A 55,968-nucleotide genomic window follows, 5' to 3' on the forward strand; every position below is an offset into this window, starting at 1 on the left:
TGCGCCGGGTGGACGCAGTGGTTACGAAGAAAAAATCAACTGGTTGCGCAAGATACTGCAGTGGCAGGAAGAGATGGCCGAGTCCGGCGATCTGGTGGAAGAGCTGCGCAGCCAGGTATTTGACGACAGGGTCTATGTCTTCACTCCCAAGGGCGATGTGGTCGACCTGCCACTGGGTTCAACGCCACTGGATTTTGCTTACTATATTCACTCCAATGTCGGCCACCGCTGTATTGGTGCCAAAGTGTTTGGGCGCATTGTGCCCTTTACCTATCAGTTGCAAACCGGTGATCAGGTAGAAATTCTCACCGGTAAACAGTCCAATCCCAGCCGCGACTGGATGAATCCACATCTGGGCTATGTGCACTCGTCAAGGGCGCGGGCCAAAATCCATACCTGGTTCAAAAAACTAGACCGGGATAAAAACCTGCAAGCCGGTAAAGAAACGCTGGAGAAAGAACTGCAGCGCATCAATTTACCTGTCAAAGAAGCGGCTCTGGCATGCGAGAAGTTTAATTTTGCCCATCTGGACGACTTGTATGTGGCCATCGGCGGTGGTGATGTGCGGTTGTACCAGGTGGTTAATTTTCTGCAGCAACGTCATGCACCGCCCGCGCCGCTGGATCTGCGCCTGAAGAAAAAGCCACATCCGGCTCAGGGTAAAGATGCGGTGGTAGTGGAAGGGGTAGGCAATCTGATGACGCAACTGGCAGGATGCTGCCAGCCGTTACCGGGGGATCCGATTCAGGGCTTTATTACTCAGGGCCGCGGTGTCAGCGTGCATCGGGAGGATTGTGAACAACTCGCCCATTTGATGCAGGAACATCCCGAACGCAGTATTGAAGTGAACTGGGCTGGTGAGCGCAGCGGTGCGTTTGAATCCAATGTGGAAATCCTCTGTGCCGATCGCGACGGTATTTTGCGCGATATCACCACGATTCTGGCCAACGAGAAAATTGGTTTATTGGGGGTGAACAGCCTGAGTAACGCCAAAGAACACACCGCCAGAATCAATCTGAAGTTGGAAGTGAAAGACTTAAACAGCCTGGCTAAAATCATTGCCAAGCTTAAGTTGGTTAATGGTGTGGCTGAGGTGCGTCGCTCTGAACTTTGAGCTGTTGGTTAGCCGTCGTCAGAGCTTTTATGTCGGAATCAATTCCGACCTACTGTGGGGGCTGACGTTAGAATGATAAGGAACGGGTTTTGACAATCATACATGATCAGAATTATCCCAACCTCGATAAGCTCCTGTGGGTAATGGACAAACTGCGCGACCCGGATGATGGCTGCCCCTGGGATCTGAAGCAAAGTTTTGCCAGTATTGTGCCCTTTACTATCGAAGAAGCCTATGAAGTGGCCGATGCCATCGAACATGGTGAACCTGCAGACATTCGGGAGGAACTCGGCGATTTGCTGTTCCAGGTGGTGTTTTATGCCCGTCTGGGTAAAGAGCAGGCGCTGTTTGATTTCGAAGATATTGCCGGGCAAATGGCAGAGAAGTTGATTCGTCGCCACCCTCATGTGTTTGCCCAAGCAGAGTTTGATGAGACAGAGGTAAAAGCCAACTGGGAAGCCGAAAAGGCCAAGGAGCGCGCCGATAAGGCTGGTGGTAAGGCGATGCTGCTGGACAATATTCCGCAGGCATTACCGGCCTTAACCCGCGCGGCAAAAATACAGAAGCGTTGTGCCAATGTGGGTTTTGACTGGCCGGACACCGATGGCGTGTTTGCCAAAATTCAGGAAGAAATCCTTGAAGTGCAGGAAGAATTAAACCGCCCGCACGTCAATCAGCAAGCGCTGGAAGAGGAGTTAGGCGACCTGTTGTTCGCCACTGTGAATTTAGTCCGTAAGCTGAACAAAGACCCGGAAACCCTGTTAAGAAAAGCCAATCACAAGTTTGAGCAACGTTTTCGCCAAGTGGAACAGCGTTTGGCTGAGCAACATATCCCTCTTGAACAAGCCAGCCTGGAGCAGATGGAAGAACAGTGGCTTAAAGTCAAGAATCTGAAGAGAAATTGAGAAATATCAATGTCATTATTGTGCTCTGGCGCTAAGCTGGTTAGACAAACAGCTGCTTAGTCTGCTGGATTGCCAGAAGTGATAAGAGACAGTAAGCATGGCCAAACTGAAAATTCACCCGGACAGCCTGCGATTGGGCATGTATGTGAAGTTGCCCTCCGGATGGATGAAGCATCCCTTTCTTTTCAATAGCTTTAAATTGAGCAGCCATGAGCAGATTAGGGTCATTCGTGCCTTAAAGTTACCTTATATCCTGATTGATGCAGACAAAAGTGACGTACAACCACAGGAAGAGGTGCAGTTAGCCCCTGAGCCAGTATTGGATGAGGATACACAGCAGTTGCGCGAACAAATGGAGCAGGATAAGCACCAACGCATAGAACAGTTGAAACAGTTTCGTCGCAGTTTGCAGAAAACAGAGAAGAACTTTCAGCGCAGTTTAGTGCAGGTACGTAATCTGATGACTAAGGTGGGTAGCAGGCCCTTGCAGGCAGTAGAAGAAGCACAGCAACTCATCAGCGACATGGCCGATATCATTCTGGGTGAAGAAAATGTTGCCCTGCATCTGATGAACCCGGATAAACAAGGGGATAATCTGTATTATCACTCCCTCAATGTGGCAGTGCTGGCTATGATGCTGGCCAGACAGGGGCAACTTAGCCGGGAGCAAGGTCAAAAGCTTGGACTGGCGGCTTTGTTCCATGATGTAGGCAAGCTCAAGATCCCCAGTCAGGTGTTAAGAAAAACCGATGCGCTGAGCAAGCCGGAAGAGAATCTGCTGAAAATGCACTGTCAGTACGGGGTGGATTTATTGAACCATTCTGACGCCTTTCCTGGTGATATATTGCCGGTAATATTGCAACACCATGAACATATCGATGGCAGTGGTTATCCTCGCGGGCTGTCAGGAAAAGCCATTGATCCACTTGCTCAGATACTGATGCTGGTAAATGAATACGACAACCTTTGTCATCCCAGAGATCCGTCCAAGGCTAAGATTCCCTATCAGGCGCTGTCGTTTCTGTTCAAAAATATGAAAGCCAAGTTGCCGGATAAAGAAACCAAAATGTTGGTTAAATTACTTGGTGTTTATCCGCCCGGCACTGTGGTGATGCTGTCTGACAATAGGGTTGGCATGGTCATTTCAGTGAATACCAGTGATCTGCTTAATCCTTCCTTGCTGATGTATGACGCCTCAGTACCCAGCACTGAAGCGCCGATGATCAGTTTAAAAGAGCATGACCTGAGTATTCTTAAAGTCATTAAACCCTCGCAACTGCCACCACCTATTTTCGAGTATCTTAATCCCCGGGCACGCATCAGCTACTTTGTCGATAAAGCCGGCTAGGGGCTGTTTATCTTTCAGGTCTGGATTGAAAAGATCAACAGCCCCTTATTCGCTCTTTAGCGGAGCGTTATTAATGGTCGGTTATCGATGTTTTCTAACCGCGCCCAACGCCAGCAAACCTAAGCCCATCAGCGTTAAAGGGGCTGGTACAGGCACTGGCGTGCCGATAACGCTGCCACCCACTGTCGCACCGTCAAAGGCCATGCCGCTTTGGAAATCATTATCATTCCAGTTAACCACGCCCATCTGCAAATAATAGTTGCCGGTATTAGCAATGGCATAGCTTGCTTTTATCCAGCCGGTATAACCGCAACCATCGTCATAACAAGTGCCTGAGTCGCTTCCTAGCTGACTCCAGTCCGGCGCCCCTGCAATAATTGGCGTGCTGGCAGGGGTTAAAGTGGCTTCTGGGGTCGGCATATTAAAACCTGGTACGGTATCGCCTCCAGGTGTTGTCCGGGCGGTGAACAATAGAGCCACCTGGTTCATTGCGCTATCGAGCAATCGTGCCCATGCATAGTCGGCAAAGCCAGCTCCATCAGAGGTGACATAATTGAAGAAAAACTCCAGGGAATCGCCTGACTCTGCGCTAAACAGAGGGGACAAGGCCACCGAACCATTTTCGGCACTACCGCTTCCACCGACACCGTCCAATCCAAGACCAATGGTGCCATTCTGAGTACTGACATAACCAAACTCGGTGCTGCCAAAAGGGGAAGTGGTAACATCGCCGTCTGCGGCAGAGCTGCCGAAATTACCCTGACCAGTCCAGCCTGTCATTAAAGAGGCAGAAACCTGCCCTGACAGCCCGATTAGGCTTAAAAAAAGATAAGTTGCGGTTAACTTACTCCTAAACTTCATTTACTACTCCTTGGTAATGTTAAAACAACCTGACGTTGACCTTTGTCAGGCGCGCCGTTTTAAGCATAAATTATTCCTGATGGCTTAAAATTAATAAAAAACAATTGGTTATGATTTTTATTGATGATAAAAGATAAGCAAAGACACAATCTGTGTAAAAAAATGTGACAGTTGGAAGCTGACAGTCATTCAGTCAAACCTGCATGGCATAGTTGTTGTTACCCACTTTGACAGCTATGTTTTTGTATAAAGTATGTTTTCTTCACGTGTAAGCTCTGGTACACATGTCATTATTACCCAGCTGTACGTTTGGAAATGCCATACAACGGATGGGCATGTCAGGAAGTCAGGATGAGGAAGCGGAGTCAGCAGTGTTAGCCCATAAACAATTTTTCACATTACGTCTGGCTGATTATTTGGCGCCGGAAACGGTGGAGGAGTTTGACAGCTGGCGCTTTATGGGCCGCGAATGGACCGGAGAGGCCTTTGGCGCAACAGAGTTTTTGCGTCCACGGGGTAATCCCCATGACACTGTATTGGTAAATCTGGATCTGCAGGAGTTACCGGCACTGAAAATCAAAGAAATTTTGTCCCGCCTGGAATTAGCTCTGACACCTGGCATGGAGGAAACTGAGCTGGCTGCTTTATTGGGTAGCCCTGTCAAACAACATGACTTTTTACCAGATCGCAAAACCCTTGATTACCAGATGTTTCAGCCTGACCCTTATTATCTGTCGCTGACATTGCGCAAAGATAAAGGCCTGACCAATATCTTGTTGATAGCGGAGGAATTATCAAAACCATAGGCTTGCTGGGAGGGATGAGCTGGGAAAGCACACAAAGCTATTATCGGCTTATTAATCAAAACGTCAGGCAACGATTAGGAGGCTTGCACTCGGCCAGTATTATCCTAAACAGTCTCGATTTCGCCTCTGTTGAGAGCTTTCAGCGTCAAGGTGACTGGGAAGGAGCGGCTGAATTATTAGTTGCAGCCGCGTTGCGAGTGCAGCGAGGTGGTGCCGATTGTCTGCTGATTTGTACAAATACTATGCATAAGGTGGCGGATGCGGTTGAAGCCGCACTGGATATACCCTTACTGCATATTGCCGATGCTACAGCGACCGAGTTAAAAGGCCGGGGAATAGACCGTGTTGGCTTGCTGGGTACCGCTTTTACTATGGAACAGGCTTTTTATCGTCAACGCTTGGTGCGACGTGGCCTGGAGGTCATTACACCTGATGAGGATGACCGTCAGACCATCCATCAGGTAATCTATCAGGAACTTTGTCAGGGGCAAATTGTGGACAGCTCCCGGCAGGAATACCTGCGCATTATTCAGCAACTGACTAAACAGGGCGCACAGGCGGTGATATTGGGCTGTACCGAGATTGGTTTGTTGGTCAGTCAGAATGATACCGAGGTACCTCTACTCGATACCACAGTAATTCATGCCCACAATGCGGTGCAATGGGCATTAACTTAAGGAGATATAAATGGCGACTATCACGTTAAAAGGCAATCCAGTAGAAACGGTAGGAGATCTTCCTGCATTGGCAAGTCAGGCCGCTGATTTCAGTCTGGTGAAAACCGATCTTTCTGAAGTGCATTTGGCGGACTATGCAGGCAGTCGCCTGGTTTTAAATATTTTTCCTTCCGTGGATACGCCCACCTGTGCCATGTCTGTGCGTCAATTTAACCAGCAAGCGGCTGCACTGGATAATACTCAGGTGTTGTGCGTATCTGCCGATTTGCCCTTTGCGCTGGCCCGATTCTGTGGTGCGGAAGGGATAGATAAGGTGGTTGGCGTTTCCTGCTTCCGTAGTGACTTTGGTCAGGCGTATGGTGTGACGATTAAAACCGGTCCCCTGGCTGGCTTGCTATCTCGTGCGGTGGTGGTTATTGATGAGAAAGGTAAGGTTGTATACACCCAGCAGGTGGCGGAAATTGCTGATGAACCTGATTACCAGAGCGCATTAGCGGCGCTGGCATAATGGCGCTATAGCCTAAGTAAAAAGGGCTGCCCATGGGCAGCCCTTATTCATTACGCATATTAAGCTTCGCGACTAAATAATGATTCCAGGTTTAACCCCTGGTGACCTAGCATATCGCGCAGGCGGCGCAGGGCCTCAACCTGAATTTGCCTGACCCTTTCACGGGTTAGACCAATCTCCGCGCCGACATCCTCCAAAGTGGAAGGCTCGTAGCCCATCAGACCAAAGCGTCTGGCCAGTACTTCACGCTGCTTGGCGTTTAGTTCATTCAGCCAGTGCACTATGCTTGAACGCATATCTTTGTCCTGAAGTTCATCTTCCGGCCCATGTCCTTTTTCATCAGCGATGATGTCCAGCAAGGCTTTGTCATTATCACTACCGATAGGAGTGTCGACCGAACTGATGCGTTCGTTTAAACGCAGCATCTTGGTGACATCTTCCACCGGTTTGTCCAGGGCTTTGGCGATCTCCTCCGCGGTGGGTTCATGGTCCAGTTTTTGCGCCAGTTCACGAGCCGCGCGCAGGTATACATTCAGCTCTTTCACCACATGGATGGGCAAACGAATGGTCCTGGTTTGGTTCATAATGGCGCGTTCTATGGTCTGGCGAATCCACCAGGTGGCATAGGTTGAGAAACGGAATCCCCTTTCAGGATCGAATTTTTCCACTGCGCGAATCAGACCCAGATTGCCTTCCTCAATCAGATCCAGCAAGGCCAGGCCACGATTGTTGTAACGGCGGGCAATTTTCACTACCAGGCGCAGGTTACTGACAATCATGCGTTTACGTGAGGCTTCGCAACCCTTAAGGGCGCGACGGGCAAAGTAGACTTCTTCTTCGGCAGACAGGAGCGGAGAAAATCCAATTTCTCCCAGGTAGAGTTGGGTGGCATCCAGATTGCGATGCATATCTTCCTGATTGGCTAGAATTTCCTCCATGGGGTCGACTTCGTCATCTACATCTTCAAGCTCTGATTCGACAACGTCATCAAATTCATCATTCAGCTCAGCATCGGTGATGGCAGTTTTCTTTTGACCCATAACAGCATCTCCAGCAAGGTTGTGTGGTTTAGATAATTTCCCTCTTTCGTCCTCTCTCTATGTTGTTATTATTTATTGTTATGGTTGTTTGGGTAAAAACCGCAACGGATCCACCGACTTGCCTTTGTAACGAATCTCAAAGTGCAACATAGTCTGTGAGGTTCCACTGCTACCCATCTCGGCGATTTGTTGTCCGGGCCGCACCCAATCCTGTTCCTTAACCAGTATTTTGCGGTTATGAGCATAGGCGGAAAGATAGGCGTCAGTATGCTTGATGATAATCAGGTTACCGAATCCTCTCAGCGCGTTGCCCGTATAGACAACCTTGCCAACTGCCGACGCTAAAATCGGCGTACCAGGCGAGTTAGCAATATCAATCCCTTTATTTCCCTGTTCCGAAAGCGAAAACTGCCCTATCACCCTCCCATTTGCTGGCCACATCCACTCTGCGACCTGAGATGGAAAATCCGTTGCGACAGCCGTTGTATTTTGTTTATCGGTTCTGACGCTGGACTTTTGAGCAGTCTTAGATTCACCATACGCCTGCTTTTTCGGGGGGTCAACTGGCTGATTTGCTTTTATTTTTGAGGTCCGACCAGATGAATTTGTAACAGGTTTTGTCTGCTTTTTGTTACTTTCCTGTAACATTAATACCTGTCCAGGGTAGATGGCATAAGGCGCTGAGAGCTTGTTAATTCGGGCAAGATCTTTGTAATCATTGCCGGAATACCAGGCGATGGAAAACAAGGTATCGCCTTTTTCCACTTTGTATTGAGCTTGCTTTCCCAGGTCCCTGAATTGTTTAAAGGATTTAGCTTCGCTGAGTTCTACAACCGGGGCGGGGACATGGCGGGTGCTGCAGCCTCCCAACAGGGCGGCTGCAAAAAGCAGTGGCATGCAGCATCCTCGCCAGCCAATCAATGTCTGCTACCTCAACAACAGGTAAGCCACAATAGCCAGTACCACGGTGGCCCAGCCGAGGGTTTCTACATAGTCGCGCAACTTGTCTTCCATTTTCTTACCTCCCCAGCGCATTAATCCAGCTACCAGATAAAAACGCATGGCGCGACCCACGGTAGAGGCGACCACAAAGGGTAGAAATGCCATTTGCAAAAAGCCAGCACTTACAGTGAATACTTTGTACGGAATAGGTGAGAAGCCAGCGATAAAGACCACCCAGACACCGTATTGTTCAAACCAGGCCACGGCCTTATCCATCTTATGCTGATAACCCATTTCCACAATCATCGGGTGTAGCAGTGACTCAAAGGCCAGTAAACCCAGGCAATACCCGGCGATACCACCTAATACCGATGCCACTGAGGTTAAGAAAGCATAACGCCAGGCTTTATCTGGGCTGGCCAGAGCCATAGGGGCCAGCATCACATCAGGCGGTACTGGGAAAAAAATGGACTCGGCGAAGGTCATGCCACCCAAATACGCTGGGGCATGCTTGTGCCTGGACCAAACCATGGCTTTGTCGTAAAGATACTGAAAAATTTTCACATTATGGCTCCCGGCACCAGCGGCACAAACCGCACGGCTTCCACTGTCTTTTGTTCAAACTCATTCCCTGTTCTGGTGACGGCGTACAATTGCTGGCTGGCATTGCCAACCGGGATAATCAGGCGCCCACCATCGTTAAGTTGTTGCAATAGCATTTCAGGCATATGACTGGCGGCTGCGGTGACGATGATGGCGTCAAAGGGGCCTTTGCTGGCCCAGCCCTGCCAGCCATCACCATGTTTCATGGATATATTGTGTAAATCCAGAGCCTGCATACGGCGTTTGGCCTGGTACTGTAAGGCCTTGATACGCTCCACGCTATAAACCTTGGCAAACAGCTGTGCCAGCACGGCTGTCTGGTAACCTGAGCCGGTACCAATTTCCAATATGTTCTGAGCCCGGTTCGGCGCATCCAACAGCAATTCGGTCATGCGCGCTACGATATAAGGCTGTGATATGGTTTGTCCCTGGCCGATGGGCAGGGCAGTATTCTGATACGCCTGATGTTTAAGGGCATCGGGTAAAAAGGCTTCCCTGGGCGTAGCAGCGATGGCATGCAATACCTGAGGATTGCGAATGCCTTCTTTGCTTAGCAACTGGGCAAGGGTTTCCCCTTTTCTGGAGGTAGCTCTAGGTGTTTGACTCATCTGGGTTCTTTATAGTTTTTCAATCCAGCTCTGCATTTCTTCCAGGCTTTGGTAGGCGGTCATATCCACACTTAAAGGGGTAACGGAACAGTAACCCTTGGCAATGGCATGAAAATCCGTACCTGGGCCTGCATCCTGTTCCTGGCCTACTTTACCATACCAGTATATTTCCCGTCCCCAGGGGTCCTGACTTTTCAGCATTGATTCTGCACGATGTCGGCGCCCCTGACGCGTCACCTGAATGCCTTTAAGCTGATCATAAGGCAAGTCTGGTACATTGATGTTGAGTATTTGATCTGCTGCTAAAGGGTGTGCACCAAGGTGGCGAATAATATCGCCAACAATACGTGCCGCTGTGGCGAAATGGCCACCCTGATAATTGCATAATGACACGGCAATGGCTGGCAACCCCATATAACGCCCTTCCGTAGCGGCCGCCACCGTGCCGGAGTATATAACGTCGTCACCAAGGTTGGCGCCATGATTGATACCTGATACGACCAACTGTGGATCATCCTGCATAAAACTGTTGATACCCAGGTGTACACAGTCAGATGGCGTACCATTGACTGCGTAGAAGCCGTTGTTCATTTTCTGGATTCGCAACGGTTGCTGCAATGATAAAGCATTGCTGGCACCGCTGCAGTTTCGATCCGGGGCGATCACAGTGACATCGTGTTGTGCGGCCAGTTCCTGGTACAGACTGGCCAGGCCATCGGCATGCACACCGTCATCATTGCTGAGCAAAATTCGCATTACTTACCCCCTGTTTGTGCTATGGCGGGCTTTGGGTTGAATAGCTCGCGGGTCACTGCCGTGGCAAATCCCCCGGCTGGTAGACTGAAACTTAGGTGAAGACAATCTTCCTGCCAATGCCAAACTAAGTTCTGTGGATATTCAACCAAAGCGCGTCTTTCCTGTTTTAACCCCAAAGCCGCCAGACCTGCACAAAGCTCAGCATGTTGTTGTACCTGGGCACTTTCGTAAGCCAGGGCTGCCCCTTTGCTGGCCAGCGCACCTTCTCCCCACATGGGCGCACTGAGCAATATATCCTGGCTGTTCAGGCGTTGTTGCAACGTCTCATCCCATTGCTCGGCACAGAAAAAACTGTTACTACCTGCCAGCAGCATGATATCGCCATCCATAGGCTGGTTAAAATACTTATCGCGTATCCTGCAACTGACGATTTCATTGAATAACCAGGCTCGAAGTGCCGAGATGGCCATGGAACGTTTTTGCCTGTCGCGAATCGTTTCACCGGCAAGCATTCTTGCACCCAGATGTAAGTTGCCGTTACGGTTGCCAAAGCGTTGCTCACCAAAATAATTGGGTACACCCGCACCAAGCTTTGACAAACGTGAATTGACCTCATCCACTTGGCTGATCTCTCGCAGTACCAGCTCAAAAGCATTGGCTTTATGTGTACCAGTACGCAGTTTACGGTTGTGTCGAACGGCTTTTAGAATGTCTACCCCTGGTAAGGTAAATGCGTTCCAGTCTGGGTCTGTTTTACCTGGCAAATGCACGCCAATCCACTGCTCGGTGATAGCATATTTATCTTTACGGCCGGAAAAACTGACGTTGCGGGGATGGACACCGGCAAATCTGGCCAGTTGTTCGGCCACATTGGCCGTGTTCAGGCCATTTTTTCGTACCCACAAATAAATATGCTCACCTTCACCGCAAGGCTCATAGCCTAGCTGTTCACGCACGATAAAATCTTCGGCAAAGGCTTTGAGTAAACCTGTACCTGAGGGTTGACCCTGCAGGTACTGCCAGTGGACGGTATCAAGATTCAAAGTTTATTCCTTTTCCAGCAACACCACGGCATGGCAGCCAATGCCTTCTTTGCGCCCGGTGAAGCCGAGTTTTTCAGTGGTGGTGGCCTTAACGTTGATTTGCTCCTGGGTGGCATCCAGATCCTCGGCAATGTTTTTACACATGGCATCGACATGAGGCGACATTTTGGGTGACTCCGCCACTATGGTGACATCCAGATTACCGAGGCGATAGCCCTTGTCTCTGACCAGGGCAAACACATGACGCAGCAGATGACGGCTGTCTGCACCGGCATATTGTTGGTCATTGTCGGGAAAGTGTCGGCCAATATCCCCCAGCCCCAGCGCGCCAAGTAAAGCGTCACAGATAGCATGCAGTGCCACATCACCATCAGAGTGCGCCAACAGCCCTTGTACATAGTCAATTTTTACCCCACCGATAACAATGGGACCTATGCCACCGAACTTGTGCACATCAAAGCCATGTCCTATACGCATCTTCATATGCTGCTCCTGCCGTTATGCAATAATTTATTCAGATAAAACTCCGCCAACATAAGATCTACTGGCTGTGTGACCTTGATATTACAGGCATTGCCTTCCACCAGTTGTACTGTGCCGCCAATCCACTCAATCGCAGAGGCTTCATCGGTGATCGCAACGTTGGCATTCAGGGCTTGCTGCAAACTGTCTTTTAACAAAGCCAGAGGAAAAAACTGCGGTGTCAGGGCATGCCACATGCGGCTTCGGTCCAGACTTGTGTTTACCCGGTTATGCTCATCGGCCAGCTTCATTGTGTCTCGTACCGGACAGGCCAGAATGCCGCCAACAGCGCCGCCAGCCAGGGCCAGTAGTTTATCCAGGTCCTGATGAGGCAGGCAGGGGCGCGCCGCATCATGCACCAACACCCACTCTTCATCCTGGATGGCGGCAAGACCGGCCAGTACCGAATCGGCGCGTTCTTCTCCGCCATTCACCTTGGTCAGCCAGGGTTGGCTGGCAATGGGGAGGTCGGCAAAATAGGGATCTTCAGGGTGCAGCGCCAGCACCACCCGACTGATCTGTGGGTGGGCTATCAGGTTCTCGAGCGTTTGTTCCAACATGGTCTTACCCAACAAGGGGAGATACTGTTTGGGGATATCGGCGCGCATACGCTTACCGACACCGGCAGCCGGAACGACAGCAGTAAAGTGTTGGGCTGATGGTGGCGTCATTCTCTGATGATCATGGCTTATTGGTTTGGTGCTTTGGAGGGGAGGATGCGGTAAAAAGTTTCGCCTTCCTTGATTAAGCCCAACTCATTGCGGGCCCGCTCCTCAATGGCTTCAAGCCCCAGTTTCAGGTCCTGAATATCGGCTTTCAACAGATTGTTACGCTGCACCAGCTTGGCATTTTGCATCGCCATCTGCTGAGCTTCCTCTTTCATCTGCCAATAATCAGGAATGCTGTGCTTACCAAACCACAGGCGGTATTGCAGCATGCCAAGCAGGGTAACAAGCACCAAGCTTATCCATTTCATGCCATACCACCTCAATTAATTCGATGCAGGTATTATGCAGGCACAATATTGCCAAGTCTAACCCTTATCTTATTGCTGCTCTGATTAACCTACGGCCAGCCTGGACTCAGGATATGCTATGGTTCTGCTTCTTGGACTGGCAAGGAAATAGGCCAGGGTTAACGGCCCTAGTCGTCCCATAAACATCAGAATGATGATAATCAGCTCACCTGCGGGTGAAAGACTGGCAGTGAGTCCCCGGGATAACCCCACAGTACCCAAGGCTGAAACCGCCTCGAATACCACATCGATAAAGGCCGCCTGTTCGGTGATCAATAGTAAGAATATGGAAATCCAGGTGACACCCACCGATATAACGGTTAACGCCAATGCCTTTTGCACTGTACCGGTGGGAATGGTGCGGCCAAACGCTGTGACAGCACCGTCACGCCGCAGGAAACTGTAGGTTGCCAGCACCAGCACCATAAAGGTTACGACCTTGATACCACTAGCGGTGCTTAACGATCCACCGCCAATAAACATTAACAGCAATGTCAGTGCTGTGGTGGCGTCTTCCAGTTGGTGAATAGCCAGAGTATTAAAGCCCGCCGTCCTGGGTGTTACAGCCTGGAACCAGGCCGCCAGCCATTTCCCGCAGCTACTCAACGCGCCGAGAGTGGCAGGGTTGTCGTATTCAATCCAGTAAATGGCCAGCAAAGCAATGACATTGATGAGCAAGGTCCCTGTCAACATTAAGCGGCTGTAGAGGCTAAGTTTATTCCAGCAGCGCTTGCGCCACAGTTCCATCCACACAGAAAATCCCAGACCACCAGTAATAAATAAGGCGGTAATCGTCAGGTTGATGACAGGATCTGCCACATAGGGCATCAGGCTGTCAGGACTCAAGGCAAAGCCAGCATTGTTGAAGGCCGATATGGTATAGAAAAATCCATGTAGTAAACTGGTTTTCCAGCCAAGCTCGGCTGACCAATACAGGGTCAGAATCAGCATGCCGATACTTTCTACTATCAACGAAAACCACAACACCGATTTTGCAGTGCTGACTAAGGTGGATGTGTCGGTCTGATTAAATGCTTCTTTGGCAATGGTTTGCTGTAAGAAGCCAATTTTTCCGCCAAGGGCCAATAGCGTAACAACGGCAAAGGTCATTAGTCCCAGACCGCCCAGTTGTATCAATATGGCAATTACTAATTGACCAAACAAGGTAAAGGCCGATCCTGTATCCACCACTACCAGGCCAGTAACCGTTACTGCAGAGGTGGCAGTAAACAGGCTTTGCATCCAGCCGATAGATTGTGTGCTGGCAAACGGCAGTTTTAATAGCAGCATACCAAGCACTATCAACATCACAAACCCGCCACAAAGCACTAAAGGAGGAGCTGCATGGATTTTCTTTGATGCTTTGGGTTTACGCTCCAGACGGCGTACTCTGGGTTGCCACTGCACCATCAGTTAAACCAACCTTGGTGCCAAATTTTTCAAAACCGCCCTTGTACCGCAGAACAGCGCAATATCTTTGCCGCGCAGGGTGAATTGGGTGTCCGGCTTGGTAAACAATTCCTGCTCACGCTTCACCAGTAAGGTTTCCACAATCCGTAGGTTATCACCCAATAGTTCAGCCACGGTCAGACCGCTCAGCTTGTCAGCAATATGCACTTCCACTACATAGTAGCCATGGCCTATTGACAGGTAATCGTTAACCATAGGGTAGTTCAATGCCTGGGCCACCCGTACCCCCATATCTTCTTCGGGGTGAATAATGCGCGATACCCCCAGCTTAGACAGTATGGTGTGATGAGCGCTGGTGTTGGCTTTTACCCAAAGCTCCTGTACGCCGAGGTTTTTAAGGTGCAGCGTACAGAGCAGACTGGCCTGCATATCTTCACCTATGGCCACCAGTACTGCGTCACTGTTAATCAGATTCAGTTCTTTTAGGGCACGTTCATCGGTGGCGTCACAAATGATCGTTTGAGTGAGTTCTTCTGCATATTGTTCAGCCAGTTTCTCGTCGCTGTCGACACCTGTTACGGTATGACCCAGATAAATCAATTCCAGGCTCGCAGTAATGCCAAAACGTCCAAGACCAATGACGGTAAAATGTGCCATGTAAGGATCCTTAAGTTAACGGCGCCAGAATAGGGGAGAAAACAGCGCCAGCACGGTAAAATATTCCAGTCGTCCGAGGATCATGGCGCCGTTAAGTAGCCATATGCCTGCGTCGCTGACCGGTAGGAAATTGCTGCCCACCTGGCCAAATCCCGGCCCCAGAACGTTGATACAGGCCGCTACAGCAGTAAAAGCTGACCAGAAATCCAGACCGGTCTGCATTAATAACAAGGTCAATACTAAAGATGAGCCAGCGGCAAATGACATAAACCCCATCACTGCGCTACGTACCTCGCTGTCCACGGCCTTGTCCTGATAACGTAACGGCAACATGGCACGAGGGTGGATAAGTTGTTGTATCTCCCGGCGAATTAATTTAAAGGTGATAATATCGCGAATTATTTTATTGCCACCTGCAGTAGAGCCGGCACATCCGCCCAGGTAGGCACAAAACACCAGAAACATGGCACTGGCCGCCGGCCAACTGCTTAAATCCGCCGCGCCAAAACCCGTACTGGTAATAAAAGACACCACATGAAATGCGGCAAAGCTGAAGGATTCCAGAGAGCCATAGCGGTTTTCCACAAGCAGATACAGTCCCAGTGCCGCAGACAATGCTACAACAATAAGGATAAACACCCGGGTTTCCTCATCCCGCCAATACAAGAGCGGCGCTTTGCCATGCAAGACGCGAAAATGCAGGCCGAAGCTGATGGCACCCAGCAGCATAAACAGATTAGAAATCGCCAACAGGCTGTGGCTTTCAAAGTACCACATACTGGCATCATGGGTGGAAAAGCCGCCGGTGGAAACAGTACTGAGACTGTGGGCAATGGCGTCAAAGCCATTCATTCCCCCCAAATAGTAACTCAGAGCGCAGAGCAGGGTGATCAATACATAAATAAACCACAAGTAATGGGCAGTGTTTGCAATACGCGGCGATAGTTTATCGTCTTTCACCGGGCCCGGTGTTTCCGCCTTGAGCAGCCGCATACCGCCAACGTTTAGCATGGGTAACACGGCAACCACAAAGATCACCACACCCAGACCGCCCATCCACTGCAGAAACTGGCGGTACATCAGAAAGGATTTAGGCATAGCATCTAAGCCGGTTAACACTGTGGCACCTGTGGTGGTCAGGGCACTGATGGACTCAAACACCGCGTCGGTAAAGCTTACTCCGGTCACCAGCATAACCGGAAAAGCGCCCAGTATGCCGGTTAACGCCCAGGTCAGGGTGGCAAACAACAGCGCATCACGAAAGCCGATTCGGTTAAGGTCTGTGTCTTTAAGGAAAAAATTGATGGCCACTGCAAGCACCAGCATAAAGCAGGCTGGCTCAAAAAAGCGCGCTGCCATCTTGTCGCGAAACCACAGTAGTGACAATAACGCAAAGGCAAGCTGCACTATGCCCATCCAGAGCATTGGCATAGCCAGTAGCTTTACAACCCTGTCCAGCTTGACCATGCTGTTATTCGCCTTTTGTGCCCGGCTCGGCAATAAAGCGATAACCAACCCCTGGCTCGGTCTGGATCAGTTTGGGGCTGCCTGCATCATCGGCCAGTTTGCGTCTTAACTGACTAATAAAAATGCGCAGGTAGTGGGTGTCTTCGGTGTGGGTATTACCCCATATATTGCTTAGCAGTTGCTGCTGGGTCACCAACTTACCGGGACGACTGGCCAGGTAACTTAACAGAGCAAATTCTTTACGAGACAGGGCGACCACCTCACCCTGACGCCAGACCTGGTGATTGTTGATATCCAGGCTTAGTCCATCGAACTCCAGTCTGGTTTGTTGCACTACAGTACCAAGGTCGCGTAGCAGCACACGTATGCGGGCGATAAGCTCTTTGATGCCAAAAGGCTTACTCAGATAATCGTTGGCACCACCTTCCAGCAAGCGAACTTTCTCCTCTTCTTCATCCCGGGCTGTAAGCACTAGTACCGGGACCTGGCTGATTTGGCGCAGTTCTGTCAACAAACTAAACCCATCTTTATCGGGTAAGCCTAAGTCCAGAATCACCAGGTCCGGCTCCTGCTCCTGCATTTTTCTCAAGCCCTGCGCTGCCGTTAGTGCCTCAAGGTAACAAAAATGCTCGGCGGTCAGTGAAATGCGCATAAAGCGTTGAATTTGCGGTTCGTCGTCAATAACCAGAATTTTATGCATGGCGATCCCCCTGTTGTAACGGCAGGCGTATCCCCATAGTGCATCCCTGCGTTGACGCCAGTATAGCTAATTGGCCTTGATGAGCGCGGACAATACCGGCTGCCACAGCCAGTCCCAGACCGGTACCGCCTTCACCTTTGTCGCCCTTGCGGGTGGAATAAAACAGCTCAAATACCTTGCTGTGATCTGCCGCCGGAATGCCGGGTCCTTGGTCTTTCACCTGAATATCCAGACCGTTTAAATCCGCCTTGACCACGATGCTGACCTCGGATTCAGAATACTTAAGGGCATTGTCTACCAGATTGTACAAAGCCTGTTCCAATAGTGACTCGCGCACCGGCACATCCGGCAGGTTGGTATCCAACCTGACTTTAACGCGGGGATTGTCCAACCTGCTCACCACCGCCTGAACGATGGGGGCGACAGATTGCATGGTAGTGGAAAACCGCATCTGCCCCTGCTGCAATTTAGTGGCCTGTAACAAGTTTTCGATGTAGCGATGCAATCGGTGGCTTTCATCCAGTGCGCCTTGCAGTAATTCTTGCTGATCTTTGCCCGGTAACTTGCCAGCATAGGATTGCATTGTACTCAGGGTGCCGATAATAGTGGCCAGGGGGGTACGCAGATCATGGGAAACTGACAGCAGCACACTTGAGCGTAACTGCGCCTGGCGCAGCGCTTCCTGTTGGCTGCGATAGTAGGCTGCCAGGTGACTGGTGAGCAGGGCGATGACCAGAAACACCAACATATTGACGATATCGTCAGCATCCGTCATATGCAGGGAGTACCTTGGCTGGGTAAACAAATAGTTGAAGCTCAGCGCCCCAATCAACGCCGCAAGCACAGCGGGCAGCCGGTCACCACGCAGTGCCACTGTGGCAACCCCCAACTGTAAAATCAGTAACGTCGCCAGTTTGGGCAGAAACCACCAATCAAGCAGGTAGCTGACTAACGCGGCCAGCAGCATGATCAGCAGGGCAAAAACATAAGGGTTAATTTGTTCTAGGGTCCGCAAACTGCCAAGGACTCAGGTTGTTGTTGTGTAGTATCAATTTACAACAAGCCGTGCCCCTGCGGCGTAAAAGTTGCGTTAATTTATTGACCTGTCGACGATCTTTTCGATTATCGACAGGTGAAACTACAGCCAGCCTTTGTATTTAAAGAACAGGTAAGGGGTAATGCCCGACAGTACCATTAAGCCCAGCGCCCATGGATAGCCAAGTAGCCATTGTAATTCAGGCATATGTTCGAAGTTCATGCCGTAAATACTGGCCACTAACGTCGGGGGCAGGAACACCACCGCAGCGATAGAGAATATTTTAATTATCTGGTTCTGCTCGATATTGATAAAACCCTGAGTGGAGTCCATCAGAAAGTTGATCTTGTCGAACAAAAATGTGGTGTGCGCCATCAGGGTATCAATATCGCGCATAATTTCCCGGCAGGATTCCTGCAGCTCAGGTGCCTCTCGCAAGTGTCTGAGCAGAAAAGAAATGGCCCGTTGAGTATCCATCAGGCACAGACGGATTTTACCATTACTGTCTTCGGATTTGGCCAACTGGGCGATGGCTTCTTCCAAATCTGAGCCTTCCTCTTCCAGTACCAGATAGCTGGTTTTCTCCAGGTTACGGTGAATATCCTCCAGGTTATCGGCCAGATTTTCCACCTTCTGTTCCAGCAGGGTCACCAGCAACTCTGCCGGTGAACGGCTTTCCACCTGACCGCGACGGGCGCGCATACGCAACAGGCGAAAATCGGCCAGTTCCGTGTCGCGAATAGTAATCAGCCGGTGCGGTTGCAGAATACAGGCCACCGAGCTGGTGGTGTGTCGCCCTTCACTCTGGGTTAAAAACAGTGAGTGCACGTGAATACCGGCCTGATCGACAAAGTAGCGTGCCGAGGCTTCAATTTCCTCCATATCGTCCAGCTCAGGTAAGTCCAGCCGCATCAGATGTTGCAAAGCGTCACGCTCTTCATCTTCGGGCTCCTGGGCATCCAGCCACTGGGCATGCGGCAGAGCCTGGTCCAGCGCCGTCTCGTCACTAGCCAGTTCGCGAATCAGACCATTTTCGAATCTAAACAGTTTCAGCATACTTAGTCTCTAAGACAATACACCATAACCCAGATAGCCGGTATAACCCAGATAGACGGCAATCAGTGCCAGGCCTTCAGGGCGGGTGATTCGGCCCGGCCCTTTGAGACCAATGGCCATCAACAATAAGCCAATGGTCAGGGCCAGCATTAACGCCCAGTCGCGGGTCAAGACATCAGATTCCACGGCAAGAGGATGAATACCTGCGGCAATGCCCACAACGGCCAGGGTATTAAACAAATTGGAACCGATGACATTACCTATGGCCAGGTCATGTTCTCCCTTGCGCGCTGCGACCACAGATGAGGCCAGCTCCGGCAATGAAGTACCAATTGCCACTATGGTCAGGCCAATAATCAAATCGCTGACACCCATCGACTGAGCCACAGTGACGGCGCCCCACACCAGGATTCTGGAACTGATAACCAGCACCACCAATCCAATAAACAGCCAGATCAGCGCGGTTTTAAGTGACATAGGATGGCTATTCAGCTCCTCTTCCACTTCTCCGGCCAGGGCATCCTGACGCTGACTCAAACCTTCGCGGATGGACCAGCCCATCAGGCCTATCAGTACCGCAATCAGAATAGCGGCATCCATACGACCCAGATTCCCGTCATATAACTGCCAGCCGGCCAGCAAGGTTACCACCAGTAAAATGGGCAGCTCTTTACGGATAATCTGCGATTGCACGGCAATCGGGGCAATCAGCGCGGTCACCCCCAAAATCAGGGCGATATTGGTGATATTTGAGCCATAAGCATTGCCCAGTGCCAGGCCGGGGTTGCCGTCTGAGGCGGCCAGGGCGGACACTACCATTTCTGGTGCAGAGGTGCCAAAACCAATGATCACAATACCAATTAACAGGGCTGGCATACCCATATGTTTGGCGGTGGCCGCAGCCCCTTCAACAAATTTGTCTGCGCTCCAAACCAAAAGCACCAGTCCGGCTAAAATTGCTAATGCAGCCATGGTCATATGTTTCTCCTCCAGAATTGGGCGCCTTTTTACATCATGCGGTGATTTGGGTAAATGGATTTACGTCCAATCACCATAATAGACCGCCACAACGATTGAAAATATCAGGTTGTGGTCGTCACTACGAACCACAGGTTATGGAATGTTGGCCGACCCCTGCTCAGCCAGTATTTCCTCATAACCGATGAAGGCACCAAGCCCCAGCAGGATAGTGCCGGAAATTCTGTCTTGCCAGAGACTGAAATCGGCGTGTTGCGACAGCCATCTACCCAGTTTGTGTGACAGTAAGGCCACCAACAGGTCGCAGCATAGTGCAATCAGCAGATAAACCATCCCCAGTACTAATAACTGGCTGGTGATGGAGCCAGCGTCAGCACGTACAAACTGAGGTAAAAAGGCCAAAAAAAACAGGGCTGTTTTGGGGTTGGTCAATTCAACCACCACGCTTTGGCGGAATATTCGGGCCTTGCTCCAGGGCTTGATGTTGGCCTGTTGGGGGGTATTTTGTGGCGCGCTGCGCAGGTAGCTCCAGCCCAGATACATCAGATAGGCGGCACCCGCCAGTTTTAATGCCGTGTAAGCCAGTGGTGAGTATTTGAAAATAGCCGCCAGACCCAGAGCGGTGGCAATCACATAGATAAACGAGCCAATCGCCAGACCACCGGCGGCGGCAACGCCCGCCTGGTGGCCTTGAGACAGGCTTCTGGCCATGATGTACAAATTAGATGGGCCAGGGGACAGGCTGAGTAACAGTGCAGCAAGGGAAAAGGTCAGCAGAATCTCGATGGATGGCATGGCTTGTCTCCTGTCAGGGGCTAATAACTTCACCACGGCGAAATAACTGCCATTGGCCGGGTTGCATTTTATGCCACTGTTCATTGCAGGTCAGGGGTTCTGTGGCAATCACAGTCACCACATCATTGGGAGTGGTTTCACTGGCAAAATCAATATCTACATCGATATCGGACAGCCTGGCCTGGCCGAAAGGCGCACGCCGGGTGATCCAATGGAGTTTGGTAGTGCAATAGGCCAGCAGATATTCCCCATCTGACAGCAACATATTGAATACTCCCATTTGTCTCAGGTTATCCATTTGGTTGCAAATAAACTTAAAGGCCTGGCGACGATTTTTGGGTTTATTGGGAAATCGTTTATCCAGTTCACTCAGCAGATAGCAAAATGCATGTTCACTGTCTGTGGTACCAACAGGCGTAAAGCGCGCGGTAGGCAGGCTCTTATGGTCTTTAAGCTGTCCGTTATGGGCATAGGTCCAGTAGCACCCCCATAATTCCCGGGTAAAAGGATGGGTGTTTTCCAGGCCGATACGACCGCGATTGGCCTGGCGAATATGCGCCACCACGGCGGTGCTTTTAATGGGGTAGTCCGATACCAGTCTGGCCACTTCCGATTCATGGCTGGGCATGGGATCTTTAAAGGTACAGACGCCCTTATTCTGGTAAAAGGCCACCCCCCAGCCATCCCGGTGAGGGCCGGTGCGTCCGCCACGCTCGCGCAAGCCCTTAAAACTGAAACAGATATCTGTCGGCACATTGGCCGACATGCCCAATAACTCACACATAACTGCAAACAAACCGATTTTGTTGCCTGCAGTCTAACAGAAATTACTGAGGTAGATGAAGGGGATGCGCCGGCCCAACGACGGCGCAGACCGGCTAAATCAACTAGTCGCCCAGACTCAACAGCGTTGCATTTCCGCCGATTGCGGTAATATTGTTGGTACGGGTTTTCTCGGTCACAAAACGCGTCAGGTAATGTGGACCACCGGCCTTGGGACCTGTGCCGGACAGACCCTGACCACCAAAGGGTTGAACACCAACCACCGCACCAATCTGGTTGCGGTTGATATACACGTTACCCACATTCACCCGGTCAGCGATATAGGCCGCCTTGGATTCATTGCGGGTGTGAACACCCAGCGTCAGGCCAAAGCCCGTGCCATTAATATCACTGATAACCTTGTCTAAATCGTCTGCTTTGTAACGCACAACATGCAGAATGGGGCCAAAGTGTTCTTTATGCAGTTCATTGATGCTGCCTATTTCAATGGCAGTGGGGCAAACGAAACTGCCCTTGCCAGTGTCTGCTGGCATATTGGCAGTGGCCAGTACCTTGCCGGATTGACTGATAGTGGCAATATGATCATTCAGGCCGCTTTGTGCCCGGCTATCAATGACCGGGCCCACATCGGTTTTATAATGAATCGGATTGCCAACGCTCAGTTCGTTCATGGCGCCTTTCAGCAGCTCCAGAATGCGCTCAGCTACATCTTCCTGTACATACATGACCCGCAGTGCTGAACAGCGCTGCCCTGCACTCATAAAGGCAGACTGCACGGCATCTTTAACCACTTGTTCGGGCAGCGCGGTACTGTCGACAATCATGGCATTCTGCCCGCCGGTTTCAGCAATCAGTGTCGCAATGGCGCCATCACGACCAGCCAGGGCACGGTTAATCGCCTTGGCAGTATCGGTACTGCCGGTGAAGCACACCCCGGTAACGCGCTCGTCACTGGACAATTTGCTGCCAACTTCTGCGCCACGGCCCGGCAGCAATTGAATCGCACCAGCCGGGATACCGGCTTGTAGCATCAGTTGCACTGCCCGGAAGGCCACCAGACTGGTCTGCTCGGCGGGTTTGGCAATGACGGTATTACCTGTGACCAATGCCGCTACCACCTGACCGGTAAAGATAGCCAGAGGGAAGTTCCATGGGCTGATACAGGCAAACACGCCACGGCCCTGCACAAACAGCTCATTCAGTTCGCCTGTCGGGCCAGCCAACGGGCCATGATAAGCATGCAGTTTACGGGCTTCGATGGCGTAGTAGCGGCAAAAATCCACGGCTTCACGCACTTCGTCGATACCATCCTGCAGCAGCTTACCGGCTTCAAGGGTACATAAGGCGATAAGCTCATGTTTGTGCTCTTCCATTAAATCAGCGAACTTTTCCAGAGCTTCGGCACGGGTTTCCACCGGTGTGCGGTTCCATTCAGGGAAGGCCTGGTGGGCGGTTGTAATCGCCAGCTCTGTCGCTTTGCCATCAGCAAAGTAAATGCTACCCACCTGTTGAGTATGGTCCTGAGGGCATAACACCTTAACCAGTTCACCCTGGTTAAGGGTTTTACCATTCACGACAGGACCGCCCTGCCATTGCTTACCGACAAAGCCGGTGACGGCGTTCATAAAGGGTTGAAGCATGGATTCGATATGCAAGTTGACACCTTCGGAATTCTGACGATTGATAAAAATCTGGGTTGGCAACGGGATTTTGTCGTTGGCCAGGCTGGGCAAATGCTGCAGGCTTTCCAGTGGATGATTCACCAGGGAAGACACTGGCGTATTGGGGTCAACCAGCTTATGTACAAATGAGCTGTTGGCACCATTTTCCAAAAGACGACGAACCAGATAAGGCAGCAAATCCTTGTGCGCGCCCACCGGGGCGTAAATACGCACATTGGTGCGGCCAGACTGGCCCAATACGCAGTCATACAGTTCGTCACCCATGCCATGCAAGCGCTGGAATTCAAACTCCCGGTTTGCGGCCATACGGCGAATAGCGGTGACTGTATGGGCATTGTGAGTGGCAAACATCGGATAAATGGCGCCTTCGGTATGCGCACTCAGCAGAAAACGGGCACAGGCCAGATAGCTGGCATCGGTGCTGGCTTTTCGGGTGTATACCGGGTAGCTTTCAAGGCCCATTTGCTGGCACAGCTTAATTTCCGTATCCCAGTAGGCGCCTTTAACCAAACGCACTGGAATCAAGTCACCCTGGTCTTTGGCCAGTTGAGCAATCCACATCAGCACCGGCAGGGCGCGTTTTGAATATGCCTGCACCACAATACCAAGCTGCCCCCAACCTTTAAGTTCAGGGCTTCTGTATATCTTCTCGATAAGTTTCAGCGACAGTTCCAGGCGATCTGCTTCTTCAGCATCAATATTGACACCAACATTCTGGCTGCGGGCCAGAGCGATAAGTTTAATCACCGACTCGGCCATCTCTCCCAGCACCCGATCTTCGCAGGCGACTTCATAACGTGGGTGCAGCGCCGACAACTTAATGGAAATGGTCGGTGGCGCCGGATAGTCACCTTCGATTTTTTCCTTTCCTATCGCTTTGATGGCATCGGCATAGGCTGTCCAGTATTTGTCGGCATCCGCCATAGTCAGCGCCGCTTCGCCGAGCATATCGTAGGAGTGGGTGTAGCCCAGCTTACGCTGTTTGCGGCTGGCTTTCAGGGCTTCTTCAATAGTGCGACCCAGGACAAACTGCTTGCCCATAATTTTCATGGCCGCGTACATGGCATTACGCACCACAGGCTCGCCCAGGCGTGACACCATGCGATCAAACACCGACTCGCTGATGCTGCCGGTGGACTTGTCCAACTGGAACAGTTTGCCGGTCAGCATCAGGCCCCAGGTAGAGGCATTGACCAGCAGAGAATCGCTCTGGCTTAAATGCGCACGCCAGTTGGCGCCAGACAACTTGTCTTTGATCAGGGCGTCGGCCGTACCGGCATCAGGTATACGCAGCAGTGCCTCGGCCAGGCACATTAAAATCACCCCTTCGTGGGTATCCAGACTGTATTGCTGCAGAAAGGCGGAAATGCCATCCCCGCCACTGGCCTCTTTGCGCACCTGTTCAACCAAAGCAGTCGCTTCTTTTCGAATATCTTCAAGCGTTTGCTGGTCAGAAGGGATCAGACTAAGTAATTCCTGCAGATAGGCATTTTCATCCACTATGTAATTACTGCTGATAATAGCCGGTAAGGTGGCAAGAGGTGGCAGCTGGTAGCTGTCATTGAAGAGTTCACTGGCTTTAAACATAACAAACCCTTTCCAGTAACACTGGGGCCGAGCCCTGTAAATAAAAGGGCGCCGGACACTTTTGTAAACCGGAAACACCCACCCGAATTTTGCGCGGAGTATATCGACGGTTCAGGTCATTGTATACAAAATGCAATGCATTTTTTGCCGGTAATTTTCATGTTTGTTACAGCGGTTTGTAACTGTTGCAAAAATGTCGGTAAATGCCCTGAAAATAAGCTGTTCCGCTCTATTCAGAATCTAGCATGGTGAAATGAAAAGGCCCGGTAAAGACCGGGCCTGGAGACTGGAATTGACTAACTGTTAAGCCAGCTTTACAAAATCTGGCTCAGTGTTGGTAAATGGGGCTGTTTACATCCAACCGTCATTACGACGACGCTTGCGCGGAATCAGCATCACAATAACGCCAAGCAGGATGCCCGCCAGACCGATAATGCCGCCGCGGGTCAGCCATTCTATTTGTACTTTGTTGTCTTTAGTGGCCAGTTCCCGTTCCACGCGACTATGCTGGCTTTGCAGTTCATCCAGGTCGGTCTGCAATTGCTTGTTGCGGGAGTTAAGGTCCAGAATCTGCTGATTTAACAAATCGTTTTTGCGTTTGGCTTCCTGCAGGGCTGATTGTGCGTCGGACAGATCTTCCTGCATTTGCGGCATGGCTTCACGCACCGAAGGTTGTTCACTGATGAAACGACCGTCTACCCAGCCGGTGCGTTGCTTGTCGTCGATAATTTCAACGAAGCCTTCACTGTCATTTCGTTGCAGCAGGGTGACTTTGCTGCCGGCGGTGACTGAACCCAGAATCCGGTAGTTACGCCCTGGGCCTGCATGCATAAAAGTGTATAAGTCGTCTGCGATATAAACGGTTTCACCGTCAGTGTCGCTTGGCTCCTGAGCCATCACCTGGGATTGGAAAAACAGGCTGGCCAGACAGAAAAATAAAGAGGAATAACGAAGTTTAGACATGGATGAAAATGGTCTGCCGGGTTGTAAATTTTTTAGATGGTATGGCCTGCTCAGGGCAAAGGCAAGTGATTGGTGCGATTGGTGAATTGCCAAGGTGATGGTATTGAGGGTAATGTTTAGCCTTTATCAGTGTTTAACCCCGGATACATGGAAACTGAAATAGAACTGAAATTGCTGGTTTGTGGCCATCCTGACGTGGTCAAGGTGCTTGAAAATCAGCTGCTCCCGACCCTGGGTGCGCACTACACAACCGTGCAGATGGCACTGTCCAACCGATATTATGATACGCCGGATAAACAACTAAGGGCCATGGACATGGGGTTCAGAGTGCGGGGGCGTGACGGTCGCTTTCAGCAAACCCTGAAGACCGCCGGACAAGTGCAGGGCGGCCTGCACCAGCGCCCCGAGTACAATGTGGAATTGGAAGACCAGAACCCGGATCTTGCTTTATTTGACCCGGCTATTTTTCCGGCTGATATCTCAATTGCCAGTTTGCAATCCCAGTTATGCCCTTTATTCACTACGCATTTCAGCCGCCATGCCTATCATCTGACCTTCAGCAATGGTACCGAGTTGGAACTGGTATATGACAAGGGGCAAGTGGCAACCGAATCGCATCAGCAAGCCATTAATGAGATTGAGATTGAGCTGAAAAAAGGTGACGTTGCCGATATTTTTCATCTGGCACGTAAGTTGGCTGACGCGCTGCCATTGCGTCTGGGGATATTCAGTAAGGCCGCTCGTGGTTATCTGTTGGCTGCGGGCCAGGAGCTGACACCAAGAGCGTTGCCAGATTTTCTCGGTCTGGACGAACAGGATAATATCGAGCAGGCTTTTCTAAAGGCGTTACATTATGCTCTGGACTACTGGCAATTTCATCAGCAGTGTTATCTGGAAACCGGTAAGCCACGTGCTTTAGGGGGCATTAGTGCTGGTATTCAACTGGTCTCTCAGGCCATCAGTTTATATTTGCCAATGCTGCAATGTGATGAGCTGCTGACACTGCAATCACGGCTGATAAAACTGAATAACGACTGGTATTGGACCGACAGTCTGCTGGCGGTTAAAGCGTTGCGCTCGCGTAAAGGACCATTTCGTAAACGTTTGGCAAAAAGTGAAGAGGTCATCAGCTATTTGCGTGGCCGATACGAGGGACTGCTGATGCAGCATCGGCCCGACGAGTTAATATTGGCACCACAGGCTGGTCGTTTGCAATTGGAACTAGCCGCGCTGGCTGTTGAGTTGCCCTGGCGCAAAAGTGGTGAAGCCTGGCAATCTCCGTTGCTCGAACATGCGCGGGGATGGCTGGCACAAGGCTGGTTTACTATCAGCCAGAGCATGCCGCGTAAAAAGAAGTTTAACGCACAAAATTACCTGTCCAGCGAGCCGTTATTGCGTCAGACCCTGTTTAACGGCTTATTCCTGGCTGGCTTATTCAGCCCACAGAATCGTGATCAGTTCCGGGCTCCATGGCTGGATATTATCGACGGAATTGATGAGCTCAAGGCATTGCATCTGCTAAAGTCAGAGTTGGATGTGGCCGATGTGCAGGATAAAGAAGAGTTACTTGTCTGGTGCAAGGACAAGATGGCGCATCTGCTAGAGGTGATGGAGCAAAGTCGTAAAGCCGCCCTGAAAATGGAACCCTACTGGAAACCCTGAAGACCAGCGTTTGTTAACACTCACACTCAACAGCCGCCGGGGCTAATGCGTTATGTTAAATCAAAATCAAATATTGCTGTTGGCGCTGCTGCTGCTCTGGTTATTGCCTGTCATCCTTATCTGGGTGCGTTACCAGCGCTTGCCTCATGCCCAGGAGCTGTTACTGGCGGTACTGTTTACCCCCAGCCTGCTGGTCGATCAGTACATCAGTGCCTTTGACAGCCAGTCACGCTGGACTTTTCTGGTGGGCTTGTTTAACGGCGTGCCGGTGATGATTGCTGCTTTGCTGGTGCTGGCGGTGGCTAAGCTGGTGCTGGAAAAAGGCAAATACCGGCAATGGCCGATTTGGTCGGGTGTGGCCCTGATGGGGATATTGCAAATACCTTTTATGTTGGCTCCACTGGCTTATAAGGCGCAATTACTCAGTCAGCCGATAGTAGGGCAGTTATCTGTGTACTGGCCTTTATATGCCTATCTGGCGTTATGCCATTTTCTGGTGTTGTTTCTGGCTCTGAACGTTGAACAGAAAATCAGTGACTACCAAAGTCACTTGTCGGATCAGGTTGTTGACACGCATTTTTATCGCTTTTCGGTGGCCGTTAAGCTGTTTGGTGGCCTGATCACCCTGGCTTTTGTCAGTTTAGTGGTGACCATGCTGGTGGCCTTCAATCTGCTGCCGTTTGACAGCTGGCGCGGCTTTGTCAGCGTAGGTTATTACCTGCTGTTTCTGGTACTGACCCTGGTACTGATGGAACAGCGTCGTTATTCCCCTTCGCCGCTGGATTATAAAGCGCTGGAAAATCACCGTTATAGCGATGCCTTTCTGCAGGATGTATTGAACCGCGCAGAGAAGGCCATGATTGAGCACAAGGCGTATAAGATTATTGGTTTACGCCTTAAAGAGTTTGCCGATATGGCCGGAGTGAATCCGGGGGCACTGGCCATTGCCTCACGCAAGTTACTTAATCGTAATTTTCGCGCCTTTGTTTATCACTATCGTCTGGAATATGCCAAGAATGTATTAATGCGCAGCGACGCTAAAGTATCGGCGGTAGCCAAACGATTGGGCTTTGATTCGGAAAAGTTTTTAAGCGGGGTATTTGTTAAATATATTGAGCAGATGGGTAAGGACGGGCGCGGATAGGTATTTTTAGTTTTTCCACTAATTTGAAATGCGGAGAGAATTTGCTACGCTTTTTTTGCGTTTAAAACGCAGGAAAAGCAGGATAATTTATTAAGGATATTGTATGGATAGCAAATTTTTTAATCTTTTATTACTTCTGATCTTTTTATTTACTGCTGGCATTAGCAACCAAACGAAAGCGGATTTTAATAGTCTGACCGAGCCGCTGGCCAGTAACACCCTTTCCCAACTCTACCTCTGTGATACGGATATCACCTCAATGGCCAGTCGCTGTGACGATCTCAGTGAACAGGCCTTGCAAAGGCGGGCCGAGTTTTTAATTGGCCCCCCTTTTAACCCTGAGTGTGAGCAAAACCCTCAGGATCCCTCTTGTTCTGGTAGTGCGGACAATGCTTACGCTGCGGTGGAATTTTTTATTATCTTTGCCCGCGCTGGTACTGCCCAGCGGTGGCGTATTGAGAAACAAATTGGTACCTACCATGTCCGCAGTCAGAGTACTGCGGGCAAGATTGATGAGGTAGCCGGTAAATTCCAGCAGTTAAATCAAACTTATGTCTTAATGGGCAAAAAATATAATTTTACCCAGCAGAATGATGGCAGTTTTATCAATCAGTTGGGTGAATCGATGAATAGTATTTATCCCTTTGGCACAGACTCTAGTGCGGCTGCAACAGGGGAAGGAATTGCATCGGATACTCAAATGCCAAATGCTGGGGGATGTATTACAGCGATAGCTTATTCATTCTATAGTGAATGTAAGACCTCTTTAAACAGGTGGATAGACGGTGTGGATGCTCAACATAATCAACCACCATCCACATGGAGTCGCATAATTGATGGTATCAGCATTGATTTGGGCAGCTTCTCCATCAATATTAAAGAAAGAGATCGGGCTTTCGACTTTCCTTTTAAGTTTAAGGATGGTTCAGTATTGGTGTTGACTATAACCCCTAGTGAACATAGTGGGGTTCCACCGAAAATTCAGGTTGATATGGACCGCAGTCGATTGGCAAACAGTTTTACGTTTGCGCAATTTGAAGAAGCAAGACATGGTGGGAATGGAAACTACATGTCTGGGCGGGAAGCCTCAACCTATATGAGTGGGGCCGGTTGTACATCACATAGGACGATAATTGGTTATGAGACAGAGTATCTTGTAACAACAGTGACGTACCCAGACGGAACCAGTGAGGTGACTGCGGTGGAGTTATTGGGGCGTCAGCCCATCTGGGATAAAGCGGTTAGCTGTCAGGGAAGATACTAACCCATTGTTAAATAGAAGACTGCCATGTGTTGTTGCAGTCTGCTATTCCCGGGCCGCGCCTGACATAAAGGCTTAAAGCCAGACCTTACGTGTTTTCTGCATGGAGCTGTTATTTTTGGGCGTCAGCTTGCGCCTGATGTTGTTCAGCCCATTGCTGGTCCAGCGTCTGCACCTTCAGTGCGCTGGGGCGGCTACAGACCCTGTCTACATACTTGGTGATCACCGGCAGGCGCGGCAGCATCTCGAACATCAGCCCCCAGGTAAACGCACTGCCCCATAAGATATCCACGGCGCTGATTTTTTCTCCCAGCAGGTAGGGCTGATTACGTAGCGGCGTCAACACGGTTTCCAGCATGGTATGTTCATCGCAGTATACTGAGGTGGACTGCGGAGCAGGCTCTCTTTGCATAAATTTGTCTACCATAGCCGGCTCATAGCAGGCTGCGTAGTAAACCATCCAGCGTAAATATTCCCCGCGTTGCGGGTCGTCAAAGGCCGGCGCCAGATGACACTGCGGATACAAATCTGCCAGGTAAATAAAAATCGCCACCTGCTCGGTAATAATTTTGCCCTTGTGACCCAGGGCTGGCACCTTACCCAGCGGGTTGATGGCAAGATAATCGGCCTGGCGCTGCTCACCGGCTTTGATATTAATCAGCTTTAATTCATAGGGCACCTGCATCTCTTCCAGCAGGGTCAGAGCCACTGACGAGCGGGATTGCGGGGCATGATAAAAGGTCAGAGTGGATGGTTGGGACATAAATTTTCTCTCCTGTTGATGACTAGCGGTTAGCTATTGCCAACAAGATACGGCACCATACCTGTCAGTTTGTGTCAGGTTTAAAAAAGAATTTATGCGTGCCAGTCGATTGCTTTCCATTCTTATTACCTTGCAGGCCAGAGGGCAGGTCACCGCGCAGCAGTTGGCAGAGGATTGTCAGGTTTCCCTGCGCACCATCTACCGGGATATGGACGCCTTAAGTGCCGCCGGTATTCCGGTGTATGCCGAGCGCGGTAGCGAAGGGGGCTATCGACTGGTGGAAGGGCATCGCACCCAACTCAATGGCTTGTCAGGGGATGAGGCCGAGGCGCTGTTTATGCTTGGGCTGGCGGGCCAGGCCTCGGAGCTGGGGCTGGGTAATGCGGTAGCCGATGCCCAGCTTAAACTACTGGCTGCCTTACCGGCCAAACAGCGCGGTGATGCCCAACTGATGAGCAGCCGTTTTTATCTGGATGCACCTGCCTGGTTTGGCGAAGCAGATCATCCGGTTTATCTGGCTGCCCTGAGCGATGCCGTGCGCAGGCAACAGAAAATTCAGGTGCGTTATCGCAGTTGGCAGGCAGAGAAGGAACGGGTTATTGCCCCTTTAGGCCTGGTGCAAAAAAGTGGGCAGTGGTATCTGGCCGGTCAGGTTGGCGAGGACATACGCACTTACCGGGTGGCCCGTATCCTTGAACTTGAGGTGCTCAGCGAAAGTTTTGTGCGGCCACCTGATTTTAATTTGCCGACCTATTGGCAACAGAGCCTGCAGCGTATGGAAGAACAGCTGTATAACCAGACCGCGCTGGTGAAACTCTCAGAGTCGGGCCGCCGGTGGCTGAAAGCCTTTTTATCGCCTTATCAGTTGCAGCGTTGTGTGGAAATGGGTGAGCCAGACAGTCAGGGCTGGCAGCAGATGCAGATACCGGTGGGCTCTGTGTCACATAGTGCCAGCGAGCTTTTGCGGCTTGGTGCAGAGGTGGAAGTGCTGTCACCGCAAGCTCTGCGCACACAGATGCAGAAAATGGCCGAGGCACTGGCCAGGCTCTATGTTGTCCAGGATCAGGCCTGACGCTGGTCTGTCACCATTTAGCCCGCCTTGTTATACTTAACGCCCGCATCTTCGTGTTGAACATGCTGAAACCGATTAGGATCTATTTTGACCAACAACGACATTTTACGACGTGTTCGCTATGCCTTTGATTTTAAAGATAACGCTATGGTGGAGATCTTCGCTGCGGCGGATCACAAGGTGTCGGTTCAGCAACTGCACAATTGGCTGAGAAAAGACGACGACGCGCAATTTGTGGCCTTGAGCGATGCCGAGCTGGGGTTGTATCTGGATGGGCTTATCAACACCAAGCGAGGTAAACGTGAAGGCGAGCAGCCCGTAGTAAAAGAGCGTCTTAACAACAATGTGATATTTCAGAAGTTGCGTATTGCCCTGAATATGCGCGCCGAGGATGTGCTGGAAACCATGCAACTGGTGGACTTTCGTTTAAGCAAACACGAGCTGAGCGCGTTTTTCCGTAAGCCCGACCACAAGAATTACCGGGAATGCAAAGATCAGATCCTACGTAACTTATTAATGGGGCTGCAGCGCCAGTTACGTCCGCAAAGCGACAGCCCTTATCCAGAGTAAAGGTTTACTGATCAGCCCCTTTGCCCGGCTCCCACAGCTCAATCGGGTTACCATCCGGATCGTGGATGCGGGCAAAGCGGCCTATCTCTGAATCCCATTCTGCACGGGTTTCAATGTCGATATTGGCTTGCCTTAGTTGTGCCAGCATGGCGTCCAGATTTTGCACACGAAAATTGATCATCCACTGCTGATTGGCGGCAAAGTAATCAGTGTCTGCAGAAAACGGCATAAATACTGTGGGACCGCTTTGTTGTTGCCACACCGACTGCATAATATCCACGCCCAGGTGACGGCTATACCAGTCTGCCAGGGCGCTGGGATTCTGGCTTCTGAAAAATAGCCCACCAATACCTTGTACCTTTTCCATTTGTGTTCCTGCAGTGCGTGTTGACCTTCTGAGTATAAACCAGCCTTTCGGTAAGCGTCTGACCGGGATAAGATAACACCAGCTTTATTCAACGGAAACGCCATGAAAACAGAGGAATTGCAAGCCTGGCAACAAACCCGCGCCGCGGGCAAAGGTAAGTTTATCCTGATTAACGCAGTTGCCTGGGGTTTACCCATGTTGTTGATTATGTTGTATATCAATCAACCCTTTGTCGACGGTTGGTGGTCCAAAGCAGTGTGGGTGCATCTGTTAGTCTGGCCACTGGCCGGGTTGGCCTTTGCGTTGATTCTTTGGCATCTTACCGAACGCAAATATCAGAGAGCGTTAAAGCAGCTTAAGGAAGAGCATCATGGGCTTTAATCAACAGGAAAAGGCCGCCCTGCTGGCCGTTAAAGGAGTCGGGCCAACGGTTGTCAAACGTTTCGAGGAAATCGGTATTGACTCTTTTGCCATGCTGGCCGGATATGAACCAGCCACCATTGCCCAGCGGGTCGCCTCTATGTTGGGCAGCAACTGCTGGAAAAACAGCCCACAGGCACTGGCTGCGGTTGCTGCTGCCATTGCCAGAGCCAGGCAGCCCTTGGATTAATCGGCAAGGTAGCTGCAGCAATAATCGCTCACATCTTCCACTTTGACCTGAAAAGCGGCATTGGCCGGCACATAAAATTGCTGGCCGCCGGTGAAGACTTGCCAGTCCTGGTCGGGCAGCTTGACCTGCAGTCTGCCAGCCTGAATCTCCATCAATTCTTTTTCGCTGGTGGCAAATTCATATTCTCCTGGTTGCATAATGCCCAGGGTTTTGCGGCTGCCATCCGCGAAAACCACCGTGCGACTGGTGACCTTGCCGTCAAAATAGATATTGGCCTTGCGAATAATTGAAACCTGATCGAACTGGGACATGGCATTTCCTTGGGGTTACTCAATGAGCAGATAATGTGACGCCCCTGGATGGGGCAATCAAGTTCAATTGCTGCTCAGTCAGAGCAAAAGGTTATACATTGCCGCAAGCGCCTGCCGTCAGCCTGTTGCTATGACTGCCATCCTCCGTTCAGGGTAGCGGTGCAATCAGCGGGCTGCGGTTTTCAATGGTTTTAGGTGGAATCAGGGTGCGCATCGACTCCAGCTTGCCGAAACACAACAGCTTGTCTCCGGCTTCTAACACCCGGCTGGCTTTGGGGTTGGGAATGACCTTGCTACCGCGGTACAGGGTCAGCACATTAATATCCAAATCATGCAGACCTGACTCCTGCAAGCTTTTGCCCAGTAAATATGAGCCTTCCGGCAGGATCAGTTCACTGACTCCATAGCCGCGGCTAACGGTCAGGCGCTGGCGAATATCGATTTCGGGAAAATCCACCTGGGCACCAATATAGTCAATGATGGCGCCGGCAATATCCAGATGGGTGCAGCTCTCAATGCCCTGCAATCCTGGTGACGAATTGACTTCCATAACCTGTGGCCCGTCTTTGCCTTCCAGCATATCCACACCAGCGATTTGCAGGCCCAGAATCTGGGTGGCACGAATGGCCGTCTCTGTGTAATGCTCATCCAGCTCTACTGGTTCAGCCAGTCCGCCGCGGTGCACATTGCTGCGAAATTCCTGGCCCTGCGCCACCCTGCGCATCGCCGCCACCACTCTGTTGCCCACTACTATGGCGCGTATATCTTTACCTTTACTCTCAGCCACAAACTTTTGCACCAGCACGTTCTGTTTCTGGCTTTGCAGCAGTTCAATAATGGCTTCGGCATTTTTGTTACTTTCTGCCAGCAGCACGCCGATGCCCTGAGTACCCTCAATCAGTTTGATAATAACCGGGGCATCGCCAACCCGGCCAATGGCCGGTAGCACATCTTTTTTATCGCGCACAAAGTTGGTTTTGGGAATGCCCACATGGTGGCGGCTCAGGTATTGCAGCGAACGCAGTTTGTCGCGGGAGTTCAAAATGCCATGGGCGCTGTTGGCGCAAAAAATCCCCATTTCCTGAAATTGCCTGACCACTGCGGTGCCAAAATAGGTAATAGACGCGCCGATCCTAGGTAATACCGCATCATAGTCGGTGAGTTGCTGCTGGCGATAATACAAAGCTGGGGTTCCGCGCTCCAGGTCAATGGCGAACTTAAGCGTATTAAATACTTTAACCTTGTGTCCTTTCGCTTCTGCGGTCTCTCTGAGGCGGCGGGTGCTGTAGTTATGAGGTTCGCAAGAGAGTATGGCCAGCTTCATATTGAGTATCCTTTCTGAGGCAAAGAACCCTAACAGTAGTTGATGTGCTGACTTTCTCCAGTGTCAGATTTGTGAAACTGGTACTTAAAGACTGTCAATTGGACTTCATTGACGACCAGTATCTCTGATGAGTGGTTTGAAAGGAGGCAGCCTCCAGGAAAGCTGCCTCCGCGTGGTCTGTGAGCTAAATTGTGCCGTATGCAGTGCAGCTGTATACAGGCTCCCATACATTCGGTGGCATGGTACAAATTGCATAGACATTGGTTGCGGCCGGATACCTGGCAAGTAACCCATTAATTGCATTTTGTTTAGCCTGTGCTTCTGATGTGCGTGCAGGTCCCCAATGATAGGTAACTGTTGCTGCCTGGGCGATGCCGCTCAGCGTTAATGCACAAAGTAATGCGGTTGTAGAAGCGAATAGAGTGGTTTTTTTCTTCATGTTCAGTCCTTTTAAAGCGAAGAGTGGGTGATTTAGACGCCTGATGAAGGCCTTGAGACTACGCCTCCAGCATTTGTCTTAGATATTTATGCAAAGCCATATGCATGTTGCTGCCGGATGTAGCATAGAAAACGAGCACGCCTGTCAGCAAAATAATAGCTAGAGTGATTACAAACTACCTGTTAAATCCCCGCCATTTATGGTGATAAACATCCTAAACACGCGCATCGATACTTAACCATGCGCAAAACCATCCTACCGATACTGTGTGATTTGTAAACAATAAAATTTGCACATAAGGGTGAATGTGTAACCAATATTGTGGAGAGCGCTAAATGCTTGAAATGTGGATGGGGCGAATAGATCGTCCCATCCGCCAGCCATGCAGGAAGAGCATCCTGTTTTTACAGTCGTGCCTGTATAACTATTTTGTTGTTTTTCTCCAGCGCTGAATCTCTTTATCCAGGCCCTGCTTGGACTTTTCCACCGCTTGCATTGGCGTCAGATTATCCGGATATTCCTCCTGCTCCACCACCAGCCAGTGGGTGCCGCCCACTTCAATATTGGCACTAAGCAACTGTTGCCAGTTGATACCATCCTGGCCGATCAGGGTTTTCTTACCCTTGTCACTGTCGCGCAGTTTGGCCTTGTAGTGCGTGGTCAGGGTGCGACCGGGGTAGGACCGTACATAGGCCGCTGGATCATGACCGGCAAAATAGCTCCAGCCCACATCCTGCTGCAACACTAAATCGTCTGGAGTATGACTGGCAATATAGTCCCACAAGGTTTTACTGCCGTGCCCCCCGGAAGAAAATTCCTGGGCATGGTTGTGATAGCCAAAGTGCAGGCCATAGGCACTGACCAGTGGGTAGAACTGATTTAAATCCGCTACCGTCTGTTTAACGGTATCGGCGGCAAAGGCCCGCTCATCCCAGGGTACAATCAAGGTCGGGCAGTTCAGGGCCTGATAAAAGGCCAGGGTGCGATAGCGGTTGGTTTCATTTAAGGCATCAAAGCCAATATGGGCACCGGAGCAGGCCAGGCCCAGTTCATCCAAACGCGCCTTGAGGGCAGCGGGCTGGTCGGCATAGGGGCCAAAAACACCGGCAAATTCCACTCCCTCGAAACCCATGGCGGCCAGCTTGGCCAGCGTGTCGTCGATATCCCGTTTGATGTCGTCTTTTACCGACCAAAGCTGCACGCTGATTTTGGGGAACTGGCTGTCAGCTTTAACCATGGCAAAGGGCAACAGGCAAAACAACGCGGCCAAAAACGGACGTTTTTTCATAATAAATCCTTAGGTTGAAGGCGCTACAGGCGCCCGGCTTTAAACTGGTCAATGGCATAGTGAGCTGCCCTGGCGGTCAGGGCCATAAAAGTCAGGGACGGGTTCACCACCCCTGACGAACAAAAACTGGCACCATCGGTGACAAATACATTGGGCACATCGTGGCACTGATTAAATTTATTCAACACCGACTGCTTGGGATCCTGTCCCATTCTGGCGCTACCTACTTCGTGAATGGCCAGACCCGGCGGGGCCTGAGTGGCCTGGGCCTGAATATCTTCAAAACCGGCCACCTGCATCATGCGTTTAATGGTCTCGGCGGCGTGCTGCATCATGGTCAGTTCGTTATCCGACCAGCGGCAATTAAAATGCAATTGCGGAATACCCCACTTGTCTTTTTTGCTGGGATGCAGGCTAACCTGATTATCTGCCCGGGGCAGCATTTCCCCCTGCGCCCCCATCCAGATCTGCCAGGGGCCAGCCTGGGTCAGGCTTTGCTTAAAGGCTTCACCAAAACCATCCTGCTGACTCATACCCTGCCAACTACCGCGCGTGGCCCCACCGGCCAGGGCATAACCGCGTACAAAATCCTTATGATAGCGGGACGGCTCAAAGTGAAAGTTGGGAATATAAATACCTGTCGGGCGGCGGCCCCGGTAGTATTCCTGCTCGTAGCCCGGAATGCGGGCTGAAGCCCAGGCATTGTAATTATGATCCATCAGATAGCGGCCCAATACACCCGAGGAATTGGCCAGGCCATTGGGGAAGGTCTTGCTGGTGGAGTTGAGCAGAATTTGAGTCGAGCCCAGGGTTGAAGCACATAAAAACACGATCTTGCCGCGGTATTCACGCTGACTGAGATTGTCGTTGTCGACCACCCGCACGCCGGTGACACGCTGTTTGGATTCATCAAAAATCAGGCTGTGCACCACGCTGTTTGGGGCTATATGCAAATTGCCGGTCCGGGCTGCTGCTGGCAGGGTGGCACTTTGGGTGGAAAAATATGCACCAAATGAGCAGCCGCGGTAGCACTCGGAACGGGCCTGGCAAGTAACCCTACCCAGTTCCAGATGAATCTGGCTGGGCTGGGTAAGATGGGCACAGCGCCCCACCACCATGGGTTTGTCGGGAAAATGCTCGGCCACAGTGGCCTGAAAGTCCAGCTCGGGTTTGGTTAGCTCAAAGGCGGGTTGGCTGATACTGTCAGGCAGTTGTGGCAGATTGTCGCGGGCGGCGGCAATACCGGCAAAGGTTTCTACATAGTCGTACCAGGGCGCCAAATCCTTATAGCGAATGGGCCAGTCGATACCATGGCCGTCTTTGGCGTTGGCGGTTAAGTCATAATCACTCAATCTGAAGGTCTGACGTGCCCACAGCAGGGACTTACCGCCCAGTTGATTGGCCCGTATCCAGCTAAACTCGGTGCCGTCTTCGGTGCTGTAGGGCAGGTCGCGGTCATTGCCAAAGAAATGCTTGGTGGTATCGTTAAACGCATAACACTGCTGTTGAATGGCCTGATGTTGCATGGTCAGCAGATTGTCGGCCACGGTGCGGGTCGGATATTGCCAGGGGCCTTTGCCCTCGGTGGGATAATCCTTACGATGTTCTACCAACCGGCCCCGTTCAATCAGCAGGGTTTTCAGGCCAGCTTCACAGCATTCCTTGGCAGCCCAGCCACCGGTGATACCCGAGCCCACCACTAATACATCAAATTCCTGATCGGACTGCTGAACTATGTTGTTATCTTGCATCTGCGCTGCCTTTTAAAACGGAAAACCGCCGCTGTATGCCTTACCGACCGAGGCGTAGGCAATAGAGCCTTTAAACCCGCCGGGCACCGGGTCGTATTGGAGTAACTGCGTCATACCCACCTTGCTGGTAAAAAAGCCAAACACCAGTAGTGCTTTAAGTTGCTTAAAGGCTTTTGTATCGGCGCCATCAAAGCCCGACTGGCTGCTTTCCAGTGCTTGCAATAGTGTCAGTTGCTGTTGCGTTGTGGCATCAGTAAATGGCAGGCTCAGCAGTGCCTGGGCCCTGGTGATGATTTTATCCAGAATCTGCTTGACCGAAGTCTGAGTCTCGGTTGCAAAACAGTGCTTTAACTGATTGTCCACAAACCAATGACTGTCCGTGGCTAATGCGCCGGGGGTATCGGTTTGAGGAATAGTCAGATCGCCAATAATGGCCAGCACGCGCATTTGTTCAGCACTGAAGACCTGCAGTTGGCGCGGCGCAGACTGGGCAAACGCCATGGCCACCGATAGCGCATTGCCACCTAATAAACTCTGGGCCGCCTGTACGCCAAACAACACCCCAAGTCCTTTCAGCAGACTGCGGCGCTGGATTACCAAACTGCTGGTCATAGCGGGCGTACCCAAATATTACGGAAGCTGACCAGATTACCGTGGTCCTGCAACTGGATAGGGGCACAGCCGTGGGCTTCATAGCTGGGCTCGCCTACCCACACCGTGTTGCCCTGAATTTCCGTATGGTTTTGCACCACTACACCATTGTGTAGCACGGTGATATAGCCAGGACGGCTGAGTTTACTGCCGTCAAATCGGGGCGCGGTGAAGATAATGTCGTAGCTTTGCCATTGCCCGGGCGAGCGCATGGCGTTTACCAGCGGTATCACCTGCTTATACAGGGCGCCCGCCTGGCCATTGCTGTAGGTGCGATTCTGGTACGAGTCCAGGATCTGAATCTCGTAGCGCTGCTGCAGAAATACACCGCTGTTGTTGCGCTGTTGCCCCTGCATGTTGGGATCGGGTTCAGGCACCTGCCATTCCAGATGCAACTGAACGTCGCAGAATTCTGCCTTGCTGCGAATATCACCGCTGCCGGGTTTGACGGTCATCACGCCGTCTTTTACTGTCCAGGCAGCGTCACCGCCTTTTACACTTTGCCAGGCGTTTAACCCGGCCCCGCCAAACAACACGGTGGCATCGGACGGAGGCGCATTGTCCGGCGCTGCGATAATCTGCGGCTCAGGCTCCCAGACTTCGGTTTTCTGTGCTTGCTTTTCCATATCGCTCTGGGCCCAGGCACTGTGACTGGCCAGTATCAGCCCCATGGCTAAGCTGGATAGTTTGCTGCTGTTCATGGTTATTCTCTTTATCGGTAAAATCAGGTCGCCCAAGCTTTGTCACCTTTTTGATACGGAAACTCACCGTCATAGCGGCCGGGCACGGCCACATAGCGAAGCACTTTGGTGGCGCCTATCTCTGAAGTAAAAAAGCCCAGCAAGGTCAGTTGCTTAAACAAGGTGAAATAATGTGGCAGGGGGCGGGGCTGATCCGGTCTGCCGCCGGGGCGGCCCAACTCCCAATGGTCAATCTGGTTTTCACGGTTATACTGATACGCGGCTTCATTCAGCCCGGATAACAGGCTATGGCGCTGTGCATTGTCCAGCAGTAAAAACGGCTTACCGAAACGGGATTGCGCTTCGCTGTTAATCTGTGTCATACCTTGCTTAAACAATGCCTGCTCGGCAGGTAAATAACAATCGGCGACCCAGATGGCCATGATACGCCCTACGTCGGCGTCTTTTGCCCCTGGGGTATCGGTGCGCGGAATAATGCAGTCGGCGATGTCGTTTAAATAGGCCAAATCTTCAGCACTAAAACCGGCTGCTTTGAGTGGTGTGGCGCTGGGCACGGGTGTCCAGGCCAGGGCATTACCGACAAAGGCCGCCCCGGTTGCGGCGCCAATAAACTTGAGTAGTTCGCGTCTGTCCATCACAGGTTTCCTCGCTTCAGTTCTGCCACTGCATAGTCTGCCGCTCTGGCGGTCAGTGCCATATAAGTCAGGGATGGATTCACGCAGGAGGCGGACGTCATACAAGCACCGTCGGTGACAAAGACATTCAGCGCGTCCCATACTTGATTGTGTTTGTTCAGTACCGAGGTCTTGGGGTCACGGCCCATGCGGGCCGTTCCCATCTCGTGAATGCCCATGCCAGGGGCATAATCGCTGTCATAGCCCCGCACGTTTTTCAGTCCGGCTGCTTCAAACATTTCCATCGCGTCCTGCTGCATATCTTTACGCATCGCCAGCTCATTGGCTTTAATTTCTACGTCTATGGCCAATACCGGCAGTCCCCATTTGTCTTTTACCTGGTGGTTCAAATAAACCCGGTTTTCGTGGTAGGGCAGCATCTCACCAAAGGCTGACATACCAATGCCCCAATGCCCCGGCTCGGTCATGCCGGCTTTGAGCGTGGCACCAATGCCCAGTTCAGCAATATCCTTCTGCCAGCCCTGACGACCGGCACTGCCCTGATAACCAAAGCCACGTAAATAGTCGCGTTTGTCATTGTGCCAGTTACGAAAGCGCGGAATATAGAAGCCAGCGGGCCGCCGACCAAAAGTATATTTATCCAGATAGCCTTCCACATCGGCAGACGCGCCAACGCGGAAATGATGATCCATCACATTGTGACCCAGTTCGCCGCTGCTGCTGCCCAGGCCGCCTTCCCAGATATCGGTGGCGGAGTTCATCAACAACCAGGCAGTATTCAGGGCCGAAGCGTTTAAGAAGACAATTTTGCTCTTGTACTCAATAACCTGGTTGGTCTGTGCATCAATAATCTCGACCCCGGTCGCGCGTTTCTTATCTTTGTCATACAACACCTTTGAGACAATAGAGAAGGGACGCAGGGTCAGGTTGCCGGTTTTCATGGCGGCCGGCAAGGTGGCCGATTGGGTGCTGAAGTAACCACCAAAGGGGCAGCCCAGCCAACATTTGTTTCGATACTGGCAGTTTGCCCGGCCCTGTTCCGGTTTGGGTTCGGTCATATTGGCGCTACGACTGTTAATCAGGTGGCGAGTGCCCTTAAAGGCTTTTTGCAGTCGCGCGGCCACGTCTTTCTCCACGCAGTTAAGGGGAATCGGCGCCTGAAATTGCCCGTCTGGTAATACGTCCAGGCCATCCCGGTTGCCGCTGATACCGGCGAAACGTTCTACATAGTCATACCAGGGCGCCACGTCTTCATAACGAATAGGCCAGTCTACCGCGATACCTTCCTTGCCATTGGCCTGAAAATCCTCGGGGTTCAGGCGGTAGCTCTGTCGGCCCCACAGCAGCGAGCGGCCGCCCACATGATAGCCGCGAAACCAGTCGAAACGTTTGTCTTCAATGTAGGGGGCATCTTTTTCATTGGCCCACATGCCAAAGGTGGATTCATTTAGCGGGTAATCACGGCGGATGACCGGATAGTCGAGCTTCATCTGCTGGGTGGGAACATCGCGGTGCGGGTAGTCCCAGGCTTCTTTATGGGCATTTTTGTAATCCTTGATATGCTCAATATTCTGGCCGCGTTCCAGCATCAGCACCCTCAGGCCCTTTTCGCACAGTTCCTTGGCGGCCCAGCCGCCACTGATACCCGAGCCCACTACAATTGCGTCATATTCATTGACTGACATGGTCTTTTACCTCTTCAAGTCCACCGGCTGTTGTTATCAATATTACTGGTCACAAATGTGCACAGCGTCGCGCAGTGAGGCGATCTTTCCTGCTTTGTCCGGTGGTGTGGGAATAAATTCCTGAGCCAGGTAACCGCTAAAGCCGGTGGCTTTAATGGCTCTGGCGATGGCGGCATAATTCAGTTCCTGGCTGTCGTCTATCTCATGGCGTCCTGGCACACCGGCCGTGTGGTAGTGGCCGAAATAGCCATGGTTATCCTGAATAGTACGAATAATGTCGCCTTCATTAATCTGCATATGGTAAATGTCATACAGCAGCTTAAAGTGTTCGCTGCCCAGCGCTTTGCATAACGCGATACCCCAGGCGGAGTTATCTGCCATATAGTCGGGGTGATCCACCTTGCTGTTAAACAGTTCCATCTGCAAAACCACGCCGCGTTTCTCGGCGTGCGGCAAAACCTGCTGCAGGCCAGTGACAGCATTAGCCAGACCCACCTGTGGGCTGATTCCGCGCTTATTGCCGCTAAAGCAAATCAAATTTCTGTAGCCTGCATCGGCGACCAAATCGATATGCCGCAGATAACGGGCAATCAATTGCGGATGAAATGCGGTGTCGCACCAGCCATCCGTCAAATTCAGCTCGGCACCATTACACATGGATGCGTCTACCCCATACTTTTTCAGGACCGGCCAATCCTCTGGCCCGACCAAATCAATGGCGGCAAAGCCCAGGGATTTGACTACCTGACAAAGTTCTTCAAGGGACAAATCAGCATAGGTCCAGCGGCTTACCGAGTGGCGTATATGGCCCTTCAAGCCCTTCTGAGCTGGACCTGAAGCCAGAGTCAGGGATGGGAGTGCACTAAGGCCCCCTGCCAGCGCCAGCCCTTTAAACAGTTGCCGGCGCGTGCTATTCATGGCTTTCAATCCGTTCGTTTTTGAAGCTAAGCAGGAACAGCACAAAGATCACAGCGGCAAAACCGGCCGGATACAGCCAGATGTGTTGCCAGTCATGGCCACCGCCCTGGGCAAACAGGTCGGTAATCCGGCCCGCTACCCAAAAACCAACCAGCATACCCAGACCGTATGTGGCGAGGGTAATCAGACCTTGTGCCGCACTTTTGCTTTGTTCGCTGGCCTTGGCATTGGTGTATATCTGCCCGGAGACAAAAAAGAAGTCATAACAAATGCCGTGTAGGGCGATGCCCAGCAGCAACATCACCACCGCACCATCAGCATCACCAAAGGCAAACAGTACATAGCGCAGGGCCCAGGCACCCATACCGACCAGTAAGGTGAGCTTGATACCAAAACGTTGCAGAAACACCGGCAGGGCCAGCATAAACAGGACTTCAGATACCTGTCCCAGGGTCATTTTACCCGTGGCGTTTTCCACGCCGATTTCGGTCAGAAAGGGATTGGCATTCTGGTAGTAGAATGCCAGGGGGATGCAGATCAGAATGGAAGACACAAAAAACAGCAGGAAATTGCGATCTCTCAGCATGGCCAGGGCGTCCAGCCCCAGCATTTGCCCCAGGCTGGTCTGTCCGTTATTGGCTTTGGGCGGTGTGGCCGGCAGGCTGAAACTGAACAGGCCCAGCAGCAATGATGCCGCCGCGCAGAGCAAGAAGGTATTTTTCAGCATGCCCTGGGCAATGGCGTCTTTGGCATCCCAGGAGAACACATAGCTGATCACCAGACCGGCGACAATCCAGCCGATGGTGCCCCAAACCCGAATTTTGCCAAATTCCCTGGCCGGCTCCTGCATCTGGCCAAATGACACCGAGTTAACCAGCGCCAGGGTGGGCATATAAGCGAGCATATAGGCCAGCACATAGGGGTAAAAGGCGTCAAAGCTGTCGGCGCTATACAGGCAGTACATCAACACCGCCCCCAGTAAATGCAAGATGCCAAGAATACGTTCGGCATTAAAGTAGCGGTCGGCAATCAAACCAATCACAAAAGGCGCGATAATGGCCCCCCACGATTGGGTAGAGAAGGCCATCCCAATCTGATTACCACTGGCCCCCAGATTATTGCCTAGAAATGTACCAAGAGTGACAAACCAGCCGCCCCAGATAAAAAACTGCAGAAACATCATCAGGCAGAGTTGAACGCGAATTCCCATGCTCATGGCTATCTCCTATAAACCCAGGATCTTGCGGTTAAGTGCTTCGTCGGCGCCGCTGGCAGCAAAGTCGTCAAAGGCTTTATCTGTAGTGCGGATAATATGCTGGCGGATAAAATCTGCGCCTTCGCGGGCGCCATCCTCTGGGTGCTTAATACAGCATTCCCATTCCAGTACCGCCCAGCCCTGATAGCCATATTGGGTCAGCTTGCTGAAGATACCGCCAAAATCGATTTGCCCGTCACCCAGCGAACGGAAACGGCCCGGCCTTTCCAGCCAGGACTGGTACCCGCCGTAGACGCCGCTACGACCATTGGCAATAAATTCCGCGTCCTTGACATGGAAGGCCTTAATGCGTTCATGGTAAATATCGATAAAGGCAAGATAATCCAGGTGTTGTAAGACAAAATGGCTGGGATCGTAAAGGATGTTTGCGGCCGGATGCTGACCTGTCGCGTCTAAAAAGCGCTCAAAGGTGACCCCGTCGTGCAGGTCTTCACCCGGGTGCAGTTCATAGCAAATATCCACTCCCAGTTCGGCGAATTTATCCAGAACCGGCAACCAGCGTTTGGCCAGTTCGGCAAAGCCTTGTTCTACCAGTCCGGCTGGACGCTGTGGCCAGGGATAGTGGGTATGCCATAGTAAGCTGCCAGAGAAGCTGGCATGGGTAGTGAGTTGCATTTTGGCGCTGGCCTCGGCAGCGGCCAGCAACTGCTGGTTGGCCCATTGACATCTGGCCTGCGGATTACCGCGCAATGACGCTGGTGCAAAGCCGTCAAACATTTGGTCGTAAGCAGGATGTACCGCCAGCAATTGGCCCTGCAGATGGGTGGATAACTCCGTGATAGCCAGGCCATGGCTGGCCGCTACTCCCAGCACTTCATCACAGTAATCCTGACTGCTAGCGGCTTGTTCCAGGTTAAACAGGCGCTGATCCCAGGTGGGCAGTTGTATGCCCTGATAGCCCAGACTGGCAGCCCAGCGACAGATGCTGTCAAAATTATTGAATGGGGCGTCGTCACCGGCAAATTGGGCAAGAAAGATAGCCGGACCTTTGATGGTATTCATGTTCAGGCTCCCTGGTCTGACGTTTGAGAAAAATCGGCCAGCTTATGCCATTTCTGTTCGGATGCGCTGGCGGCCACCACGGTTTCAATAAAGGCCATACCACGCAGGGCTGAATCAATGCCGGGCAGTAAGGATGCTGGTTGCAGCTGATTTGGCTGAAAATCCATAACCTGGCTGGCAAACTGGCAATACAGGTTGGCAAAGGCTTCCAGATAGCCTTCGGGGTGACCCGGTGGAGTGCGGGTTATCCCCCCCAATGCGGTGGCTGTGGCAGTGGCGCTGCGCAAGGTTTCAAATGGCTTATCGGCATGCATCAGCTTAAGACTGTTGGGTGCCTGTTGTGACCAGTCCAAAGAGGCTTTCTCGCCGTAGACCCGGATACGCAGATTGTTTTCCTCGCCCACTGCAATCTGGCTGGCACTCAGCAGCCCGCGGGCGCCGCTGGCAAAACGCAGCATCACTACCCCGTCATCATCCAGTAAGCGCTCACCACTGGCATTAAGGTCGGCACTGAGCAAATCGATTTTGTCATCACAAATAAATTCCGCCAGATTGGCCGCATGCACGCCAATATCCGCCATACAGCAGCTCACTCCGGCCTGAGCCGGATCCAGACGCCAGGCAGCCTGTTTGCCTGCTTCCGCACTGGTGTCGGCCAGCCAGCCCTGGTGATATTCCACCACCACTTTACGCACTTTGCCCAGTTCACCTTGTTTTATCAGTTGCCGGGCGGCCACCACCATAGGGTAGCCGGTATAAGTATGGGTTAACGCATACAGGCAGCCACTTTGCTGCTGAATTACTGCCAGTTGCTCGGCTTCACGCAAATTCAGGGTGGCGGGTTTATCGCACAGCACATGAAAGCCGGCCTGCAGCGCCTGTCTGGCCACATCAAAATGCAAATGATTGGGGGTGACAATGCTGACAAACTCCATGCGTTGCCCGGCAGGCAAGCTTGCCTCAGCTTCGAACATAGCCTGGTAGCTGGGATAACAACGGCTTGCATCCAGATTAAGCTGTTGGCTCATCTGTGCGGACTTTTGCGCATCGCGGCTGAAGGCACCGCAAACCAGTTCAATACGCCCGTCCAAGTTGGCCGCCATGCGGTGCACCGCACCAATAAAGGCATCGGGGCCACCGCCCACCATACCCATCCTGACTTTTCTCATCTGTTATCCGCCTGGATCTTTGACTGTTAACAGGATGTTAGCGCTAGCTGCGGTGAGGTAAATAGAATAGAATCGGTTGGTTGTAGCATTAAATCGGCGCGCCCTTTATTTGTGCAAGCGCTTTCTTTCCTATTCTTGAATAAAAAATCTATTTCAATCATATTGTTATATTTATGTTGTGATTATGTCAGGATCTTTTTTACCCGCAATATCTGAACAGTTCATGCAATCTATGCCTTGTGCCCAGTGGCTGAAGATGTATGACTTGTTAACGGACGTGCTGGTATGGGTCAAGGACAGTGACAGTCGTATTCAATATGCCAACCAGGCGTTTCTTGAACACACCGGCTTAGGCAACCTGGAGCAGGCACTGGGAAAAACCGACTATGACTTTGCGCCCCGGCATATCGCCCGTCAGTTTCTGGCTGACGATCATAAGGTGCTGGGCGGGGAAGTGATTAACGACAGGCTGGAGATGAATGTACTGCGTTCCGGCGAGCTACATTGGTTTACCACCCATAAACGGCCTTTGTACGATCATCTGGGGCGGCGTATCGGCACCTGTGGGATCTCCCGTCATCTGCATAAAACCTCGATCATGCTGGGGCCACTGGCCAGTATAGAAAAACCGATGGAATTTATTCGGCGCAATTTCACGCTGCCGGTGCAGGTCAGTGAACTGGCGAATTTATGTCACTTGTCGGTCAGCGCGTTGGAGCGGCGTTTTCGCAAAGCGCTGGGTAAAACCCCAAAGCAACTGATTAATCAGCTACGTTTGGATCACGCCAGACGCTTACTGGTGGAAACCGACTTGCCGGTTTATTTGGTGGCGGAGCAAAGCGGTTTTAGTGATGCCAACTACTTCAGCCGCCAATTTTTAGCCGAGTTTGGTGAATCGCCCAGTTGTTTTCGTCAGGCATTTCGATAAGACGGGCCCTTAATCAGCACTAAGGGTTTTGATCATGGGGAGAGCTGTATCACCGTAAGACTGGCAAAGAGCGACATCGGCATGTCTGGTGAAACCTTGTTTAAGCCAGAATCCATCGGCATTTTGTACCGCCACCAGACTGATACTGGCAAAGCCCTTGGCTGTACTTCTTCTTTGTAAGGCGCTGAGCAGTCTGGCTGCCACACCTTGTCCATGGGCACTGGGGCATACCGCCAGGTCATGCAGATACAGGTTGTCTGAGGTGACCGCCTGAACGGGATGATGCAGCTTAGGCAATTGTTCCAGCGGCCAGGGGTGCGCCAGTACATAGCCAAGTACAGTATCCTGTGAATTCATTGCCACCAGACAAGTGTCCGGTGATGCCTGGCATTTACTTGCCAGTACAGCCTGCGATTCAGGAGCAACATCGTGATAGACCCGGTCCTGGATATCCAGGATCCCCGGCCAGTGGTCATGGCTTATTGGCTTGATATTAACCATCTAGTACTTCCTGACGGCAAATCGGCAGTTTACCCCGATAAGGCAATTTTGTGGTGAAATAAAAAAGCCCCGGTTAAACCGGGGCGTTATAAAAGCAGTGATTATTTATGACAAATACGCACAGTTTTTTGCAGACTCTGCCCTGGTTCCAGCACCGGAACATCAAAGCTTACTCCGCCTTCGGCTAACTCAATATTGATATCCTGAGATAGATTAAACTTCAACTTAGACGGTGCTGGCACGTTTCTTACTATGTGAGGAACGGCTTTACTGACAGAAACTGTACCATAGAAACGGAAGTCCAGTTGCTGCGGTTGTTCACCATCATTGACGATAAAAAGCGATGTGCCAGCCAATGGAAAGCCATCGCAAAATTCAGCGGTTATTGCTAAAGCCTGGGGTCTGGCCAGTCTGACTATGCCCAGATCCTGGCTATTCCCCTGTGGTTCGGGCAAATTCATAAAATTCAGCACATTGCCACCAAGCAATTGTGAAAACGTCAGTTTTAACGGCCAGCTTTCCTGTTCGGATTTCACCACTACCAAGTCAAATTGCCCTTGCTCATTAGCCCTTGCCTGATAGCCCTTTCTACCGCCAATGACGGTCAGCGGATAAATGGGGTTGCCCAAATAGTCCAGCGCTCTGCCGGAAAAATGGTACACATTCTGGCTGTCAACAACCTCAATGCGCACCGCTTCGATATCCTGATTGACACCGTCACTTACAGTGACCTGAAGATCATAGTGACCGACTTTTTCCGGGGTAAAGTTGAGCCTGGCAGAGCGCATGTCACCAAACTGGGACGTCTGCTCTGATGGGCCGCTGTTTAAGTGCCATTGATAGGTCAAGGGATCATTATCCTGATCCTGACTACCGCTGGCATCCAGGGTAATGCTATTGCCAAGGGTCATCAGTTTGCCGTTTTCCACATCAATCCGGGCTTGCGGAGCATGACCATTCTCTACTTTTACCCAGTGCATGGCATGATAACTGTCCTGGTGGCCATCTTTGACCAGCAGTTCAATCAGGTATTCCCCGGGGGTCTGGGTACTGAACTGACTTTTCACATTGCTGGCGTCGGTTAAGCTCGGTGTGGCGTCCTTAGGTGCTTTTTTCACGCTCCACTGGTAGCTTAATGTATCTGACTCGCTGTCAAATGAACCACTGGCATCCAGGGTTAAAGGCTGGCCAAGGTTTATGCGACTTTGGCCCTGAATACTGGCTAAAGGTGCATGATTAGCCTGCACCGGCATGGTAAAGAAAACTGGCGCTGAGGTCAGTTGTCCGTCAGACACCGTCAGTGACACCAGATAGTCACCTTCTGCATCAAAGTTAATCAGCGCTGTTTTGGTTTTGGCATTGGTCAGTGCAGCCTGGCTGGCATCGGGTTTTTGTAGCAAATGCCACTGATAGCTTAGGCTGTCATTATCCCGGTCTTTCCCTTCGCCGTGAAGGGTAATACCTGTACCGGGTCGGTACGGCTCAAACATATTCACCACATTGTTGATACTTGCCACAGGCCTGCGGTTTTGCTGGTCCTCAAGCACTTCCAGCGTGGTGGTGATGGTGTTTTGTTGCGTGCCGTTGTTTAACAGCAAGGCTATTTCATATTGGCCGGGTAGATCGGCAAAAAAGTTGGTCTCTAAGCTCGTTGGGGTTGATAACTCGACTTCGCTGCCTGCAGGAGCCTGCGACACAGACCACAGCACATCATTGTCTTCCTTGCTATATGCGGTCAGCCTGATACCTTTGTTTGGCCAGGTCTGGGTAAAGTCAGCATGAATGTCCGCCACAGGTTTAGCGCTATCGGGATTGTCTGCCCAGATTGCGTGCTGGGCGGTCAAAGTGCGTTTTGACGTGGTGGCGGTCAGTTGTAGTACATACTGTCCGGCACTATCCGGTATAAAGCGGGTTCTGATACCTTGTTGGTTACCCAACTGCACCTGACTGGCGGCGGGTTTATCCAGTATCTGCCAACTGAAGGTTGGCTGTTCCACCCCAATATCGTTAAATTGACTGAAGGCAGCATAAAGTGCCGTACTTTGTGCCACCACCGCAACATTATCCGCGCTTATATTTAGCATCGCCGGGGTAAGTTCCCCTGCTTGTAGCGTGACCTGGGTCTGGTGTGCATTGCCCTTACTGTCGGTCACCTTCAGGCTGATGTTGTAGGTACCAGGATGCATCGGCGTGAAACTAAGGGTCTGACCGGAAAGGTTGTCCAGCGTGACAGCGTTACCTTGCGGGTCGGTTACCTGCCATGCGAAGGTCAGATTGTCCTGCTCCGGATCGCTACTCTGCTGTGCCGATATAACGATGGTCTGGGCCACATCGATATGAGTTTGGTCCAAGGTGATTTTAGCGACAGGCGGTTTGTTCTGTGGTTGAGGCTGTGGGTCATCTGAGCCGGAACCACCGCCGCATCCAGTGAGTATTAAAGACAAGCTCAGGGCGGCAAGGCTAAGGGGGTATTTCATGCTACTTCCTTTTTGAGTCAGCGATTACATCTTGACGGTAAAAACCACCGACATTGCATTTCCCTTCCATTCGGGAGCCTGCACGCTAGGGAACCCCAGGGAAACAGTCAATGTTCAGATTGTAAAATCTTGTGAATGCAGCCTGCTGTTTCCTGATGAAAAATTGTCCTTGCCTGTTACTGGTTTGTTCTGCTTAAATAAATAACTGACCGGTCAGTTATTAAGGATGGGTATGCGACGCGCCAATACCGATGCCGCTAAAGATTTACGCCGTAGCCAGTTCTTAGAGGCGGGACTACAGGAATTTTTTGAACGGGGTTTCAGCTTTGCCAAGATGGAAAACATCGCCCGCAGTGCCGGGGTCTCTAAAGGCACGCTGTATCTGTATTTCGATTCCAAGGAAGAGTTGTTTATGGAGATTGTCTCCACCGTAGCCATTCCGCGGGTCGAAATGCTGGAAAGCATTATGCAGGAGGTTGGAGACTTTGAGCTGGCCCTGGACAGGCTGGTGAACGCGCTGCCATTGATGATCCGTGACTCCAAATTGCCGATGATTGCCAAGGTGCTGATTGGCGATGCCTTCGCTTTTCCGGAGGTGGTGCGCCGTTATCGTCAGGAGGTTATTGAACGGGCATTGGCGGCTTTGACCTTATTGGTACAGCGTGGTGTTGATGCCGGTAAATTAGAAGCTGACAACCCGCAAAATGTGGCCAGACTGATGATTGCACCGGTGATTTTCAGTGCGATCTGGACCGTAGTGTTTGAGCCGGCTGACAAACAAAAACTGGACCTGGGGTCTTTGTTTGCCACCCATAAAAGTATGCTGTTAAAGGCACTGAAAGTTAAGGAGGCAAGATGAACAGGACATTGTGTTTGTTAGTGCTGCTATTGGCCGGATGCAGCCAGTCGCCGGATTCAGGGCATTACACCGGGTATGTGGAAGTGCGGCAATTGTTGATATCTGCTCCGCAATCCGGTTGGTTAACTGAACAACCGGTACAAGAGGGCCGGCAGGTGCAACCTGGTCAGACGCTGTTTGCCCTGGAATCCGAGCGCGAGCAATTGGAAATTCAGCGTAGTCAGGATGCCCTGATGCAGAAACAGGCGCTTTTGCAGGATATGCAAAAAGGTGCCAGACAACAGGTGCTGGACCGGATCCGCGCGCAGCTTGCCGAAGCACAGGCCAGGCTTGAACTGGCTAACCTGGAAGTTACCCGGCAGAAACAAACCGCAGAGCAGCAGCTTAGTTCCCAGGCCAGTCTGGATCAGGCCATTGCTAATCAAAAAGTCGCGTCTGCTCAGCTAAAACAGCTTGAAGAACAGCTGGCCGAAGCTGGACTTGCGGCCAGACCGGATGCATTGGATGCGGCTCGGGCAGATGCACAGGCAGCCGCTCAGGCCGAGGCTATCAGCCGCTGGAATCTGCAACAACGTAAGGTGCTGGCAGGGCAAAGTGGCTGGGTGGATGAGGTATTTTATCGCCCGGGTGAATTTGTTAATGCCGGTGTTCCGGTGTTGTCGTTACGATTGGCAAATCAATCTAAGGTGCGTTTTTATGTGCCGGTGGCGGTCCTAAGCCAGTTGGCGTTGGGGCAATCCATCCAGGTTGGCATAGACGGGCAATCGCAGGATTTAAAAGCCACAGTCAGTTTTTTGGCCAAACAGGCTGAGTTTACCCCGCCGGTGCTTTACGGCAAAGACAGTCGCGACAAGCTGATGTTCCTGGTGGAAGCCGACTTGCCTGCGGATACCAGTATTCCGGCAGGTTTGCCCGTGGATGTGACGCTATGAACGAACTGGCCATTGATGTCAGCGGTCTGGTTAAACGTTTTAATAACAAGGCCGTGGTGCGCGGTGTGGACTTGCAAATGCCAAGGGGGCAGGTATGGGGCTTCCTTGGCCCCAACGGCTCGGGAAAAACCACCACTATCCGCATGATCTGCGGCCTGCTTGAACCCTCAGCAGGCGAGGGCCGTTGTCTGGGCTTTGATATTCGCCGTCAGGCAAGGCAAATCAAAGACGCCACCGGCTATATGACCCAGAAGTTTTCCTTCTGGGAAGATCTGACCATTCGTGAAAATCTGGAGTTCGTAGCGCGCTTATACAATTTATCCGGGCGTAAGAAGTTGGTGGATACCACCCTGGACAAACTCGGCCTGACCGAACGGCAAGGGCAATTGAGCGGTGCATTGTCCGGTGGCTGGAAACAACGCCTGGCTCTGGCGGCTGTGACCATGCACAAGCCCGATTTGCTGTTACTGGACGAACCTACTGCTGGGGTAGACCCCCAAGCCCGGCGGGATTTCTGGGATGAAATCCACCAGTTGTCCAATCAGGGCATGACGGTGCTGGTTTCTACCCACTATATGGATGAAGCCGAGCGTTGTGACCAGATAGTCTATCTGGCCCATGGCAATATTCTGACCCAGGGAAAGGTCGATGACGTGATTGAAAAAGCCGGACTGATTACCTTTCAGGGCAAGGGCCATAACGTACGGTTACTGGCTGAGCAGCTGAAAGGGGTCAGTGGTGTGGAGCATGTGGCGTTTTTTGGGGCGGCATTGCATGTCAGCGGTCGCGATCGTGTCAGTCTTGAAAAGGCTATAGCGGCTTGCGCCAATGATGATGTGAACTGGCAGGAGATTCAGGCCAGTCTGGAAGACACCTTTATTTCACTGATGCAGGATGCCGGTAAAGACACCAGGGAGCATGGCTGATGAAACTATTTGCCAGTTTAGGACGGGTTTACGCCATTATGGCCAAAGAGCTGGTACAGATGCGCCGGGATCGGATGACGTTCGCCATGATGTTGGCGTTACCTATTATCCAGTTAATCCTGTTTGGCTTTGCCATCAATACGGATCCTAAATCGTTACCGACCGCCGTTTATGCCGAAGACAACTCACCGGTGGTGCGCCGGATACTCAGTGCGTTTGAACAATCGGGTTACTATCAGTTGCTGCGCCGTGCCGACAGCCCACAGCAAGGTAGCGATTGGCTGGCAAAAGGGGAGGTTTCTTTTGTTATCCATATCCCTGAAGGTTTTACCCGCCGCCTGATACGGGGTGAACATCCGCAACTATTGGTTGAAGCCGATGCTTCTGATCCCGCCGCAGCATCAAACGCCATCAGTCAGGCCAGGGAAATTGTCAATCAGGCCCTTGGCACAGAGCTAAAAGGGCCACTGCAATACCTGCGCAGCCCACCACCACAAGTAGATGTGGTGGTACACAAGCGTTACAACCCTGAAGGCATCACCCAATACAATATTGTGCCGGGACTGCTTGGCGTTATTTTAACCATGACCTGTGTGATGATCACTTCTATGGCCATGACCCGGGAAAGTGAACGAGGCAATCTGGAAAATCTGCTGGCGATGCCCACCCGCCCCCATGAAATGATGCTGGGTAAAATTTGCCCTTATATTCTGGTCGGCCTGGTGCAAACCCTGGTGATCCTCTCGGCGGCCAAATATCTGTTTGATGTGCCGTTTTTCGGCAGTTTAGGGCTGTTGTTGGCCGGAGTGATGGTATTTATTTTTGCCAATTTATGCCTGGGCTTTACCTTTTCCACCGTAGCACGCAGTCAGATGCAGGCCATGCAGATGACATTTTTCTTCTTTTTACCTTCCATCTTGTTGTCTGGTTTTATGTTTCCGTTTCGCGGTATGCCTGTGTGGGCGCAAAGTATTGGCGAAGTGCTGCCCCTGACGCACTTTTTGCGTATGGTGCGTGGCGTGATGCTAAAAGGTAATGGCATGCCCGAATTGCAGCAGGAGTTTCTGGCCCTCACCCTTTTTATCCTGGTGGTAGGCACTGTGGCCATTTTGCGTTACCGTCGTACGCTGGACTAATCCTTTATCATCAGGAATCCAGATGACGATTCGACGAGCTCCTGCGACGCCACTTATTGGTGTCGTACAGGAGTTTTGGGCTACAGATGAGGTAGATTCTAGATCCGCGGATTTGAGTCGCTGTGAATTTATGCTACCCAGCGGCAAGATGAATCTGGTGTTTCGTCTGAGCAACAACCCATTATGGCTATATGAACCTGGTCGTCCGGAAAGTGTCACACGCTTTAACCAGGCTATGCTGGGTGGGGTGCGAAGCCGTTATTACATTCGCCAGTTTTGCAACCCATCCAGTGCCGTTGGTGCGGTATTGCGGCCGGGTGCTGCCGCTATGTTCAGGGTGTCTGCCGATGAACTGGCTCATCGTCATACTCCTCTGGTTGATCTATTGGGAGAGCTTGCAAACAGGCTGTACGAACAATTGAGTGCAGCGCAATGCCTGCATCAGCGGATTAATTTGTTAGAAGCTGCATTGTTGGCTCGCGTATCCTATATAAAAGCACCTACGGCGGTTGATAATGCTATGACGTCGTTTCAGGACTTGCCTAATGTTGGTGCAATGGTGCAACGCAGTGGATTAAGTCATCGGCACTTTATCGCTCGTTTTCGCCAGTCGGTCGGGTTGTCACCTAAACGTTATCTGCAAATACTCAGGTTTCAAAAAGCGTTGCAAATGCTGCGTAGTCCAAATGCTCCATCGCTGGCGCATTTGGCGATGGAAATGGGCTACAGTGATCAGTCTCATTTTAACCGCGACTTTCTCTGTTTTGCCGGGGTAACACCACTGACCTACCAGCGTAACCCGCCGTCAGAAGCCAATCATTTACCCGCGAAGATGCCGTTCAGAAAATAGAATTAAGGATTAGAGATGAGAGGCCTATGTTATTTTTACTCTGACATTGGAGGTCAAATTTTTTCAATACCAACGTGCATCCATCTGCCAATCTGTATAGACCGTCTACTTAAAAACAATCGGGAGTCTGTTTATGAAGATCCATGAAGTGTTTGCTTACTTATGTGTTTCAGACGCCGCCGCTGCCATTGCCTTCTATCAGGACGCTTTTGCTGTAAAAGAAAAGTTTCGTCTGACCGAGCCCGGCGGGCGTATTGGTCATGCAGAACTGGATTTTGGCGGGATGACCATTATGCTCAGTGATGAATTTCCTGAATGTGAGCTGCGGTCAGCATCCTCGTTGGGGGCGACCCCGGTAAGTATTCATCTGCACGTCGACAATGCCGATGAAATGATTGCCAGGGCTTTAGACGCTGGTGCGACGCTTGAACGGGAAGCCAGGGATGAATTCTATGGTGAACGGTCTGGCGTAGTGCGCGACCCTTTTGGCCATCGTTGGTTGATTGGCCATGCTATTGAAGAGGTGGCCCCAGAGGAAATGCAGCGCAGATACAATGCGCTTTTGGCAGGCTGAAAGTCTGCCATATATCTCGTCAGATATCGGCAAAAGCCTGCTGTAACAGCGCTTGGGTAAAATGTTTCTTTAGATAGAAGCCGCGGGGACGGGTCTGTATCCAACCCCCGTCTTTACCTACTGCCTGGGTCAATGCGCTGCCATCCGCTGCTTTGGGGCGAAGTTGCATAACTTCGCCATGGCGGGCGGTAATGCATTCCACCTGACCCAGCGCGATCATTTCCATGATTTCTTCCCAATCCTGGCGTAGCGCCTGTTCTTGTTGTTTGTCTGGTCGCCATAAGAAGGCATTGGCGACGCGGCGCTGTGCTGGTGGAATGTCGC

The 55,968-nt window shown here is 51.4% G+C and carries 59 protein-coding genes and 1 pseudogene (2 of these 60 running past the window's edge); 20 read left to right on the forward strand and 40 right to left on the reverse strand.

Translation table 11 applies throughout. The annotated features are described in order from the left end of the window. The 3 genes from relA to ABD028_RS01750 form a co-directional block, all read left to right on the forward strand. Positions 1-1,114 carry the 3' portion of a GTP diphosphokinase gene (relA, locus tag ABD028_RS01740; protein WP_343841013.1) on the forward strand. The gene continues 1,034 nt to the left of window position 1, outside the view, so 1,114 of the gene's 2,148 nt are visible here — the last part of the coding sequence; the start codon falls outside the window, past its left edge; the stop codon is at positions 1,112-1,114. Positions 1,115-1,203: 89 nt separating this feature from the next. Further along, positions 1,204-2,019, forward strand: coding sequence for a nucleoside triphosphate pyrophosphohydrolase (gene mazG / locus ABD028_RS01745; RefSeq protein ID WP_343841015.1), 816 nt, complete (start codon positions 1,204-1,206; stop codon positions 2,017-2,019). Positions 2,020-2,116: 97 nt separating this feature from the next. Then, positions 2,117-3,367, forward strand: coding sequence for an HD-GYP domain-containing protein (locus tag ABD028_RS01750; protein WP_343841018.1), 1,251 nt, complete (start codon positions 2,117-2,119; stop codon positions 3,365-3,367). An 81-nt stretch (positions 3,368-3,448) separates the two neighbouring features. On the opposite strand, the gene ABD028_RS01755 is transcribed toward ABD028_RS01750, so the two are convergent. Further along, positions 3,449-4,228, reverse strand: a complete 780-nt coding sequence (locus ABD028_RS01755) for an NF038132 family protein (RefSeq protein WP_343841019.1) — start codon at positions 4,226-4,228, stop codon at positions 3,449-3,451. Between the two features lie 335 nt (positions 4,229-4,563). On the opposite strand from ABD028_RS01755, the gene ABD028_RS01760 reads away from it, so the two are divergent. Genes ABD028_RS01760 through tpx form a run of 3 tightly spaced genes read left to right on the forward strand, consistent with a single transcriptional unit; the run spans position 4,564 to position 6,219 of the window. Further along, entirely contained in the window at positions 4,564-5,034 is a 471-nt protein-coding gene (locus ABD028_RS01760; RefSeq protein ID WP_343841021.1) for a hypothetical protein, read from the forward strand. Then, complete coding sequence (locus ABD028_RS01765; RefSeq protein ID WP_343841239.1) at positions 5,022-5,711, forward strand: aspartate/glutamate racemase family protein; 690 nt, start codon at positions 5,022-5,024, stop codon at positions 5,709-5,711. Before ABD028_RS01760 ends, ABD028_RS01765 begins: the two co-directional genes overlap by 13 nt. Positions 5,712-5,721: 10 nt before the next feature. Next, a complete protein-coding gene (tpx, locus tag ABD028_RS01770) occupies positions 5,722-6,219 on the forward strand; it encodes a thiol peroxidase (RefSeq protein ID WP_343841024.1) in 498 nt (165 codons plus the stop codon). A 59-nt stretch (positions 6,220-6,278) separates the two neighbouring features. Here the strand turns inward: tpx and rpoS are convergent, their stop codons facing one another. The 20 genes from rpoS to ABD028_RS01870 form a co-directional block, all read right to left on the reverse strand. Next, positions 6,279-7,259, reverse strand: a complete 981-nt coding sequence (gene rpoS, locus ABD028_RS01775) for an RNA polymerase sigma factor RpoS (RefSeq protein ID WP_102798047.1) — start codon at positions 7,257-7,259, stop codon at positions 6,279-6,281. Positions 7,260-7,337: 78 nt separating this feature from the next. Continuing rightward, positions 7,338-8,156 (reverse strand): peptidoglycan DD-metalloendopeptidase family protein, encoded by an 819-nt coding sequence (locus ABD028_RS01780; RefSeq protein WP_343841028.1) that lies wholly within the window; start codon positions 8,154-8,156, stop codon positions 7,338-7,340. A 30-nt stretch (positions 8,157-8,186) separates the two neighbouring features. Continuing rightward, entirely contained in the window at positions 8,187-8,765 is a 579-nt protein-coding gene (locus tag ABD028_RS01785) for a YqaA family protein (protein ID WP_102798049.1), read from the reverse strand. Beyond that, the gene (locus tag ABD028_RS01790) at positions 8,762-9,412 is read right to left on the reverse strand and encodes a protein-L-isoaspartate(D-aspartate) O-methyltransferase (RefSeq protein ID WP_343841032.1); all 651 of its coding nucleotides are present in this window, start codon (positions 9,410-9,412) and stop codon (positions 8,762-8,764) included. Before ABD028_RS01790 ends, ABD028_RS01785 begins: the two co-directional genes overlap by 4 nt. Positions 9,413-9,421: 9 nt before the next feature. Beyond that, the gene (surE, locus tag ABD028_RS01795) at positions 9,422-10,168 is read right to left on the reverse strand and encodes a 5'/3'-nucleotidase SurE (protein ID WP_102798051.1); all 747 of its coding nucleotides are present in this window, start codon (positions 10,166-10,168) and stop codon (positions 9,422-9,424) included. Continuing rightward, entirely contained in the window at positions 10,168-11,211 is a 1,044-nt protein-coding gene (gene truD, locus ABD028_RS01800) for a tRNA pseudouridine(13) synthase TruD (RefSeq protein ID WP_343841039.1), read from the reverse strand. Before truD ends, surE begins: the two co-directional genes overlap by 1 nt. 3 nt (positions 11,212-11,214) lie before the next feature. Beyond that, positions 11,215-11,688 (reverse strand): 2-C-methyl-D-erythritol 2,4-cyclodiphosphate synthase, encoded by a 474-nt coding sequence (ispF, locus tag ABD028_RS01805; protein ID WP_102798112.1) that lies wholly within the window; start codon positions 11,686-11,688, stop codon positions 11,215-11,217. Positions 11,689-11,690: 2 nt separating this feature from the next. After that, the gene (gene ispD, locus ABD028_RS01810) at positions 11,691-12,404 is read right to left on the reverse strand and encodes a 2-C-methyl-D-erythritol 4-phosphate cytidylyltransferase (protein WP_343841041.1); all 714 of its coding nucleotides are present in this window, start codon (positions 12,402-12,404) and stop codon (positions 11,691-11,693) included. Between the two features lie 17 nt (positions 12,405-12,421). After that, positions 12,422-12,709 carry a cell division protein FtsB gene (gene ftsB / locus ABD028_RS01815; RefSeq protein ID WP_343841043.1) on the reverse strand — a complete coding sequence of 96 codons (288 nt, stop codon included), beginning with the start codon at positions 12,707-12,709 and terminating at the stop codon, positions 12,422-12,424. Between the two features lie 84 nt (positions 12,710-12,793). Then, on the reverse strand, positions 12,794-14,158 hold the full coding sequence (locus ABD028_RS01820) for a TrkH family potassium uptake protein (RefSeq protein WP_343841046.1): 1,365 nt from the start codon (positions 14,156-14,158) through the stop codon (positions 12,794-12,796). Between the two features lie 3 nt (positions 14,159-14,161). Next, complete coding sequence (locus tag ABD028_RS01825) at positions 14,162-14,815, reverse strand: potassium channel family protein (protein ID WP_102798056.1); 654 nt, start codon at positions 14,813-14,815, stop codon at positions 14,162-14,164. Positions 14,816-14,830: 15 nt separating this feature from the next. Continuing rightward, positions 14,831-16,282 (reverse strand): TrkH family potassium uptake protein, encoded by a 1,452-nt coding sequence (locus ABD028_RS01830; protein WP_343841051.1) that lies wholly within the window; start codon positions 16,280-16,282, stop codon positions 14,831-14,833. Positions 16,283-16,286: 4 nt separating this feature from the next. After that, positions 16,287-16,982, reverse strand: a complete 696-nt coding sequence (locus ABD028_RS01835) for a response regulator (protein ID WP_343841053.1) — start codon at positions 16,980-16,982, stop codon at positions 16,287-16,289. Next, entirely contained in the window at positions 16,975-17,997 is a 1,023-nt protein-coding gene (locus tag ABD028_RS01840; RefSeq protein WP_343841056.1) for a sensor histidine kinase, read from the reverse strand. The genes ABD028_RS01835 and ABD028_RS01840 overlap by 8 nt, the downstream gene beginning before the upstream one ends. Before the next feature lie 123 nt (positions 17,998-18,120). Then, the gene (gene corA / locus ABD028_RS01845; protein WP_102798059.1) at positions 18,121-19,074 is read right to left on the reverse strand and encodes a magnesium/cobalt transporter CorA; all 954 of its coding nucleotides are present in this window, start codon (positions 19,072-19,074) and stop codon (positions 18,121-18,123) included. A 9-nt stretch (positions 19,075-19,083) separates the two neighbouring features. Further along, positions 19,084-20,052: a calcium/sodium antiporter gene (locus tag ABD028_RS01850; protein WP_343841059.1), complete on the reverse strand. Its 969-nt coding sequence runs from the start codon at positions 20,050-20,052 to the stop codon at positions 19,084-19,086. A 135-nt stretch (positions 20,053-20,187) separates the two neighbouring features. Beyond that, the gene (locus ABD028_RS01855) at positions 20,188-20,847 is read right to left on the reverse strand and encodes a LysE family translocator (RefSeq protein ID WP_343841062.1); all 660 of its coding nucleotides are present in this window, start codon (positions 20,845-20,847) and stop codon (positions 20,188-20,190) included. Between the two features lie 13 nt (positions 20,848-20,860). Further along, a complete protein-coding gene (locus tag ABD028_RS01860) occupies positions 20,861-21,631 on the reverse strand; it encodes a class II glutamine amidotransferase (protein ID WP_343841065.1) in 771 nt (256 codons plus the stop codon). Between the two features lie 103 nt (positions 21,632-21,734). Next, positions 21,735-24,899 carry a bifunctional proline dehydrogenase/L-glutamate gamma-semialdehyde dehydrogenase PutA gene (gene putA / locus ABD028_RS01865; RefSeq protein ID WP_343841068.1) on the reverse strand — a complete coding sequence of 1,055 codons (3,165 nt, stop codon included), beginning with the start codon at positions 24,897-24,899 and terminating at the stop codon, positions 21,735-21,737. A gap of 351 nt (positions 24,900-25,250) precedes the next feature. Next, positions 25,251-25,862: a TIGR04211 family SH3 domain-containing protein gene (locus ABD028_RS01870; RefSeq protein WP_102798066.1), complete on the reverse strand. Its 612-nt coding sequence runs from the start codon at positions 25,860-25,862 to the stop codon at positions 25,251-25,253. A gap of 147 nt (positions 25,863-26,009) precedes the next feature. Between ABD028_RS01870 and ABD028_RS01875 the strand changes: the two genes are divergently transcribed. The 3 genes from ABD028_RS01875 to ABD028_RS01885 all read left to right on the forward strand — a co-directional run bounded on the left by ABD028_RS01875 (position 26,010) and on the right by ABD028_RS01885 (position 29,932). Next, on the forward strand, positions 26,010-27,524 hold the full coding sequence (locus ABD028_RS01875; RefSeq protein ID WP_343841072.1) for a CYTH domain-containing protein: 1,515 nt from the start codon (positions 26,010-26,012) through the stop codon (positions 27,522-27,524). 52 nt (positions 27,525-27,576) lie between these two features. Next, the gene (locus tag ABD028_RS01880; RefSeq protein WP_343841074.1) at positions 27,577-28,668 is read left to right on the forward strand and encodes a helix-turn-helix transcriptional regulator; all 1,092 of its coding nucleotides are present in this window, start codon (positions 27,577-27,579) and stop codon (positions 28,666-28,668) included. A gap of 103 nt (positions 28,669-28,771) precedes the next feature. After that, positions 28,772-29,932, forward strand: coding sequence for a hypothetical protein (locus ABD028_RS01885; protein ID WP_343841076.1), 1,161 nt, complete (start codon positions 28,772-28,774; stop codon positions 29,930-29,932). Positions 29,933-30,041: 109 nt separating this feature from the next. Here the strand turns inward: ABD028_RS01885 and ABD028_RS01890 are convergent, their stop codons facing one another. Beyond that, entirely contained in the window at positions 30,042-30,692 is a 651-nt protein-coding gene (locus tag ABD028_RS01890; protein WP_343841079.1) for a glutathione S-transferase family protein, read from the reverse strand. Positions 30,693-30,786: 94 nt separating this feature from the next. Between ABD028_RS01890 and ABD028_RS01895 the strand changes: the two genes are divergently transcribed. After that, positions 30,787-31,764, forward strand: a complete 978-nt coding sequence (locus tag ABD028_RS01895; RefSeq protein WP_102798071.1) for a helix-turn-helix transcriptional regulator — start codon at positions 30,787-30,789, stop codon at positions 31,762-31,764. Positions 31,765-31,851: 87 nt separating this feature from the next. Beyond that, positions 31,852-32,334 carry a YehS family protein gene (locus ABD028_RS01900; RefSeq protein ID WP_343841082.1) on the forward strand — a complete coding sequence of 161 codons (483 nt, stop codon included), beginning with the start codon at positions 31,852-31,854 and terminating at the stop codon, positions 32,332-32,334. Between the two features lie 4 nt (positions 32,335-32,338). On the opposite strand, the gene ABD028_RS01905 is transcribed toward ABD028_RS01900, so the two are convergent. Further along, on the reverse strand, positions 32,339-32,701 hold the full coding sequence (locus ABD028_RS01905) for a VOC family protein (RefSeq protein ID WP_343841084.1): 363 nt from the start codon (positions 32,699-32,701) through the stop codon (positions 32,339-32,341). Positions 32,702-32,803: 102 nt separating this feature from the next. Between ABD028_RS01905 and ABD028_RS01910 the strand changes: the two genes are divergently transcribed. Next, positions 32,804-33,082 carry a hypothetical protein gene (locus ABD028_RS01910; RefSeq protein ID WP_343841086.1) on the forward strand — a complete coding sequence of 93 codons (279 nt, stop codon included), beginning with the start codon at positions 32,804-32,806 and terminating at the stop codon, positions 33,080-33,082. Continuing rightward, positions 33,072-33,311, forward strand: coding sequence for a helix-hairpin-helix domain-containing protein (locus ABD028_RS01915; RefSeq protein WP_102798075.1), 240 nt, complete (start codon positions 33,072-33,074; stop codon positions 33,309-33,311). The genes ABD028_RS01910 and ABD028_RS01915 overlap by 11 nt, the downstream gene beginning before the upstream one ends. Here ABD028_RS01915 and ppnP read toward each other — a convergent pair. From ppnP to ABD028_RS01985, 14 genes and pseudogenes are all read right to left on the reverse strand, one after another. Next, entirely contained in the window at positions 33,308-33,622 is a 315-nt protein-coding gene (gene ppnP, locus ABD028_RS01920) for a pyrimidine/purine nucleoside phosphorylase (RefSeq protein ID WP_102798076.1), read from the reverse strand. The two genes, ABD028_RS01915 and ppnP, sit on opposite strands and share 4 nt — an antisense overlap. 148 nt (positions 33,623-33,770) lie before the next feature. Then, positions 33,771-34,046, reverse strand: coding sequence for a cation:proton antiporter regulatory subunit (locus ABD028_RS01925; protein ID WP_425542046.1), 276 nt, complete (start codon positions 34,044-34,046; stop codon positions 33,771-33,773). Then, positions 34,023-34,946 (reverse strand): annotated as a pseudogene (locus ABD028_RS01930) (ATP-grasp domain-containing protein); the annotation flags it as partial. The gene ABD028_RS01925 and the pseudogene ABD028_RS01930, both read right to left, overlap by 24 nt. A 184-nt stretch (positions 34,947-35,130) precedes the next feature. Continuing rightward, positions 35,131-35,385 carry a hypothetical protein gene (locus ABD028_RS01935; RefSeq protein WP_343841090.1) on the reverse strand — a complete coding sequence of 85 codons (255 nt, stop codon included), beginning with the start codon at positions 35,383-35,385 and terminating at the stop codon, positions 35,131-35,133. A gap of 424 nt (positions 35,386-35,809) precedes the next feature. After that, positions 35,810-36,673, reverse strand: coding sequence for a sugar phosphate isomerase/epimerase family protein (locus ABD028_RS01940; protein WP_343841093.1), 864 nt, complete (start codon positions 36,671-36,673; stop codon positions 35,810-35,812). Between the two features lie 23 nt (positions 36,674-36,696). After that, positions 36,697-38,424 carry a GMC oxidoreductase gene (locus tag ABD028_RS01945; RefSeq protein WP_343841095.1) on the reverse strand — a complete coding sequence of 576 codons (1,728 nt, stop codon included), beginning with the start codon at positions 38,422-38,424 and terminating at the stop codon, positions 36,697-36,699. 12 nt (positions 38,425-38,436) lie between these two features. Next, positions 38,437-39,036 (reverse strand): gluconate 2-dehydrogenase subunit 3 family protein, encoded by a 600-nt coding sequence (locus ABD028_RS01950; RefSeq protein ID WP_343841097.1) that lies wholly within the window; start codon positions 39,034-39,036, stop codon positions 38,437-38,439. Beyond that, positions 39,033-39,746: a 3-keto-disaccharide hydrolase gene (locus ABD028_RS01955; protein WP_343841247.1), complete on the reverse strand. Its 714-nt coding sequence runs from the start codon at positions 39,744-39,746 to the stop codon at positions 39,033-39,035. Before ABD028_RS01955 ends, ABD028_RS01950 begins: the two co-directional genes overlap by 4 nt. Before the next feature lie 53 nt (positions 39,747-39,799). Continuing rightward, positions 39,800-40,411, reverse strand: a complete 612-nt coding sequence (locus ABD028_RS01960) for a gluconate 2-dehydrogenase subunit 3 family protein (RefSeq protein WP_102798081.1) — start codon at positions 40,409-40,411, stop codon at positions 39,800-39,802. Then, a complete protein-coding gene (locus ABD028_RS01965; RefSeq protein WP_343841100.1) occupies positions 40,411-42,096 on the reverse strand; it encodes a GMC oxidoreductase in 1,686 nt (561 codons plus the stop codon). The genes ABD028_RS01960 and ABD028_RS01965 overlap by 1 nt, the downstream gene beginning before the upstream one ends. 42 nt (positions 42,097-42,138) lie before the next feature. Next, complete coding sequence (locus ABD028_RS01970) at positions 42,139-43,014, reverse strand: hydroxypyruvate isomerase family protein (protein WP_343841102.1); 876 nt, start codon at positions 43,012-43,014, stop codon at positions 42,139-42,141. Beyond that, the gene (locus ABD028_RS01975) at positions 43,007-44,224 is read right to left on the reverse strand and encodes a nucleoside permease (RefSeq protein ID WP_343841249.1); all 1,218 of its coding nucleotides are present in this window, start codon (positions 44,222-44,224) and stop codon (positions 43,007-43,009) included. Before ABD028_RS01975 ends, ABD028_RS01970 begins: the two co-directional genes overlap by 8 nt. Before the next feature lie 15 nt (positions 44,225-44,239). Further along, on the reverse strand, positions 44,240-45,292 hold the full coding sequence (locus tag ABD028_RS01980) for a sugar phosphate isomerase/epimerase family protein (RefSeq protein ID WP_343841105.1): 1,053 nt from the start codon (positions 45,290-45,292) through the stop codon (positions 44,240-44,242). Between the two features lie 2 nt (positions 45,293-45,294). Then, a complete protein-coding gene (locus ABD028_RS01985; RefSeq protein WP_343841107.1) occupies positions 45,295-46,461 on the reverse strand; it encodes a Gfo/Idh/MocA family protein in 1,167 nt (388 codons plus the stop codon). A 223-nt stretch (positions 46,462-46,684) separates the two neighbouring features. Here ABD028_RS01985 and ABD028_RS01990 point away from each other — a divergent pair, with 223 nt between their 5' ends. Next, complete coding sequence (locus ABD028_RS01990) at positions 46,685-47,389, forward strand: helix-turn-helix domain-containing protein (RefSeq protein ID WP_343841109.1); 705 nt, start codon at positions 46,685-46,687, stop codon at positions 47,387-47,389. A 9-nt stretch (positions 47,390-47,398) separates the two neighbouring features. On the opposite strand, the gene ABD028_RS01995 is transcribed toward ABD028_RS01990, so the two are convergent. Then, positions 47,399-47,890 (reverse strand): GNAT family N-acetyltransferase, encoded by a 492-nt coding sequence (locus tag ABD028_RS01995; protein WP_343841111.1) that lies wholly within the window; start codon positions 47,888-47,890, stop codon positions 47,399-47,401. A gap of 101 nt (positions 47,891-47,991) precedes the next feature. After that, positions 47,992-50,367 (reverse strand): PKD domain-containing protein, encoded by a 2,376-nt coding sequence (locus ABD028_RS02000; protein ID WP_343841113.1) that lies wholly within the window; start codon positions 50,365-50,367, stop codon positions 47,992-47,994. Between the two features lie 232 nt (positions 50,368-50,599). Between ABD028_RS02000 and ABD028_RS02005 the strand changes: the two genes are divergently transcribed. From ABD028_RS02005 to ABD028_RS02030, 6 genes are all read left to right on the forward strand, one after another. Continuing rightward, the gene (locus ABD028_RS02005) at positions 50,600-51,226 is read left to right on the forward strand and encodes a TetR/AcrR family transcriptional regulator (protein ID WP_343841115.1); all 627 of its coding nucleotides are present in this window, start codon (positions 50,600-50,602) and stop codon (positions 51,224-51,226) included. Continuing rightward, positions 51,223-52,158, forward strand: a complete 936-nt coding sequence (locus ABD028_RS02010; RefSeq protein ID WP_343841118.1) for an HlyD family secretion protein — start codon at positions 51,223-51,225, stop codon at positions 52,156-52,158. Before ABD028_RS02005 ends, ABD028_RS02010 begins: the two co-directional genes overlap by 4 nt. Beyond that, complete coding sequence (locus tag ABD028_RS02015) at positions 52,155-53,084, forward strand: ABC transporter ATP-binding protein (protein ID WP_343841121.1); 930 nt, start codon at positions 52,155-52,157, stop codon at positions 53,082-53,084. The genes ABD028_RS02010 and ABD028_RS02015 overlap by 4 nt, the downstream gene beginning before the upstream one ends. Continuing rightward, complete coding sequence (locus tag ABD028_RS02020) at positions 53,084-54,220, forward strand: ABC transporter permease (RefSeq protein WP_216362600.1); 1,137 nt, start codon at positions 53,084-53,086, stop codon at positions 54,218-54,220. Before ABD028_RS02015 ends, ABD028_RS02020 begins: the two co-directional genes overlap by 1 nt. A 22-nt stretch (positions 54,221-54,242) precedes the next feature. Next, positions 54,243-55,070 (forward strand): helix-turn-helix domain-containing protein, encoded by an 828-nt coding sequence (locus ABD028_RS02025; RefSeq protein ID WP_343841127.1) that lies wholly within the window; start codon positions 54,243-54,245, stop codon positions 55,068-55,070. Between the two features lie 133 nt (positions 55,071-55,203). After that, on the forward strand, positions 55,204-55,644 hold the full coding sequence (locus ABD028_RS02030; RefSeq protein WP_102798094.1) for a VOC family protein: 441 nt from the start codon (positions 55,204-55,206) through the stop codon (positions 55,642-55,644). A 19-nt stretch (positions 55,645-55,663) separates the two neighbouring features. On the opposite strand, the gene mutH is transcribed toward ABD028_RS02030, so the two are convergent. Continuing rightward, positions 55,664-55,968 carry the end of a DNA mismatch repair endonuclease MutH gene (gene mutH / locus ABD028_RS02035; RefSeq protein ID WP_343841131.1) on the reverse strand. 376 nt of this gene lie beyond the right edge of the window, so only the last 305 of its 681 coding nucleotides appear in the window; its start codon lies off the right edge, out of view; its stop codon occupies positions 55,664-55,666.

Source organism: Bowmanella denitrificans (genome assembly GCF_039522935.1).
GTDB lineage: Bacteria > Pseudomonadota > Gammaproteobacteria > Enterobacterales > Alteromonadaceae > Bowmanella > Bowmanella denitrificans.

What these genes read in the sequence shown, in the direction of transcription:
- ABD028_RS01750 (WP_343841018.1), top strand. Translation starts at nt 2,117, where the DNA reads ATGGCCAAACTGAAAATTCACCCGGACAGCCTGCGATTGGGCATGTAT.
- ABD028_RS02020 (WP_216362600.1), top strand. Translation starts at nt 53,084, where the DNA reads ATGAAACTATTTGCCAGTTTAGGACGGGTTTACGCCATTATGGCCAAA.
- ppnP (WP_102798076.1), bottom strand. Translation starts at nt 33,622, where the DNA reads ATGTCCCAGTTCGATCAGGTTTCAATTATTCGCAAGGCCAATATCTAT.
- ABD028_RS01830 (WP_343841051.1), bottom strand. Translation starts at nt 16,282, where the DNA reads ATGGTCAAGCTGGACAGGGTTGTAAAGCTACTGGCTATGCCAATGCTC.
- ABD028_RS01880 (WP_343841074.1), top strand. Translation starts at nt 27,577, where the DNA reads ATGTTAAATCAAAATCAAATATTGCTGTTGGCGCTGCTGCTGCTCTGG.
- ABD028_RS01895 (WP_102798071.1), top strand. Translation starts at nt 30,787, where the DNA reads ATGCGTGCCAGTCGATTGCTTTCCATTCTTATTACCTTGCAGGCCAGA.
- ABD028_RS01965 (WP_343841100.1), bottom strand. Translation starts at nt 42,096, where the DNA reads ATGTCAGTCAATGAATATGACGCAATTGTAGTGGGCTCGGGTATCAGT.
- ftsB (WP_343841043.1), bottom strand. Translation starts at nt 12,709, where the DNA reads ATGAAATGGATAAGCTTGGTGCTTGTTACCCTGCTTGGCATGCTGCAA.
- ABD028_RS01825 (WP_102798056.1), bottom strand. Translation starts at nt 14,815, where the DNA reads ATGGCACATTTTACCGTCATTGGTCTTGGACGTTTTGGCATTACTGCG.
- putA (WP_343841068.1), bottom strand. Translation starts at nt 24,899, where the DNA reads ATGTTTAAAGCCAGTGAACTCTTCAATGACAGCTACCAGCTGCCACCT.
- ABD028_RS01820 (WP_343841046.1), bottom strand. Translation starts at nt 14,158, where the DNA reads ATGGTGCAGTGGCAACCCAGAGTACGCCGTCTGGAGCGTAAACCCAAA.
- ABD028_RS01890 (WP_343841079.1), bottom strand. Translation starts at nt 30,692, where the DNA reads ATGTCCCAACCATCCACTCTGACCTTTTATCATGCCCCGCAATCCCGC.
- ABD028_RS01910 (WP_343841086.1), top strand. Translation starts at nt 32,804, where the DNA reads ATGAAAACAGAGGAATTGCAAGCCTGGCAACAAACCCGCGCCGCGGGC.
- ABD028_RS01850 (WP_343841059.1), bottom strand. Translation starts at nt 20,052, where the DNA reads ATGACCATGGCTGCATTAGCAATTTTAGCCGGACTGGTGCTTTTGGTT.
- ABD028_RS02025 (WP_343841127.1), top strand. Translation starts at nt 54,243, where the DNA reads ATGACGATTCGACGAGCTCCTGCGACGCCACTTATTGGTGTCGTACAG.
- ABD028_RS01945 (WP_343841095.1), bottom strand. Translation starts at nt 38,424, where the DNA reads ATGCAAGATAACAACATAGTTCAGCAGTCCGATCAGGAATTTGATGTA.
- ispF (WP_102798112.1), bottom strand. Translation starts at nt 11,688, where the DNA reads ATGCGTATAGGACATGGCTTTGATGTGCACAAGTTCGGTGGCATAGGT.
- ispD (WP_343841041.1), bottom strand. Translation starts at nt 12,404, where the DNA reads ATGACGCCACCATCAGCCCAACACTTTACTGCTGTCGTTCCGGCTGCC.
- ABD028_RS01970 (WP_343841102.1), bottom strand. Translation starts at nt 43,014, where the DNA reads ATGAATAGCACGCGCCGGCAACTGTTTAAAGGGCTGGCGCTGGCAGGG.
- ABD028_RS01980 (WP_343841105.1), bottom strand. Translation starts at nt 45,292, where the DNA reads ATGAATACCATCAAAGGTCCGGCTATCTTTCTTGCCCAATTTGCCGGT.
- ABD028_RS01855 (WP_343841062.1), bottom strand. Translation starts at nt 20,847, where the DNA reads ATGCCATCCATCGAGATTCTGCTGACCTTTTCCCTTGCTGCACTGTTA.
- ABD028_RS01955 (WP_343841247.1), bottom strand. Translation starts at nt 39,746, where the DNA reads ATGGGGCTGATACTGGCCAGTCACAGTGCCTGGGCCCAGAGCGATATG.
- ABD028_RS01995 (WP_343841111.1), bottom strand. Translation starts at nt 47,890, where the DNA reads ATGGTTAATATCAAGCCAATAAGCCATGACCACTGGCCGGGGATCCTG.
- ABD028_RS01860 (WP_343841065.1), bottom strand. Translation starts at nt 21,631, where the DNA reads ATGTGTGAGTTATTGGGCATGTCGGCCAATGTGCCGACAGATATCTGT.
- ABD028_RS01975 (WP_343841249.1), bottom strand. Translation starts at nt 44,224, where the DNA reads ATGGGAATTCGCGTTCAACTCTGCCTGATGATGTTTCTGCAGTTTTTT.
- ABD028_RS02030 (WP_102798094.1), top strand. Translation starts at nt 55,204, where the DNA reads ATGAAGATCCATGAAGTGTTTGCTTACTTATGTGTTTCAGACGCCGCC.
- ABD028_RS01940 (WP_343841093.1), bottom strand. Translation starts at nt 36,673, where the DNA reads ATGAAAAAACGTCCGTTTTTGGCCGCGTTGTTTTGCCTGTTGCCCTTT.
- ABD028_RS01790 (WP_343841032.1), bottom strand. Translation starts at nt 9,412, where the DNA reads ATGAGTCAAACACCTAGAGCTACCTCCAGAAAAGGGGAAACCCTTGCC.
- ABD028_RS01915 (WP_102798075.1), top strand. Translation starts at nt 33,072, where the DNA reads ATGGGCTTTAATCAACAGGAAAAGGCCGCCCTGCTGGCCGTTAAAGGA.
- ABD028_RS01950 (WP_343841097.1), bottom strand. Translation starts at nt 39,036, where the DNA reads ATGACCAGCAGTTTGGTAATCCAGCGCCGCAGTCTGCTGAAAGGACTT.
- ABD028_RS02000 (WP_343841113.1), bottom strand. Translation starts at nt 50,367, where the DNA reads ATGAAATACCCCCTTAGCCTTGCCGCCCTGAGCTTGTCTTTAATACTC.
- ABD028_RS01885 (WP_343841076.1), top strand. Translation starts at nt 28,772, where the DNA reads ATGGATAGCAAATTTTTTAATCTTTTATTACTTCTGATCTTTTTATTT.
- tpx (WP_343841024.1), top strand. Translation starts at nt 5,722, where the DNA reads ATGGCGACTATCACGTTAAAAGGCAATCCAGTAGAAACGGTAGGAGAT.
- ABD028_RS01780 (WP_343841028.1), bottom strand. Translation starts at nt 8,156, where the DNA reads ATGCCACTGCTTTTTGCAGCCGCCCTGTTGGGAGGCTGCAGCACCCGC.
- corA (WP_102798059.1), bottom strand. Translation starts at nt 19,074, where the DNA reads ATGCTGAAACTGTTTAGATTCGAAAATGGTCTGATTCGCGAACTGGCT.
- ABD028_RS02010 (WP_343841118.1), top strand. Translation starts at nt 51,223, where the DNA reads ATGAACAGGACATTGTGTTTGTTAGTGCTGCTATTGGCCGGATGCAGC.
- ABD028_RS01835 (WP_343841053.1), bottom strand. Translation starts at nt 16,982, where the DNA reads ATGCATAAAATTCTGGTTATTGACGACGAACCGCAAATTCAACGCTTT.
- ABD028_RS02005 (WP_343841115.1), top strand. Translation starts at nt 50,600, where the DNA reads ATGCGACGCGCCAATACCGATGCCGCTAAAGATTTACGCCGTAGCCAG.
- ABD028_RS02015 (WP_343841121.1), top strand. Translation starts at nt 52,155, where the DNA reads ATGAACGAACTGGCCATTGATGTCAGCGGTCTGGTTAAACGTTTTAAT.
- surE (WP_102798051.1), bottom strand. Translation starts at nt 10,168, where the DNA reads ATGCGAATTTTGCTCAGCAATGATGACGGTGTGCATGCCGATGGCCTG.
- ABD028_RS01755 (WP_343841019.1), bottom strand. Translation starts at nt 4,228, where the DNA reads ATGAAGTTTAGGAGTAAGTTAACCGCAACTTATCTTTTTTTAAGCCTA.
- ABD028_RS01985 (WP_343841107.1), bottom strand. Translation starts at nt 46,461, where the DNA reads ATGAGAAAAGTCAGGATGGGTATGGTGGGCGGTGGCCCCGATGCCTTT.
- ABD028_RS01870 (WP_102798066.1), bottom strand. Translation starts at nt 25,862, where the DNA reads ATGTCTAAACTTCGTTATTCCTCTTTATTTTTCTGTCTGGCCAGCCTG.
- ABD028_RS01935 (WP_343841090.1), bottom strand. Translation starts at nt 35,385, where the DNA reads ATGAAGAAAAAAACCACTCTATTCGCTTCTACAACCGCATTACTTTGT.
- rpoS (WP_102798047.1), bottom strand. Translation starts at nt 7,259, where the DNA reads ATGGGTCAAAAGAAAACTGCCATCACCGATGCTGAGCTGAATGATGAA.
- ABD028_RS01960 (WP_102798081.1), bottom strand. Translation starts at nt 40,411, where the DNA reads ATGGACAGACGCGAACTACTCAAGTTTATTGGCGCCGCAACCGGGGCG.
- ABD028_RS01990 (WP_343841109.1), top strand. Translation starts at nt 46,685, where the DNA reads ATGCAATCTATGCCTTGTGCCCAGTGGCTGAAGATGTATGACTTGTTA.
- ABD028_RS01760 (WP_343841021.1), top strand. Translation starts at nt 4,564, where the DNA reads ATGTCAGGAAGTCAGGATGAGGAAGCGGAGTCAGCAGTGTTAGCCCAT.
- ABD028_RS01875 (WP_343841072.1), top strand. Translation starts at nt 26,010, where the DNA reads ATGGAAACTGAAATAGAACTGAAATTGCTGGTTTGTGGCCATCCTGAC.
- ABD028_RS01905 (WP_343841084.1), bottom strand. Translation starts at nt 32,701, where the DNA reads ATGGAAAAGGTACAAGGTATTGGTGGGCTATTTTTCAGAAGCCAGAAT.